The organism is Mycobacterium asiaticum, from assembly GCF_001673635.1.
In the GTDB taxonomy this organism is placed as follows: domain Bacteria; phylum Actinomycetota; class Actinomycetes; order Mycobacteriales; family Mycobacteriaceae; genus Mycobacterium; species Mycobacterium asiaticum_C.
In genome coordinates this window covers 1-55,679 of the sequence record NZ_LZMH01000041.1, presented here as the reverse complement: position 1 = coordinate 55,679, position 55,679 = coordinate 1, and the positions used below count along the sequence as shown (strand labels likewise).

General features: G+C 67.6%; 58 protein-coding genes and 1 pseudogene (1 of these 59 running past the window's edge). 17 read left to right on the top strand and 42 right to left on the bottom strand.

Going from position 1 to position 55,679, the window contains the following annotated elements; translation table 11 throughout:
• The 6 genes from A5645_RS12075 to mycP form a co-directional block, all read right to left on the bottom strand.
• Positions 1 to 786, bottom strand: partial view of a hypothetical protein gene (locus tag A5645_RS12075; RefSeq protein ID WP_065129645.1) — the 5' portion only. 12 nt of this gene lie to the left of the window's left edge; 786 of the gene's 798 nt are visible here — the first part of the coding sequence; the start codon lies at positions 784 to 786; its stop codon lies off the left edge, out of view.
• A gap of 168 nt (positions 787 to 954) precedes the next feature.
• Positions 955 to 3,186 (bottom strand): EspK C-terminal domain-containing protein, encoded by a 2,232-nt coding sequence (locus A5645_RS12070; RefSeq protein ID WP_065129644.1) that lies wholly within the window; start codon positions 3,184 to 3,186, stop codon positions 955 to 957.
• Positions 3,187 to 3,395: 209 nt separating this feature from the next.
• Positions 3,396 to 3,743, bottom strand: coding sequence for a YbaB/EbfC family nucleoid-associated protein (locus A5645_RS12065; protein ID WP_065129643.1), 348 nt, complete (start codon positions 3,741 to 3,743; stop codon positions 3,396 to 3,398).
• Positions 3,740 to 5,140, bottom strand: coding sequence for an EspB family ESX-1 secretion system-associated protein (gene espB / locus A5645_RS12060; RefSeq protein WP_065129642.1), 1,401 nt, complete (start codon positions 5,138 to 5,140; stop codon positions 3,740 to 3,742). Before espB ends, A5645_RS12065 begins: the two co-directional genes overlap by 4 nt.
• Positions 5,141 to 5,220: 80 nt before the next feature.
• Positions 5,221 to 6,609: a type VII secretion protein EccE gene (gene eccE / locus A5645_RS12055; protein WP_065129641.1), complete on the bottom strand. Its 1,389-nt coding sequence runs from the start codon at positions 6,607 to 6,609 to the stop codon at positions 5,221 to 5,223.
• On the bottom strand, positions 6,606 to 7,946 hold the full coding sequence (gene mycP, locus A5645_RS12050; protein WP_065129655.1) for a type VII secretion-associated serine protease mycosin: 1,341 nt from the start codon (positions 7,944 to 7,946) through the stop codon (positions 6,606 to 6,608). The genes eccE and mycP overlap by 4 nt, the downstream gene beginning before the upstream one ends.
• 358 nt (positions 7,947 to 8,304) lie before the next feature.
• Between mycP and A5645_RS28145 the strand changes: the two genes are divergently transcribed.
• A complete protein-coding gene (locus A5645_RS28145) occupies positions 8,305 to 8,805 on the top strand; it encodes a hypothetical protein (protein WP_065129640.1) in 501 nt (166 codons plus the stop codon).
• 190 nt (positions 8,806 to 8,995) lie between these two features.
• Here A5645_RS28145 and A5645_RS12040 read toward each other — a convergent pair whose 3' ends face one another.
• Positions 8,996 to 9,862: a hypothetical protein gene (locus tag A5645_RS12040; RefSeq protein WP_065034306.1), complete on the bottom strand. Its 867-nt coding sequence runs from the start codon at positions 9,860 to 9,862 to the stop codon at positions 8,996 to 8,998.
• A gap of 80 nt (positions 9,863 to 9,942) precedes the next feature.
• Here A5645_RS12040 and A5645_RS12035 point away from each other — a divergent pair, with 80 nt between their 5' ends.
• On the top strand, positions 9,943 to 12,183 hold the full coding sequence (locus A5645_RS12035; RefSeq protein ID WP_081288305.1) for a molybdopterin-containing oxidoreductase family protein: 2,241 nt from the start codon (positions 9,943 to 9,945) through the stop codon (positions 12,181 to 12,183).
• Here the strand turns inward: A5645_RS12035 and A5645_RS12030 are convergent.
• From A5645_RS12030 to A5645_RS12015, 4 genes are read right to left on the bottom strand one after another with little or no spacing between them, the layout of a single operon-like run.
• Positions 12,102 to 12,608 (bottom strand): cupin domain-containing protein, encoded by a 507-nt coding sequence (locus A5645_RS12030; protein ID WP_253866961.1) that lies wholly within the window; start codon positions 12,606 to 12,608, stop codon positions 12,102 to 12,104. The two genes, A5645_RS12035 and A5645_RS12030, sit on opposite strands and share 82 nt — an antisense overlap.
• Positions 12,609 to 12,618: 10 nt before the next feature.
• Positions 12,619 to 14,304: a tetratricopeptide repeat protein gene (locus A5645_RS12025; protein WP_065129639.1), complete on the bottom strand. Its 1,686-nt coding sequence runs from the start codon at positions 14,302 to 14,304 to the stop codon at positions 12,619 to 12,621.
• The gene (locus A5645_RS12020; RefSeq protein ID WP_065129638.1) at positions 14,301 to 15,179 is read right to left on the bottom strand and encodes an alpha/beta hydrolase fold domain-containing protein; all 879 of its coding nucleotides are present in this window, start codon (positions 15,177 to 15,179) and stop codon (positions 14,301 to 14,303) included. Before A5645_RS12020 ends, A5645_RS12025 begins: the two co-directional genes overlap by 4 nt.
• Before the next feature lie 5 nt (positions 15,180 to 15,184).
• Positions 15,185 to 15,976 carry an enoyl-CoA hydratase/isomerase family protein gene (locus A5645_RS12015; RefSeq protein ID WP_065129637.1) on the bottom strand — a complete coding sequence of 264 codons (792 nt, stop codon included), beginning with the start codon at positions 15,974 to 15,976 and terminating at the stop codon, positions 15,185 to 15,187.
• Between the two features lie 140 nt (positions 15,977 to 16,116).
• Between A5645_RS12015 and A5645_RS12010 the strand changes: the two genes are divergently transcribed.
• Positions 16,117 to 17,529, top strand: a complete 1,413-nt coding sequence (locus A5645_RS12010) for an NAD(P)-binding protein (RefSeq protein ID WP_065129636.1) — start codon at positions 16,117 to 16,119, stop codon at positions 17,527 to 17,529.
• Positions 17,530 to 17,536: 7 nt separating this feature from the next.
• Entirely contained in the window at positions 17,537 to 18,292 is a 756-nt protein-coding gene (locus A5645_RS12005) for an acyl-[acyl-carrier-protein] thioesterase (RefSeq protein ID WP_253866960.1), read from the top strand.
• On the opposite strand, the gene A5645_RS12000 is transcribed toward A5645_RS12005, so the two are convergent.
• Positions 18,289 to 19,263, bottom strand: coding sequence for an aldo/keto reductase (locus A5645_RS12000; RefSeq protein ID WP_065129653.1), 975 nt, complete (start codon positions 19,261 to 19,263; stop codon positions 18,289 to 18,291). The genes A5645_RS12005 and A5645_RS12000 overlap by 4 nt on opposite strands.
• 34 nt (positions 19,264 to 19,297) lie before the next feature.
• Between A5645_RS12000 and A5645_RS11995 the strand changes: the two genes are divergently transcribed.
• Positions 19,298 to 20,599: an acyltransferase family protein gene (locus A5645_RS11995; RefSeq protein ID WP_155767975.1), complete on the top strand. Its 1,302-nt coding sequence runs from the start codon at positions 19,298 to 19,300 to the stop codon at positions 20,597 to 20,599.
• A 66-nt stretch (positions 20,600 to 20,665) separates the two neighbouring features.
• Entirely contained in the window at positions 20,666 to 21,544 is an 879-nt protein-coding gene (locus tag A5645_RS11990) for a universal stress protein (protein ID WP_065129634.1), read from the top strand.
• Between the two features lie 19 nt (positions 21,545 to 21,563).
• Here the strand turns inward: A5645_RS11990 and A5645_RS11985 are convergent, their stop codons facing one another.
• A complete protein-coding gene (locus A5645_RS11985) occupies positions 21,564 to 22,196 on the bottom strand; it encodes a TetR/AcrR family transcriptional regulator (RefSeq protein WP_081288306.1) in 633 nt (210 codons plus the stop codon).
• Between the two features lie 113 nt (positions 22,197 to 22,309).
• On the opposite strand from A5645_RS11985, the gene A5645_RS11980 reads away from it, so the two are divergent.
• From A5645_RS11980 to mhpA, 3 genes are read left to right on the top strand one after another with little or no spacing between them, the layout of a single operon-like run.
• Complete coding sequence (locus A5645_RS11980; protein ID WP_065129652.1) at positions 22,310 to 23,440, top strand: VOC family protein; 1,131 nt, start codon at positions 22,310 to 22,312, stop codon at positions 23,438 to 23,440.
• On the top strand, positions 23,437 to 24,375 hold the full coding sequence (locus A5645_RS11975) for a fumarylacetoacetate hydrolase family protein (RefSeq protein WP_065033850.1): 939 nt from the start codon (positions 23,437 to 23,439) through the stop codon (positions 24,373 to 24,375). The genes A5645_RS11980 and A5645_RS11975 overlap by 4 nt, the downstream gene beginning before the upstream one ends.
• Positions 24,372 to 25,940: a bifunctional 3-(3-hydroxy-phenyl)propionate/3-hydroxycinnamic acid hydroxylase MhpA gene (gene mhpA, locus A5645_RS11970; protein WP_155767974.1), complete on the top strand. Its 1,569-nt coding sequence runs from the start codon at positions 24,372 to 24,374 to the stop codon at positions 25,938 to 25,940. The genes A5645_RS11975 and mhpA overlap by 4 nt, the downstream gene beginning before the upstream one ends.
• On the opposite strand, the pseudogene A5645_RS28695 reads toward mhpA, so the two are convergent.
• Positions 25,939 to 26,010 (bottom strand): annotated as a pseudogene (locus A5645_RS28695) (hypothetical protein); the annotation flags it as partial. The gene mhpA and the pseudogene A5645_RS28695 sit on opposite strands and share 2 nt — an antisense overlap.
• 122 nt (positions 26,011 to 26,132) lie before the next feature.
• On the opposite strand from A5645_RS28695, the gene A5645_RS11965 reads away from it, so the two are divergent.
• On the top strand, positions 26,133 to 27,935 hold the full coding sequence (locus A5645_RS11965; RefSeq protein WP_065129633.1) for a thiamine pyrophosphate-requiring protein: 1,803 nt from the start codon (positions 26,133 to 26,135) through the stop codon (positions 27,933 to 27,935).
• A gap of 143 nt (positions 27,936 to 28,078) precedes the next feature.
• A complete protein-coding gene (mbp1, locus tag A5645_RS11960) occupies positions 28,079 to 28,312 on the top strand; it encodes a microaggregate-binding protein 1 (protein WP_036359787.1) in 234 nt (77 codons plus the stop codon).
• Between the two features lie 60 nt (positions 28,313 to 28,372).
• Here mbp1 and A5645_RS11955 read toward each other — a convergent pair whose 3' ends face one another.
• From A5645_RS11955 to A5645_RS11930, 6 genes are read right to left on the bottom strand one after another with little or no spacing between them, the layout of a single operon-like run.
• Positions 28,373 to 29,065, bottom strand: a complete 693-nt coding sequence (locus A5645_RS11955) for an HAD family hydrolase (RefSeq protein WP_065129632.1) — start codon at positions 29,063 to 29,065, stop codon at positions 28,373 to 28,375.
• Between the two features lie 4 nt (positions 29,066 to 29,069).
• On the bottom strand, positions 29,070 to 29,450 hold the full coding sequence (locus A5645_RS11950; protein ID WP_231122941.1) for a hypothetical protein: 381 nt from the start codon (positions 29,448 to 29,450) through the stop codon (positions 29,070 to 29,072).
• A gap of 21 nt (positions 29,451 to 29,471) precedes the next feature.
• A complete protein-coding gene (locus A5645_RS11945; protein ID WP_065129631.1) occupies positions 29,472 to 30,152 on the bottom strand; it encodes a UdgX family uracil-DNA binding protein in 681 nt (226 codons plus the stop codon).
• Positions 30,136 to 30,549 carry a ChaB family protein gene (locus tag A5645_RS11940; RefSeq protein WP_065129630.1) on the bottom strand — a complete coding sequence of 138 codons (414 nt, stop codon included), beginning with the start codon at positions 30,547 to 30,549 and terminating at the stop codon, positions 30,136 to 30,138. Before A5645_RS11940 ends, A5645_RS11945 begins: the two co-directional genes overlap by 17 nt.
• Before the next feature lie 12 nt (positions 30,550 to 30,561).
• Complete coding sequence (locus A5645_RS11935; RefSeq protein WP_065033845.1) at positions 30,562 to 31,098, bottom strand: DUF1360 domain-containing protein; 537 nt, start codon at positions 31,096 to 31,098, stop codon at positions 30,562 to 30,564.
• Between the two features lie 2 nt (positions 31,099 to 31,100).
• Positions 31,101 to 31,730, bottom strand: a complete 630-nt coding sequence (locus A5645_RS11930) for a flavodoxin family protein (RefSeq protein WP_065033844.1) — start codon at positions 31,728 to 31,730, stop codon at positions 31,101 to 31,103.
• A gap of 50 nt (positions 31,731 to 31,780) precedes the next feature.
• Here A5645_RS11930 and A5645_RS11925 point away from each other — a divergent pair, with 50 nt between their 5' ends.
• Entirely contained in the window at positions 31,781 to 33,241 is a 1,461-nt protein-coding gene (locus tag A5645_RS11925) for an aminotransferase class I/II-fold pyridoxal phosphate-dependent enzyme (protein WP_065129629.1), read from the top strand.
• A gap of 7 nt (positions 33,242 to 33,248) precedes the next feature.
• Here the strand turns inward: A5645_RS11925 and A5645_RS11920 are convergent, their stop codons facing one another.
• Complete coding sequence (locus A5645_RS11920) at positions 33,249 to 33,599, bottom strand: MerR family transcriptional regulator (protein WP_065033842.1); 351 nt, start codon at positions 33,597 to 33,599, stop codon at positions 33,249 to 33,251.
• 141 nt (positions 33,600 to 33,740) lie between these two features.
• On the opposite strand from A5645_RS11920, the gene A5645_RS11915 reads away from it, so the two are divergent.
• A complete protein-coding gene (locus A5645_RS11915) occupies positions 33,741 to 34,202 on the top strand; it encodes an Hsp20/alpha crystallin family protein (RefSeq protein WP_065033853.1) in 462 nt (153 codons plus the stop codon).
• A gap of 82 nt (positions 34,203 to 34,284) precedes the next feature.
• Entirely contained in the window at positions 34,285 to 35,007 is a 723-nt protein-coding gene (locus A5645_RS11910; RefSeq protein ID WP_065129628.1) for a PAS and ANTAR domain-containing protein, read from the top strand.
• Here A5645_RS11910 and A5645_RS11905 read toward each other — a convergent pair.
• From A5645_RS11905 to A5645_RS11840, 14 genes are all read right to left on the bottom strand, one after another.
• On the bottom strand, positions 35,004 to 35,192 hold the full coding sequence (locus tag A5645_RS11905) for a hypothetical protein (protein WP_065033840.1): 189 nt from the start codon (positions 35,190 to 35,192) through the stop codon (positions 35,004 to 35,006). The genes A5645_RS11910 and A5645_RS11905 overlap by 4 nt on opposite strands.
• Before the next feature lie 29 nt (positions 35,193 to 35,221).
• Positions 35,222 to 36,127, bottom strand: coding sequence for a universal stress protein (locus A5645_RS11900; RefSeq protein ID WP_065033839.1), 906 nt, complete (start codon positions 36,125 to 36,127; stop codon positions 35,222 to 35,224).
• A gap of 12 nt (positions 36,128 to 36,139) precedes the next feature.
• Positions 36,140 to 36,508 carry a ferredoxin gene (gene fdxA, locus A5645_RS11895; RefSeq protein WP_065129627.1) on the bottom strand — a complete coding sequence of 123 codons (369 nt, stop codon included), beginning with the start codon at positions 36,506 to 36,508 and terminating at the stop codon, positions 36,140 to 36,142.
• A 95-nt stretch (positions 36,509 to 36,603) separates the two neighbouring features.
• Positions 36,604 to 37,479: a universal stress protein gene (locus A5645_RS11890; protein WP_065033838.1), complete on the bottom strand. Its 876-nt coding sequence runs from the start codon at positions 37,477 to 37,479 to the stop codon at positions 36,604 to 36,606.
• Between the two features lie 174 nt (positions 37,480 to 37,653).
• Positions 37,654 to 37,923 carry a hypothetical protein gene (locus A5645_RS11885; RefSeq protein WP_065129626.1) on the bottom strand — a complete coding sequence of 90 codons (270 nt, stop codon included), beginning with the start codon at positions 37,921 to 37,923 and terminating at the stop codon, positions 37,654 to 37,656.
• Entirely contained in the window at positions 37,920 to 38,537 is a 618-nt protein-coding gene (locus A5645_RS11880; RefSeq protein WP_065129625.1) for an RNA polymerase sigma factor, read from the bottom strand. The genes A5645_RS11885 and A5645_RS11880 overlap by 4 nt, the downstream gene beginning before the upstream one ends.
• A complete protein-coding gene (locus A5645_RS11875; protein WP_065129651.1) occupies positions 38,534 to 39,604 on the bottom strand; it encodes an acyl-CoA dehydrogenase family protein in 1,071 nt (356 codons plus the stop codon). The genes A5645_RS11880 and A5645_RS11875 overlap by 4 nt, the downstream gene beginning before the upstream one ends.
• A gap of 19 nt (positions 39,605 to 39,623) precedes the next feature.
• Positions 39,624 to 40,148 (bottom strand): OsmC family protein, encoded by a 525-nt coding sequence (locus A5645_RS11870; RefSeq protein WP_065037812.1) that lies wholly within the window; start codon positions 40,146 to 40,148, stop codon positions 39,624 to 39,626.
• An 88-nt stretch (positions 40,149 to 40,236) separates the two neighbouring features.
• Positions 40,237 to 41,073 (bottom strand): DUF3097 domain-containing protein, encoded by an 837-nt coding sequence (locus A5645_RS11865; RefSeq protein WP_065129650.1) that lies wholly within the window; start codon positions 41,071 to 41,073, stop codon positions 40,237 to 40,239.
• 104 nt (positions 41,074 to 41,177) lie between these two features.
• Positions 41,178 to 42,248, bottom strand: a complete 1,071-nt coding sequence (locus A5645_RS11860) for an ABC transporter ATP-binding protein (protein ID WP_065129624.1) — start codon at positions 42,246 to 42,248, stop codon at positions 41,178 to 41,180.
• 4 nt (positions 42,249 to 42,252) lie between these two features.
• A complete protein-coding gene (locus A5645_RS11855; RefSeq protein ID WP_436405489.1) occupies positions 42,253 to 43,074 on the bottom strand; it encodes a carbohydrate ABC transporter permease in 822 nt (273 codons plus the stop codon).
• A 7-nt stretch (positions 43,075 to 43,081) separates the two neighbouring features.
• On the bottom strand, positions 43,082 to 44,017 hold the full coding sequence (locus A5645_RS11850) for a carbohydrate ABC transporter permease (RefSeq protein WP_065129622.1): 936 nt from the start codon (positions 44,015 to 44,017) through the stop codon (positions 43,082 to 43,084).
• Positions 44,014 to 45,330 carry an ABC transporter substrate-binding protein gene (locus A5645_RS11845; RefSeq protein ID WP_065129621.1) on the bottom strand — a complete coding sequence of 439 codons (1,317 nt, stop codon included), beginning with the start codon at positions 45,328 to 45,330 and terminating at the stop codon, positions 44,014 to 44,016. The genes A5645_RS11850 and A5645_RS11845 overlap by 4 nt, the downstream gene beginning before the upstream one ends.
• Positions 45,331 to 45,412: 82 nt before the next feature.
• Positions 45,413 to 46,288 carry a sigma-70 family RNA polymerase sigma factor gene (locus A5645_RS11840; RefSeq protein ID WP_065129620.1) on the bottom strand — a complete coding sequence of 292 codons (876 nt, stop codon included), beginning with the start codon at positions 46,286 to 46,288 and terminating at the stop codon, positions 45,413 to 45,415.
• A gap of 91 nt (positions 46,289 to 46,379) precedes the next feature.
• On the opposite strand from A5645_RS11840, the gene A5645_RS11835 reads away from it, so the two are divergent.
• Positions 46,380 to 46,745: a DoxX family protein gene (locus A5645_RS11835; protein ID WP_065129649.1), complete on the top strand. Its 366-nt coding sequence runs from the start codon at positions 46,380 to 46,382 to the stop codon at positions 46,743 to 46,745.
• Between the two features lie 9 nt (positions 46,746 to 46,754).
• Here the strand turns inward: A5645_RS11835 and A5645_RS11830 are convergent, their stop codons facing one another.
• Positions 46,755 to 47,552 (bottom strand): nuclear transport factor 2 family protein, encoded by a 798-nt coding sequence (locus A5645_RS11830; RefSeq protein ID WP_065129619.1) that lies wholly within the window; start codon positions 47,550 to 47,552, stop codon positions 46,755 to 46,757.
• Positions 47,549 to 48,112, bottom strand: coding sequence for an isochorismatase family protein (locus tag A5645_RS11825; RefSeq protein ID WP_065129648.1), 564 nt, complete (start codon positions 48,110 to 48,112; stop codon positions 47,549 to 47,551). Before A5645_RS11825 ends, A5645_RS11830 begins: the two co-directional genes overlap by 4 nt.
• Positions 48,113 to 48,211: 99 nt before the next feature.
• On the opposite strand from A5645_RS11825, the gene A5645_RS11820 reads away from it, so the two are divergent.
• Complete coding sequence (locus A5645_RS11820; RefSeq protein ID WP_065037819.1) at positions 48,212 to 49,279, top strand: DoxX family membrane protein; 1,068 nt, start codon at positions 48,212 to 48,214, stop codon at positions 49,277 to 49,279.
• Here the strand turns inward: A5645_RS11820 and A5645_RS11815 are convergent.
• The 3 genes from A5645_RS11815 to A5645_RS11805 are packed head-to-tail and all read right to left on the bottom strand — an operon-like array spanning position 49,248 to position 53,323.
• On the bottom strand, positions 49,248 to 49,802 hold the full coding sequence (locus tag A5645_RS11815) for a gluconokinase (RefSeq protein WP_065129618.1): 555 nt from the start codon (positions 49,800 to 49,802) through the stop codon (positions 49,248 to 49,250). The two genes, A5645_RS11820 and A5645_RS11815, sit on opposite strands and share 32 nt — an antisense overlap.
• Complete coding sequence (locus tag A5645_RS11810) at positions 49,769 to 51,787, bottom strand: DUF7064 domain-containing protein (RefSeq protein WP_065129617.1); 2,019 nt, start codon at positions 51,785 to 51,787, stop codon at positions 49,769 to 49,771. The genes A5645_RS11815 and A5645_RS11810 overlap by 34 nt, the downstream gene beginning before the upstream one ends.
• A gap of 18 nt (positions 51,788 to 51,805) precedes the next feature.
• Positions 51,806 to 53,323, bottom strand: coding sequence for a carboxylesterase/lipase family protein (locus A5645_RS11805; protein ID WP_065129616.1), 1,518 nt, complete (start codon positions 53,321 to 53,323; stop codon positions 51,806 to 51,808).
• Positions 53,324 to 53,401: 78 nt separating this feature from the next.
• On the opposite strand from A5645_RS11805, the gene A5645_RS11800 reads away from it, so the two are divergent.
• Positions 53,402 to 54,046, top strand: a complete 645-nt coding sequence (locus A5645_RS11800) for a hypothetical protein (protein WP_065129615.1) — start codon at positions 53,402 to 53,404, stop codon at positions 54,044 to 54,046.
• On the opposite strand, the gene A5645_RS11795 is transcribed toward A5645_RS11800, so the two are convergent.
• Both A5645_RS11795 and A5645_RS11790 read right to left on the bottom strand, forming a co-directional pair.
• On the bottom strand, positions 54,033 to 54,980 hold the full coding sequence (locus A5645_RS11795; RefSeq protein ID WP_065129647.1) for an SDR family NAD(P)-dependent oxidoreductase: 948 nt from the start codon (positions 54,978 to 54,980) through the stop codon (positions 54,033 to 54,035). The genes A5645_RS11800 and A5645_RS11795 overlap by 14 nt on opposite strands.
• A gap of 8 nt (positions 54,981 to 54,988) precedes the next feature.
• Positions 54,989 to 55,679 (bottom strand): cytochrome P450 (locus tag A5645_RS11790; protein ID WP_155767972.1); only part of this gene is annotated, 691 nt, incomplete at its 5' end.

The window sequence follows — 55,679 nt, the reverse complement described above, 5'->3', positions numbered from 1 at the left end:
CGCGACCGGCCCCGCCGCCGACTTCCCGCCGGCGGAGCCCTCCACCGGGGCGCTGACCAGGGTCGCCTTGCCCGCGGCGGCACCGTCGGCTGGCGCACTGTCGGCCGGGCTACCGTCGGCGTCCGGGTTCTCCTCGTCGTCCTTCTTGTCCTCGTCGGCCGGCTTGGTGTCGCTGGCGAGTTGGGCCCCACCGCCCTGCCCGGCTTGAGATGCGGCCTGCTGAACGCTTTGGCCGACCTGCTGTCCCATCGGCGCCATCTGTTGAGCCATCGGCGCCAACTGAACCAGTTGTGGCACGGTCGCGGCGATCCGGGGTGACAACGCCTCGGCCTGTGCCCCAACCGCGGCGCCGACCTGCGACACCGCCCCTGCCGATGCCGCGCCCGCCAGCTGTTGTGCCGCGGCCACAGGTCCGCCCAGCATCGCAGCTCCCGCGGCGGCGCCGCCCAAGCCCGTCACCGCCCCAAGTGCGTTTGCGCCCATCGACTGGCCGTCCGCACCGAATGCGTACTGCGTCAGTGCCTGGCCCAGCGACTGATCGGCCTTCGTGTAGATATCGGCCGCGGCGCCCATGCTGGTCGCGGTCCTCTTCAACGCGGCGGTGACGCCGGGCATCCCGTCGGTGACCAGGGATTCGATGGCCGGCATCGTTTCGTTGATCGCCCCCGACACCGCGTCCGAACCGGTCGCGGCGATCGGTGAAGGCGGCGTCGGAAAGACCAGCTCGGTGAGTTTGCTCGCGGCGGCGACCAGACGGGCGGGATCGACTGCTAGTGGTTCAACCATCACAGCGTCCCTTCTCCGTCGTTTGCCATCCAGAAAATCTTAACCGACGTGCCACAACCCCCCGGACGCCAATTTCGGCCCGCCGCAGGCATCGGCGCGCCGTGCCACCCGGGAGAGCCGCCCGGGCGGCCCGCCGTCGTGTTTGCCATACCGGTTCCCACCCGCCCGTCAGGTGGCCTGCGAGATCGCGCTGTCGAGCAGGGCGGCGACGTGACGCCAGTACAAGAACTCCTCGACCGCCGGACGCTGCGCCTCGGCGTCGGCCGCTTTGTAGGCCTTGTGCAGAGCGAGGTCCTGGCTGTGCGCGGCGTAGGCGTGAAAGGCGCGCAGGTGCGCGATCTCGCGACCGGTCGCCGTGCTCGTCATCGGCTTCATCAGCTCGAACCACAGGATGTGTCGCTCGTCGTCGGGAGCGTTGGCGTCGGCCGGGGCCGGCGGCAGCAGGTCCACCAGATGCAGGTCATCGGTCTCCGCCAACTGCGCCGCCGCCGCCGGGTCCACCACCTCAAGGCGCGGCCGGCCGACCATCTTGCCGGTGTCCGGGATGTCGTCGTCCTCCAGCAGGATCTTGGCGACACCGGGATCGGAGTTCGCCAGTTGCTCGGCGGTGCCGATCACGGCCCGTAGCTTCAGGTCGTGATAGGCGGCCCAGGTCTGCACGGCGATGACCGGATAGGTTGCGCTGCGGGCCTTTTCGTCGACCGGGACGTTTCGGTCGGCACTGGCCATGAACACCTTGGCGGGCAGTTGGACGCCGTCCGGTATGTAGGCCAGCCCGTAGCTGTTGGCGACAACGATCTCACCGTCGGTGGTGACGGCGGTGACCCAGAAGAATCCATAGTCGTCGCCACCGGCGAGGTCGCGGGCGTTCAGCGCGGCAGCAATCCGTCGCGCCAGGCGCAGCGGATCCTTTTTGGCGCCACCGGCGCGGGATGCCGCGGCCGCCGCGTCACGCGCGGCCCGTGCGGCCGAGACCGGGATGGACGGCAGCGCGGTGACATCGTCTGCGGAGCTCGGCTTGTCCTTCTGGTCGTCGTCCGTACGGTTCGCCGGGGTGGGCCGGGCCGCCGGTGTAGTGCGGGCCGACGCCGGGCGCGGCGGCGACGCGCCGGCCGGTGCCCGCCCGGCCCCACCCAGCGGCGCCCGACCGCCCGCGGCGCGCCCACCGGCACCCGGACCGCCCGCGGCCGCACCCGCACTCGGACTTGCCGCCGCACCCACCGGTCCCATTCCGCTCGCGGTGCTTCGCGCAGCCGGCGGGATTCCGGTGGCCGCCGCGGGTGCCATCGCCGGCGCTGCGTCGTCCCCGCGATGCGACGGAGACGAGGAACCGCCCGGTTGACCGGTGTGGGCGGGAACATCGACGGCCGCCGCCGGCTTCACGTGCGCCGGTTCGGTGCCAGGAATAGCCGGACCCGACGGAGTGCTCGGGCTCGCCGGCGCGGATGGCAGGTCCGGCGGCGGCCCGCCGGGCGTTGGCGCGGGGGCAGGACCCGGCGTCGGCTTGCCCGGCGTCGGCGCGGGGGTCGGCGCGGGCGCTGGCGCCGGGTTCACCGGGGTGACCGGCTGGTATGGCTGAGGTTTGGGGTTGACCGGCGTGATCGGAGTTATGGGCGTGCCCGGCTGGCTCGGGTTGACCGGCGTGACCGGCAGCGACGGCACCGGGGTGATCGGCGTGACCGGGTTCGGGTTCACCGGGTCGAACGGGGTCGGCGTGACCGGGCTGATAGGTGTGCCCGGACCCACGGGCTCGTAGGGGTTGGCCGGGATCGGCTCGAACGGTGCCGGCGTCGGCCCGACCGGGGTGGGCGCGCCCGGCGTCGGAACGACGACCGTCGGGACCTCTGGAGCGGGCGGCGTCACCTGGTGCAGCAGATCCTCGAGCGCGTTGTGCGGCGGCTTCCAATTCTTGGACGCCCGAACCTGTTCCGCGGTTTCGGTGACCAAACTCGTGTTTGCCTGATGTGTTTCGCGGACCAGCGCTTCGATCGCCGCTTGGCGTGCCTCCGCCTCGAGCTCGGTGTCGTTCTCCAGGATGATGATTTCGCGCTGTGCCCCGTCGACGTTGTTCCCGATCTCGGATTTGGCCTGGACGAGCAGGTTGCCGATGTGCTGATGCCAGGTGATGACGGTGACGAGATAATCCTGCAGCGTGCTCATTTCGGTCAGATTCGCGCCGAGCGCACCATTGGCCGCGTTTGCGGCACCGCCCGACCAGATACCTCCGTCGAAGATCTCGACCTGCTGGCGGCGAGCGGAGTCCATGACGTCGGTGACTTCGCGCAGTACGCGGTTGTATTGTTGCGCACGGTCGTAGAACGTGTCCTCGTCGGCTTGCGGCCATCCGCCCGGTTCAAGCATCTGACCGGCGTACTCGCCCGTCGGCCTCGGAATGCCCATTGCTACTCTCCTCGTTCGGCCGGTGCGCAGCCGTCACTCTCCGGCCCGCGGTGGCCAACCCGAGCGTGCTGCGTCTTGCCGGACGTCATGGTTATCAAGCCTAACTGAGGTTATTCCCTGGTAGCTGCGGCAATTTCGCGACTTCGGCGCTGCCGCGGGTACGACGAAGAGCGGCATCACTTGCCGAAAGTTCAACCCAGCCAGTGTGTTTAGGCAAAGCCGGGGTTGGCGGCCTTCGTCATCGCCTCGAGCGCCGCGGTCAGCTGTTCACCGGCCGCCGCGTTGTACTGGCTTGCCGACGCCTGCGCGTTCTGCAGGGCCTCGTTGACTCGGGCGCCCACCACTTCCGCGCCGACCTCGCGAATCAGGCCGTCGTTGATGCGCACACCGGTCAGCCACTGGTGCCCGTTGATCGTCACTTCGACGGTCTCGGATTCGTCCGTGCCGCGGAAGTTCCCGTTGTTCATCTGGTTGAGGGTGCCCTCGAGGGCTGTTTGGAAATGCGCCGCCAATGCGAGCGCCGCCGCGACATGCGGGTCCAATTCCGAGCTGGTCACTTTGACTCCTTCATGTCTTGCCGGCGGCGCTGGCCGATAACGGCTTCGGTCCACGCCCTGTCTTCGGTGTAAAGCGCTTCGTCATCCTGTTGAGCGCCTTTGGATTTGGATCCTCCACCACCCTGGCCGTGTCCACCCATCGGCATGCCCATGCCGCCGCCACCCATACCACTGCCGCGGGCTGCGGCGGCAGCGCCGAGGCCCGCGATGTCACCGGCACCCGCGGGCCGCATCGACTGGCCGTCCAAGCCACCGCCGGCACCCGTCGCCGGAGCCAGCGGCATCGACGGCATGCCACCGCCGCCACCGCCACCGCCGCCGAGCGACATCGGTTTGACGCCAAGGTCTTTCGGCAGGTTGGCGGCCGCCTCCCGACCCGCCGCGGTCAGCTCGGAACCGACTCCGGCCGGCATGCCACCGCCGGCGCCACCGGTGGGCGGCGTCATCATTGGAGGCTGCATGCCACTGCCCGACCCACCGCCGGCCATGGCTGCCGCCTGCATCACCTGAGTGGGAATCAGTCCCGGAGTCTGCGGCGGCGGGGGCGGATCGATTTTGATTGCCTTGGGCGGCTTCTCGAGTTTGAACGCCTTAATCTCGTTGGCGGCCCTGGTGTTGTAGTCGTTCATTATCGTCTCGGACGCCTGCTGGTATTCGGCGTAGGTCTTGATGGCCTCTTTATTGCCTTCCTGGGCCGCCTCGCGCACCAATGCGATCGACGCCGACGACGGATGCGCTCGTATGGCCCTGGCCTGCAACTGCGCCATGTAATCCGCCTGCTGACCCAACGCGGTGGCGTTCGCCGCCATATAGTCGATCCACAGGCGCTGGTTGTCGAGCTCTTGCTCGCAGACGTCGGCGGCATCGCCCTCCCAGTTCTGGAAGATCCGGAACCGCTTGGTATCCGCTTGCAGGGCGAAGCTCAGCTTGAACCAGTTCTGGGCCATGCGGCTCAGGGATGCACCCTGGTCGCCCGCTTCGAGCTTCTTTGCGGTGGCCTCGATATCCGCGTAGCCGTCGTCACCCGCTACCGCCACCTGAGGGGTGTCTTCCAGCCCGGCGGACTCGTCACCGCCGACGCCGCCGGCCGACTCGGCGGCCACCTCACCGCCGTCATTGTCCAGGGCGGCCGCGCCCTCCTCGTCGACGTCACCGTAGGCCTTGGCCGCGTTACGCAGGGAGGTCGCCAAGCGGCTCCGCTCGCGGGCGCCGGCCTCGAGAAACATGCGCATGTTCTCGGCGTTCAGCTTGATCTGCTCGGTCGCGTTGATGGCCGTCGTGATCGCGCTTGGCGCCACCGGCACATCGGTCGGCGGTGCCGCCATCGGCGCCTCGACCTCGTCGGCCCGCGAAAGAATCTCTTGCTGATCGACCTTCACGGTTTGCGGCTGAGTCATATCGGAACATCCTCCTTAATGCTCTAACCATTATCGTCGCTGGAGGAGGGGGTTCCTGCACCAAAATTCTTGGATAACGCTTACTTAGGCAGCGCCAGTTGGAAGCGGCTTTCTTCGGGCGGGGAAATACGACGGATCGGCAACTCGCGGTGCCGCGGCGTACCGATGAGATTGTGGCGCAGGATCACTTTGTCGACGCCGGAATGCGGGCCCAGATAGGTCGTCGCATTCGGCCACGCCACCTTGGCCACCGGACCCACATGCGCGCCGATCAACCGGGCGAATTCTTCGAAGTGCGGGCCCACTGTCACAACCGCTCCCGCGGCCGCCGCGCGCACCACGAACTGGGCGAACGTTTGAGCGTCACCCAGGTTGAGGCTCACGTCGACGTCGTCGAACGGCATGTACACCGGGCACCGATGCACGGTCTCGCCCACCAGCACACCGGCCGATCCGATCGGAATCTGGCAGTGCCGGTTGGCGATCAGATTCTGGCCGGTCAACGCGGGCCGCTGTCCGCCATAAAGGCGGGAGAAGCCCCGCGGCGTCTTGGGCTTGCCCGCGGTGGTGAGCAGCACGGTGGTCTGTGGAGGCTGGCCCGGGGCGATCCGCACCCGGGTGATGGTGTGGTCCGCGCGCGCCGACCACCACAGGTCGGGGCCGCCCGGGGCGGTGTAGGCCGCGGTATAGGAGTCGCGGCCTTTGATCATCGACCACTTTTCCCGGACGAAACCGATGTCGGTGGCGTGGTCGTAGTCGTCAAAGCTGCGCCCGCATACCGCGTCGACGCCATGGGCGGCCAGGTTGTCGGCAATTCGCGTCGCCGAGGCAACGAGGTAGCGCGCCAGGCCCGCCACACCCTCGTCGCGGCGCTGTGCCGATTTGCGGGTGCGTTCGGGGTCGGCCCGCAGCATGATCCAGGTGCGACGGCTGGCGGGGGCCGGGTCACCGCCAATCACCTGCTGGTAGAGGTTCACCACTTCGGGTGCGGCGGTATTGCCCACCCGGAAGCCGGCCGACACGATGTCGGCTTCCAGATCGGGGCAGTGCACCGACAGCAGTTGCTCGAGCAGGCGCGTGTCCACCACGTCGTCGGTGTGGGCCTGCCCGTTGACGATGACCGTGGGAGTGAACGGTCGCGGCTTGAGTTCGATGACCGCGATCAGGTGGTTGCGCCGCCACCGCACCGCGACGTGGTCGCCCGGTTTGACCGTGGCGCCGACCTCGGGCTCGGACGGCACGTCCGGTGGCTTGCGGTGCCGTCGCAGCCAGGCGAATACCGTTGCCACCCAACCGGTTAACCGACGACCGAAGAACGTGACGAACGCGACTATCGCGCCTACCGCCACCAGGGCGATGCCCGCCCACCAATAACGGGTGGGCAGGAACACCAGAATCGCCGCCGGGGTCAACACCGCCCAGATCAGCGTGTGCCCGGTGCTGAATTTCAACCTGATTGGGCTGCTCATCGGCGCCTCAATGCCCGCGCCGTCAACGCGCCCAGTCCGATGGCGATCAAGAGTCCCCCGATGGCCAGTGCGACCGCCGTGATCGGCCCCCGGTCGGGGGCCGGTGCCATGACCGGCGGTGGCATCCGCCGCACGTTGTATGGAATCGTCGTCCGGCCCGGCGGGATGTCCCAGGTGAGGGCCGCAACGGCGTTGATCACGCCCTCGCCGACGAGGTTGTCGGTGCCGCCGCCGGGGTGCCGTGCGGTGGACTGGATGCGGTTCTTCACCTGTGCCGCGGTGAGGTCGGGAAACCGTTGGCGAATCAGGGCCGCCAGGCCGGAGACGTAGGCTGCGGCGAACGACGTGCCCGCGATCGGCACCGGGCCTTCCTTGCCCTGCAGAGCGTTTACCGGCTCGCCGCGATCGCCCAGGCTCTCGATGTTCTCGGCCGGCGCGGCGACGTTCACCCATGGACCGTGCATGGAGAACGAGCTGGGCACCCCGGTTTGGCCGATCCCGCCCACCGTCATCACCAGGTCGCCGTACCAGGCTGGGGTCACGACGGTCTGCACCTTGTTCCAGCCCCGGGGGTCCGACGGCGTGGCCGCGTCGGGCAGCGGATTCTGGGCGCAGTCGCCGCCGGTGTTCCCCGCCGCGGCGACGATCACTGCGTTCTTGGCGTTGACCGCGTAGTCGATGGCCGCTCCCAGGCTCGCCTCATCGATCGGCCGGCTGACCTTGTAACAGGCCGCCTCGCTGATGTTGATCACCCCGGCGCCCAGGTTGGCGGCGTGCACCACGGCCCGCGCCAGGCTGCGGATCGATCCGGCGGCGGGGGTGGCGTTTGGGTCGTTCGGGTTGGGTTGGGAGCCGACGGGTTCGAACGCCTCGGACGTCTGGCGAATGGAGAGCAGGCGGGCGTCGGGGGCGACGCCGACGTACCCGTCGGTGGGTGCGGGGCGGCCGCCGATGATGGCCGCGGTGAGGGTGCCGTGGGCATCGCAGTCGGACAGCCCGTTGCCGGCCTGGTCGACGAAATCGCCGCCGGGCTCCGCGGGGACGCGGGGTGAGGCGTCCACACCGGTATCGATGACAGCGACCGTCACTCCGGCGCCGGTGGCAAATTTGTGCGCTTCGGTCACGCCGATGTAGGAGTTGCTCCACGGCGGGTCGTGGAAGCTGGAATCCGGCAGGACCGTCGGGCCCGAACACTGCACTCGCTGTTCGGTGGGTTGATCGGGTCCGGTGACGTCCGACGGCAACGCTCCCGGATCGATCGGCGGTGGAGTGATTGCGAGTGCCGGCGGCGCGGTCAGCACGGCTAGCGCCACCGTCATCACCAAGATCCGGTGCACCCCGGAATCACTCCGTTCATCGAATTCGTGCGGCGTGTCGATCTGCCAGCAGTTTAGACGTAACGGGTGCGTAAACGGCGCCATTCGGATGGGGTGGTTCGGGCGGGAGGTTAACGACGGCAGGCAGGCGTCTCCCCTCGCGCGGCTACCTGAGTTCGGTGCCTGTGACGTTCCCGCGATATCGGCTGGTGATGCGTGAAAGTTGTTGCATTGCAGCTTTTGACGCTCTTGCTGTCGGGTGGCTCGCCGGCGGAGGCCCGGGGTGGCCCGGCAAAGATGGACATCCCGGAACTTCGCGCGGAGAATCAGCTATTCAGCAACAGTGACGGGGGCTCGACGGATCTCCGGAGAGGGACCCATGCTCAATAAGATCATCGGACCACTGATCGTCGTCCTCATCGGGCTGTGCGCACTAGGCTTCGGCATCGCCTTCGCCACGGAAAAAGTCCCGGAATGCGACGGGAAGATGATGCACAGAGCCGACACTTGCAGGCAACCCAAGCGCGGCACCAACACCTACGACGAGCAGCTCACTGCCGACCACAGCATGGGACTGGTCATGGTCGGGGGCGGCGCCGCGGTGATGATCGGTGGCGTCGTAAAGGGGATCCGAAACTACCGGCGCCGTCCCGGAGTGCCTCGACAACAGGCTTCGGGCGGTGCTCACTATTACGCCCAGTCGGGCGGCCCGTCGCACTACCCGCCGCCCGGTGTGCCGCAGCAATACCCGCCGCCCAGCGGACCACCGCAGTACCCACGGCCCGACAGTCCACCGCGCTATCCGCCGCCGCAGTATCCACCGCCCGGCCCGCCGCCGCGATATCCACCGCCGCGATATCCACCGCCGGGCCGAGGCTGAGTCCACACCACTACCGCCGGCACGCAATCAGAGATCAGTCAGCGCAAGGCTTTACGCGCATCCACGATCCCGAGCCGGGGGCCTCGACGGCCCCCTCGGCGAACGCGCCGACTGGTGGTGGTACGACCCCTACGAACCCAAACCACCGACCAACAACTAGCCGGTGCAAAACGCCACGCGGTGGCGCGGCTCAGGCCACCACGTCGAACACGGCGGCTGCAGAGGTGATCGCCTTGTCGGCATTCCCCTCGTCGTGCAGAAGCATCCGCACGCCGACCCGCCCGGACCCGCCGACGTGCGCGGTGCCCTCGGCCCGGAACGGGCCTACCTTGCCGCGCGACATGAACATCACATGCCAACTCATCACCTGCACCCGTTGCGTCCCCGCTGCCGACGCGGCTAGGTCGGTCGCCGCGGTTTCGAGGACCACGTGTTGCGGGCCGATGTGCAATGCTGCATCGGGCGAAGCGAATTCGGCGCTGAGCGCGGGCAGCACCCAGTGCCCGTCGGCTCGTTTGGCGGCACCGAAGGCCTCCCAGAGCGGCGGCAGGTCGGGCGAATCCTCGATCACCAACTCGGTCCCGGACACATCCATCCGGTCCAGCCCCTCGGGCGGGATGCCGATGATCGCGCCCTGACCCTCGTTGAACGCGATCACCCGGTCCGGGTTGTCCGCATCCACGATCTTGCAGCGCCCGTAGCCCATGGTGCGACCCTGATGCACGATGCCCGAGTCGACAATCTCGACCCTACTGACGTCATACCCCGGGTCGATGATCTGCACCGAGGCGATCACCGGATTCGGCACCGCCACCATGTCGGTCTGGCACCCCTCCGGCGAGGAAATAGCAAGCGGTGCAACCATTATGCCGCCCGCCTCGGTGCGCATGTCGCGGCGGATGGTGACGGTGTTGTCCACCTCACCGAGATCCATCGACGAGTGTTTGCGGCCGATGTAGCGGTAACTGAGCAGTCCGGTCCAGCGCCGGTACAGCTCATCCCGATACGCCTCGGTGTCACCGGCCAGCTCCCGGATGTCGCGCAGTTGGTCACTCATCTGTCGGACTCTACGCCGCTGAGCTGCCGCGATCCTCGGCAGACCTATACAAAAATGGGTGTAAATGTCACGCTGTGACGATGGCAGGACACCAGCAGGTGGACCCGCGGACGGTCTTTACCTTCTGCCGCTATTGCCTGGCCTCGTGCGGCATCGAGGTCCATGTCGAGGACAACCGGGTGCACAAAATCTCGGCGGACAAGCAGAACCCGCACAGCTGGCAGGACTTCTGCGCCAAGGGCCGCAACGCCGCCCAACTCGTCGAGCATCCCCAGCGCATCCGCACTCCCCTGCGGCGGGTCGGGGACCGGTACGTGCCGGCGTCCTGGGAGGAGGCGATCTCCGACATCGCCGCCCGGATGACGGCACTCATCGACGCGGACGGCCCAGATGCCGTCGGCGCCTACTACGGGAACCCGGCGGGTTACAGCTCATCGAACCTGATCTTCATGAACGGCTGGCTGGACGCCGTCGGCACCCAGAACCGCTATGCGGTTGGCTCGGTCGACCAGAATGCGCTGCACGTGGTGGCCGAGGCGATGTACGGGTCGGCGATCATGGTGCCCGTTTCCGACATCGACAACTGCGACTATTTCCTGCTGGTCGGTACCAATCCCGCGGTGAGCGCTTGGAATTGGGTGGAAAGCGCGCCCGGAGGCTGGAAGCGGGCACTGGCGCGACAGCGCGACGGCGCCACCATCGTCGTCGTCGACCCGTTGCGCACCGAGTCCGCCGACAAGGCTGACGTCCACCTCGCGGTGCGACCCGGCCAGGACTGGGCGCTGTTGCTCGCCATGGTCAAGGTCATTCTCGACGAGCGGCTCGAGCATCCCGGCGATTGTGCGCAATTGACCTCCGGCATGCCGGCCCTGCGAGCACTGGTGGCCGAGGCCGAACTCGACGACCTGGCCCACCGTTGCGACATCCCGCGCGGGCAAATCGAAGTCACGGCAAGGGATTTCGCGACCGCAAAGTCGGCGATGGCGGTGACCCGCACCGGCGTCTCACTACATGTGTCCGGGACCGTGGGCGAATGGCTCGGGCACGTGCTCAATGTGATCACCGGACGCATGGACCGCCCCGGCGGCCGGCGCTTCGAACCCGGCTACATCGACGCGCTGAAACTGGCCGCCGCCGCCAAGCCCTCCGAACACCGCAGCCGGCTGACGGGCCGGGCGATGGTGGCCGGGGCGCACGCGCTGAGCGAATTACCCGCCGAGATCACCACGCCGGGCCCCGGGCAGATCCGCGCCCTGGTCATCAACTGCGGCAACCCGGTGGTCTCCGGCCCGAACGGGGCCGCCCTGGATCGGGCGCTGGCGCAGCTGGATCTGCTGGTGGCCATCGACTTCGTTCAGCGCGAAAGTCACCGCCACGCCCACTGGTTGCTACCGGCGGTGCATTGGCTCGAGCGTGACGACCTGCTGGCCCTGACCAGCAATCTGCACGACGAGCCCTACGTGCAGTACGGCGTGCGGGCGGTCGATCCGCCGCCGGACGCACGCGAGGAATGGCGCATCTTCGTCGACCTGGCGCTGGCGATGAACGTCCCGCTGTTCGGCGTCAAGGGCGTCAACGCGTTCGTGAAGGGCAGTCGACGGCTCGCCGCGATGACGGGCCGGCCCGCAATGGAGTTCTCGCCGCACTGGATTAACCGCCTGGTCATCGCCATGTCTCGAAAGGTCAACGGCCACAGACTGAAATGGCGCGACCTGCTGGCACACCCGCATGGCATGGTGCTCGGTCCGCGAGAGTACGGGCACTTTGTCAAAGCGCTGCGCACCGACGACAAACGCGTGCGCATCGCTCCCGCCGAGTTGGTGGCGCGGGCTCGGGAGCTGCTGGCGGCGCCACCCCCGCAAGCGCCGGAAGCCTACCCGTTCCAGATCGGCAACCGCCGCCACCGCCATTCGATGAACTCGTTCCTCAACGACCTGCCCGGGCTGCACCCCGGCGGCAAGGGCAGCACGGTGCTCATTCACCCCGCCGACGGGGCCGTCCTGGGGATCGGGGACGGCGACCTGGTGCGGGTGTCCTCCCCCGTCGGCGCGGTCGAGGTGCGGGCGTCGCTGAGCGAGCGAACCCGGCGCGGGCTGGTGGTGCTGGACCACGGCTGGGGGTCAAGGGTTTTCGACCCGCAGGATGGCGCGGCGCCGCAGTCCTTCGGCGTCAACCGGAATCTGTTGATCGACGGCGAACCTGTGGATCCGCTATCCCAGACACCGGCGCTGAGTTCGGGCTACGTCGCGGTCGCGCTCTGTGCGACACCGAAGCAGATGACGCTGAGCCGGCAACCCGCCGGGCCGGTTCGCCAGGCATGATCCACGCCGGTGACCACCGCGGTGTCGCCGGCTTCCAGCGGGTGCGGGCCGTCGTCGAGAATAAGCTCCACCGAGCCGGACACCACCAGATCGAAATCGACCGTATCGGTGTGGTGCATCGAAAACTCCACTCCCGGGCCGTAATCGATCATCTTCCAATTGACCGCGCCCGGTGGCACGCCCAAGTCGAGGGTGTCCGCGGCGCGGCCGCCGGTTGAAATCCCCGGCGAGGGCGTGTCATACAGCACCGAGAACAAGATGCCCTCGTAACCGGGAAAGCCGGCCAGGGTGACCGGGCCGTCCTGCGTGGCGCAGGACCGACCCGCGGCATCGACACCGGTGATCAGCAGTCGTCCGCCCGCGGCGGACGGCGGCTGGGCCCCGTCGGGCAGGGATACAAAGTTGCGCGCCTGGTCCTCTGACATGCCGGAAACTCTAGTCCCGCGGCCCTCGTTCATCGCAGCACGGCGCGACGTCGAGCCGGCACGCGCAGGACGCACGGACCGGCACATCGGCGCGGGCCGCGGCCAGTCTGAGCTGTTGCCCGACGATGGCGGCTTCGTCACTGCGGCCGAGGCGCTGCAGGCACTCGTGGTAGCCGTGCAGGCTCCATACATTGCCCGGGTGCTGGCAACACCGGGCCAGTGTCGGGTCCAGGCCCAGGTCGGCCGCATACACTGCCGCGGCCTCCTCGATGCGGCCCTGCTCGAGCAGCAGCGCCCCGTACGCGTGCCGCGTCGGCTGCATCCACCCCCACGGCTCGTCGTAGGGCAGCGCGTCGTCGAGCTGGATCGCGCGCCCTAGGTGAGTGAAGGCCTCATCGAAACGCTGTTCGCGGTAGGCGATTTCGCCGTCCAGCATGGCCGCCCCCACCGCGAGGATGTCCCGGGCGCTGTTGTTGAACAGGTAGCGGGATTCCGGTATGCGATCGTAGGCAGCGTGGAACGCGGCGCGTTCGGCACGCGCCCGCTCCAGCTGGCCGGTGGCGGCCAATGCCACTCCACGCCCGTAATGCATCGTCGCGGCGGTGCTGCAGTAGAGCTCTTCGTCATCGGGCAGGCGCTGCGCGATCAACTCGTCCCACCGGCCGAACCGCACCAGCACGTGGGTGCGCAGCGGCACGAACGCTTCCAGCCAGTCGGCCATCGGCGGGGATTCGATGGACAACAACTCGGGTGTCAGCTGCCCGGCGAGTTCGTCGGCGGCCCGCAATGCGGTTTGCGACTGTCCTTGCAGCATCGCCGAATACACGATGAAGTGCAGATCGTGCGCACGGTAGAGCGAATAGAAGTTGAACGGTCCCCGCTGCGCGACGAAACGCCGGTCCGCTTGCACCGCATCCTGATTGGCCACCACCGAGCTGCGGTAGTCGCCGCACAGCACGTCGATGTGGCTCGGCATGTGTTGCAGGTGACCGGCATCGGGCACCAGGCCGCGTAACAGGTCCGCCGCCGGCAGCGCGTCCTCCGGTGTCGGGGACATCTCCATGGTGTGCAGATACAGGTGCAGGATCCCGGGATGAGTGCGTCCCGCCGGCCGGGCCAGCGCCTTTTCCAGCAGCCGTTTGGCGTCCAGCACCCGGGAGCCCGGCGCGGGCTCTCCAGTGCAGGTGTCCCACAGCGCCCACGCGGTGACGTTGACCAGGGCGTCGGCGGCCAGGGCCTGCACGTCGATGTCGCTCGGAAAGGCCGCCGCCAGCACCGACATCGCGTCGGCGTAGGCGACTCCACCGGCGACCAGGGCGTCGGGGTTCTCCGGGTCAGCGGTGCGGAACCGGGCCCACAGCGCGCTGATCAGATCGTGTTCGACCTCGCTGACCCGGCCCCGCTCAGCCAGCGTCAACTCGGCACGCGCGCGGGCCAGGGACGTCTTCCGGTCGACCGGGTCGAACGCCTCCCACGCTTTGTTGTAGTTGGGCCCAACCGCGTAGGCGATGCCCCAGCGGGCGATGGCCAGATCCGGATCAAGCTCCACTGCCCGCTCGAAACAGGCAACAGCCTCTTCATGGTTGAACGCGTATGCCCAGACCAGTCCCCGGTCGAACCACACCTGCGCCTGCGGGCAGGGCGTCCGTACCGGCCGGTGATAGGAACCGAGGTCGAAGTAGTCGTCGTCCGTCATGCCCGGGTCAGGCTCTCGACGATGACCGCCCGCGCTGCCCGGGCTTCCGGGATCGGCATCAGCGGATAGACGTGCAACAACGCCGGCTCCTCGTGGAAATCGACGTCCACGCCTGCGGCAGCGGCCTTTTCGGCCAGCAGCCGGGCATCGGGGTTCAGGATGTCCCGGGTGCCGGTGAAGATCGTCAGCGGGCCCAGACCGGCCAGGTCGCCCGCCAGCGGGCTGACCCGCGGGTCGTCCACGGGCCATTCGCCGCGCCATTGGTCGGCGAACACCCGCAGCGCGTCGCGCCCCAGCCAAGGGTCATCCGAGACCGCCGCGATGTCCGGGTTGTCCAGGGAGAGGTCCACCACGGGCGAGATCAGTACGGCCCTTGGGACGATCACATTGTGATCGTCGCGCAACACCAGCGCCGTCGACAGCGCGATCTGCCCACCCGCCGAATCCCCGACCAAAGCAACGCCGGGTTTCTCCAGCGCCAGTTCGACGATCGTCGGCAACACATCGGCCGCGGTGGCCGACGGCACCAGCGGGTAGATCGGGACGAGCACTTCGGCTCGGGCGCTGACCGCCATCCGCGCCGCCAATTGCCAGTGCTGAGGCGTGATCTCGTTCACCCACGCGCCACCGTGCAAATACAAGACCGCCCGATCGGGCTCGTGATCACGCGGCCGCACCGTGTAGATCGGCCAATCGTTTCGCCGTTCCAGCGCGATCTTCACCTCCGGGCGCAGCCGCGGCGGCGGGGCGAACAGCTGCGGGTGCCGGGCACGTTGTTCAATGTGCGCGCGGGCCGTCTCGGCGCTCGCGTACGCGCGGCCCCGGCCCATCAGGCGCAGGACCGCGGGCATCGCCCGGCTTCGCCAACTGGCCATCGCTTCTACTCCCCCGCCGTCCCAGTCCAGCGCGGCTGCCGGCGTTGCAGGAACGCCTCGACTCCTTCGCGGGCGTCCGGGCTGCCCATCACCCGGTGATGCAGCTGCGTCTCCAGGTCGGCGACCTGGCGCGCCGTGTAGCCGTTGATCATCGTGTTCCACAGCAGTCGCTTGCTCAGCGCCGCCGACATGGGTGCGACGTTGACGGCGATGTCGCGGGCTACCGCCATGGCGTCGTCGAGCACCTGAGCCGCGGGCACCGAGCGCGAGGCGATGCCCAGCGCCGCGGCCTCCGCGCCGTCAAAGGTGCGGCCGGTCAGCAGGAGATCGGCCGCCACGGCCCCACCCACCAGATGCGGCAACGTCCAGTGCGACATACAGTCCGCGACGACACCCCGGCGGACCTGCGCCACAGCATATTTCGCATCGCGGGCCATGATACGGATGTCGGCCTGCAGCGCGATGGTCAGCCCGATCCCGATGGCGTGTCCGTTGACCGCCGCGATCACCGGCGTGTGCAGTTCGAACGCGGCGGGATCGGTCGGCGAGGCGGTGAAGGCGCCGTCGGATGGCGTGTCGAAGGGATTGGTGCCGGTGCCGAAGTCCGCGCCGGCACAGAATGCGTCGCCCGCGCCGGTCAGGACGATGGCCCGCACCGCATCGTCCTCGTCGCACCGCCGGTAGGCCCGGTTGAGCAGCTCGCCCATTTGCGCGGTGTAGGCGTTGCGCCGCTCCGGCCGGTTGAGGGTCAGCACCGCGACACCGTCGGCGATCGCGACGGTGAGATCGGCTCCCATGCTGGGCAAACTTACCCGGTTGGACCCTCGGCGATGCCGCCAACCGAACCACACGGCGAAATACCGGCCCTGAAATCGCAGGCAGGCACGGCTGGCGAAGTAAAGCCGTCTATGGTGGCGCCCATGAGGGAGTGCACGCAATGACCGGCAGTGTCCAGAAGTTGGACACCGATTACCTCGTGATCGGCGCGGGGGCCATGGGAATGGCGTTCGCCGACACGGTCATCACCGAATCCGAGGCAAGCGTCGTGATCGTCGACCGCGCCCACCAACCGGGCGGGCACTGGACCACCGCGTACCCGTTCGTGCGGCTGCACCAGCCGTCCGCCTACTACGGCGTCAATTCAAGACCGTTGGGCAACAACACAATTGACATCGTCGGCTGGAATCAGGGACTGAATGAGCTTGCCCCCGTAGGCGAGATCTGCGCCTACTTCGACGCCGTCATGCAGCAGCAGTTCCTGCCGACCGGGCGCGTCGAGTACTTCCCGATGAGCGACTACCTCGGTGACGGCCGGTTCCGGACCCTGGCGGGTGCCGAATACGTCGTCGACGTCAAGCACCGCATCGTGGATGCCACCTACCTGCGGGCCGTCGTGCCGTCCATGCGGCCCGCGCCCTACGACGTCGCCCCCGGGATTGACTGCATCCCCCCGAACGAGCTGCCGAAGTTCGGCGCACGCGAACGGTACGTGATCGTTGGCGCCGGCAAGACCGGCATGGACGTCTGCCTGTGGCTGCTGCGGCACGGAGTCGACCCCGACCGGCTGACCTGGATCAAGCCCCGCGACTCCTGGCTGATGGACCGGGCCACCCTGCAACCCGGGCCGTCGTTCATCAAGCAGTTCCGGGACAACTACGGCGCCCAACTCGAGGCGATCGAGGCCGCCACTTCGGTCGAGGATCTGTTCGACCGGCTCGAAGCGGCGGGCACCCTGCTGCGCCTCGACCCCACGGTCCGGCCCCTGATGTACCGGTGTGCCACCGTGTCGCAGCCGGAATTCGAGCAGCTGCGCCGGATCAAGGATGTGATCCGGATGGGGCACGTGCAGCGCATCGAGCCCACCGCGATCGTGCTGGACGAGGGCTGCGTCACCTCCTCGCCGTCGGCGCTGTATATCGACTGCACCGCGGACGGAGCGCCGCAGTGTTCGGCGACACCGGTTTTCGACGGCAACCGGATGACCCTGCAGGCGGTGCGGGGTTGCCAGCAGGTGTTCAGCGCCGCGTTCATCGCCCACGTCGAGTTCGCCTATGACTCCGATGAGACCAGAAACGAACTCTGCAAGCCGATTCCGCATCCGGACCGCGACGTGGACTGGCTGCGGCTGACCCACTCCGACTTGCAGAACTTCCGGCGCTGGCTCGACGATCCGGACCTGACCGATTGGCTGAGCTCCGCGCGGCTGAACCTGCTTGCCGAGTTGCTGCCGCCGCTGTCGCACAAGCCGCGGGTGCGCGACCGGGTGGTGTCGATGTTCCAGAAGAAACTCGACACGGCCAGCGAGCAGCTCGAGCAGCTGCAAAGCGATGCCGCCGCGGTCTCACGCTAGGAGCGCCGTGTCCACCAATCCCGATCTGACAGCACCGCTCGTCCGGGTACCCGACGAGGGGTACGTCTATCAAACCGGTTGGCGGCTGGCCACTTCCGACATCGACGAGCACCGCCGGCTGCGCCTGGACGGGGTGGCCCGCTATATCCAGGAGGTCGGGGCCGAGCATCTGGCCGACGCGGACCTGGCTGAGGTCCATCCGCACTGGATCGTGCTGCGCACGGTCATCGACGTCATCGAGCCCATCGAGATCCCCAGCGACATCACGTTTCGCCGCTGGTGTGCGGGGCTGTCCAGCCGGTGGTGCAACATGCGCGTGCAACTCGAGGGTTCGCAGGGCGGGCGCATCGAGACCGAAGGCTTCTGGATCTGCATGAACAAGGACACGTTGACGCCCTCGCGGCTCACCGACTACTGCATCGAACGGTTCGGCAGCACCACCGACAACCACCGGCTCAAGTGGCGGCCCCAGGTCACCGATCCGCTCGACGACCCGGTGACCACGCCGTTTCCCCTGCGCCGCACGGACATCGACCTTTTCGAGCACGTCAACAACACCATCTACTGGCACGGTGTGCACGAGATACTGGGCCAGCTGCCCGAATTGGAGAGCAAGCCCTACCGCGCCGTGCTCGAACACCGCAGTCCGATCAAGTACGGCGAGCCGTTGACCATTCGCTCGGTCAACCGCGGTGACTCCGTGCTGATGCATTTCACGGTCGGCGAGGATGTCCGCGCGGCGGCGCTGGTGCGCAGCATCTAGTCCCGGTCGATCCACTGCAGCTGGGCCGCACTGTGGTGCTCCCCGGCTGCGGGCAGCAGGTCGTCCAGCCGGGCGACCTGCTCGGCGGACAGGTGGACGCCGTCGGCGCCGGCGTTCTCCTCGACGCGCACGACCCGCTTGGTGCCCGGTATCGGGACGATGTCGGGTCCCTTGGCGAGTAGCCAGGCCAGGGCGACCTGCGCCGGGGTGGCGCCGACGTCGTTGCTGATCTCCGTCAATTGATCGACACTGCGCAGGTTGTGCGCGAAGTTCTCGTCGATGAACCGCGGGTTGGTCTTGCGGAAGTCGGTTTCGGGAATGGCGTCGGTGGAACGTATTGCGCCGGTGAGAAATCCGCGGCCCAGCGGTGAGTACGCGACGAATCCGATGCCGAGTTCACGCAACAACGGCAACACCGCCGCCTCGGGATCTCGCGTCCACAGGGAGTATTCGGACTGAACGGCGGTAATCGGGTGCACGGCGTGCGCACGCCGGATGGTCTGCACGCCCACCTCGGACAGGCCGATGTGCCGAACCTTGCCGGCCGCGACCAGCTCCGCCAGCGCCCCGACCGTGTCTTCGATCGGTGTTCCGCGGTCGAGCCGATGCTGGTAGTACAGGTCGATGTGGTCGGTCTGCAGCCGTTGCAGGGAGCCGTCGACGGCGATGCGGATGTTGTCTGGGCTGCTGTCCAGGCCGCTTCGGCCGGTGTGCGAGATCATGCCGAACTTGGTGGCCAGCACCACCTGATCCCGCCGGCCCCGCAGCGCGCGGGCCAGCAACTCCTCATTGCGGTACGGGCCGTACACCTCGGCGGTGTCGATGAGCGTGATGCCCAAATCGATCGCGCGGTGCACGGCCCGGATCGATTCGGCGTCGTCGCTGCCGGCGCCGGCGTACGCCGCGGACATGCCCATGGCGCCCAGTCCGATCCGTCCGACGTGCAGGTTTCCCAGCTGAGCCCGGTCCATGGGCCCATTGTCCACGCTGGGTAACGTCGCGCTGGTGACCGATACCGATACGACGCGACCGGCCCGCGACGTCGCGGTCGATTTCCTGCGCTCATCGGGTGTGGTCCTGATCGTGCTGGGGCACTGGATGGCGTCCTCGCTGACCTACCGGAACGGCAGCTTCGGCCGCCAGAACCCGCTGGTCGACCAGCCCTGGACACAGTGGTTGACGTGGGCGTTCCAGGCGGTGCCCACGTTCTTTCTGGTCGCCGGTTACGCCACCGCGGTGTCGTGGGCGCACCGTAGCGGCGACGCTGGCTTCTCGAGTCAGACCTGGCTGCGGCATCGGCTGGCCCGGGTACTGGGTCCCACCGCCGTGTACGTCGCCGCCGTCCTGATCGTCGTCGCGGTGCTGCAGGCCACTGGGGTGGCGCGGTCGGCACTGCAGTATGCGGGATGGGCGGTCGCGTTGCAGTTGTGGTTTCTGGCGGTCTATTTCGTGGTGGTCATGCTGACGCCGGTTGCGGTTGCCGCCCAACGCCGTTGGGGGCTGTGGCCATCGGTCGCTTTGGTGGTGGGCGCTGTTGTGGTCGACGTGGCCGCGATCGGTTTCGGGGTTGGGTATGTCGGCCTGCTGAATTACGTGTTGTGCTGGGGCGCCTTTTACCAGCTCGGGATATCTTGGCGGGCTGGGGATTTGGGCGGTAAGAGACCGGTGCTGCTGGCCGCTGGGGCGGGTATGGCACTTGCTCTGCTGGTAGGGGTGGGCCATTACCCGGTCAGCATGATCGGCGTGCCCGGCCAGCAGGTGCAGAATACGACGCCGCCGACGGTTGCGCTGCTGGCGTTCGGTTGCACACAGATCGGTATCGCCACCGCGCTCGCGCCGTGGCTCAACCGGGTGCTGCGCCGGCCGGCCGTGCGGCGCGCGGTGTCCCTGGTCAACGACAATGTGATGGCGCTGTACCTATGGCACATGGTGCCAGTGGTGATCGTCGGCATCGTCGGTTACCCCACCGGACTGTTTCCGCAGCCCGACCAGGGGACCCTGGCGTGGTGGCAGTTCCGGCTGGTGTGGATCGCCATTCTCGTTGCGGTCACCGCGGTCGAGTTGACGCTGTTGTGGTGGGGCCGTGCCGTTTTCGCGGCGCCCCTGCCGTTCCTGAACACACCGGTCCGCGCGGGATGGACCGCCGCGGCGTTGCCGGCGGGCGCGGCACTGGCGGTCTTCGGGCTGGCGTTGTTCGCGGCCCGGGGCTTCGCGCCCGACGGCCGGTTCCCCTGGCTCAGTGCACTGGCGTTCGGTCTGGGCACGGTTTTGGTTGCGGCAAGGGCCGAAAGACCACCATATGAGTGACTAAGTCCTCGTGGGAACGGCGCACCGCACACCATAGTGTGCGAAGCGGCAGGAAGGGAGCCACGTATGACAGAGGTCCACGGGGATTCAGGGATCATCGTCGGCGTTGACGGCTCACGCGGTTCGAAGGTCGCGGTGCAGTGGGCCGCACGCGACGCCGAATTGCGCAATGTGCCGATGACATTGGTTCACGTTCTGCCTCCGGTGGACGGTGAGCAGCCCGAATTCGTGCGGCGCCTGCTCGACGACGCGGCGCGGATAGCGAGAAAGAGTTGCCGCTACGGCCCGGTCCGGATCGACTGCGAAATGCCCCGGGGAAGAGTGGTTTCCACCATGGCCAGGATGTCGAAGAGCGCAGAGCTGGTGGTAGTCGGATGCCTGGGCACAGGTACGTTGCGCGGTCGGCACCTGGGTTCGGTGAGCGCCGGTCTAATCCACGACGCGCATTGTCCGGTGGTGGTCCTGCACGACGACGTGCAACTGGATGCCCAGGCGGCGCAGAAGCGGGTGGTGGTCGGAATCGACGGGTCACCCGAATCGGAAGCAGCGATCGGGATCGCCTTCGACGAGGCATCACGACGGCGAGTGGGGCTGACGGCAATCCACACCTGGAAGCCCGTGAGCGTGTTCGACGACATTGTCAGCTTCCCTGGCCCGGGCTGGCCGGCGTTGCGGGCCAAAGAAGACGAGATCTTGTCCGAACGGCTGGCCGGTTGGTCGGAGCGGTACCCCGACGTCGATGTCGACCGGATCGTCGCCCGCGACGATCCAGTCCCGCAACTCGTCAACGCCTCGTTGTCGGCCCAATTGGTGGTCGTCGGCGGTTGCGGCAGTGGCGGACTCGCGGGGATGCTGTTTGGCTCGGTCAGTGCCGGCGTAGTGCTGCTGGCCCACGTACCGGTGATGGTGGCGAGGTGCACACGAACTCGAGCACGTCCGCGTTGATCGTCTCGGCGTCTGTGCGTCAGCCCGCCGCGAAGTCCGGCAGCGGCCGCCGGCAAACGGCGTGCGCCTCCTCGGCGGTCAGCCCGAACAGCCGCAGCACACTCTCGGTGGCGGTGTCCGCGGCCTTTGCGCCGTCGCGCTGCGGATCGTTGCGCAACAGGGCTCCGAGACCCAACAGCGCCCCGCCGGCGATGGCCAGGGCGAGCTCCGCGTCGTCGATGGTGAATCGGCCGGATGCCATGCCCGCCTTGATGTCTCGCAGCGCGCGAGGCGCCAGGCCACGGTCAGAGGACAACAGCCTCAGCCCGCTGGCCAGCAGGATCTCGCTCTCCTGCGGTCGCTGACGGAACATCCGGCCGGTGAGCCGGAAACTGGTCGCGAACGTTTCGGCGGGATCCTCGATGGCTGAGGTCAGCCGGTCCAGCAGCGCCCCGTGCGCATCGAGCACGTCGGCGACCGCTGCCTCGAACAACTGCTCTTTGCTGTCGAAGTGGTTGTAGAAGGACCCCATGCCGACATCGGCCGCCTGGGTGATCTCCAGTACGGGCACGTTGACCTTGCCCTCGGCGATCAGGTGTTGGGCGGCTTTCACCAATGCCGACCGGGTGCGCTGTTTGCGCCGTTCCAAACGACTGGTGTTGTCACTCGGCATCGTCACCAGAGCAGTATGCCTCACTTTTGAGGAAATCGTCAGACACTGTTGACGCGGACCACCGGCATATGTGACGATTTCGTCAGTTCCTATCGAGAGAAGTGATACACGTGATCGGCACCCAGGCGGACGCGCACCGCGACTTGCATAGTGAGCAGGGCGCCCGCCCCGGTGAACACACCGGTCGGTCCCGGAACCCGGTGATCAAAGTCGCCGACATCGCCTGGCTGGAGTTCGAGAAGCCGGATGTGCGGCGATGCGAGGCGTTCGCGCGGGCCTTCGGCTTCCAGACGGCGCATCGCGGTCCCGACCGACTCGCATTGCGCGGCACTGACGCCGGAGCCCCGTGCGTCATGGTGCGGCGCGGACCGCGCTCGCGCTTCGCCGGCGTGGCGTTTCGCGCGGGCGACGAGGTCGACGTGCTGCGACTGGCCGAAAAGTCGGGCATCACCGCCCGTCCGCTGCCCGAAGCGATCGGCGGAATAGCGGTCGACCTGACCGACCCCAGCGGAACTCCGGTCCGGGTGGTGGCCGGATTGCACGAACTGCCTGCGGTGCCGGCCCAGCAGCCGCACACCTTCAACTTTGGCTCAGAGCTGTTGCGCGCCAACGCAACCCAGCGGCCAGCGCGGGTGCCCGCCCGGGTGCAGAGACTCGGCCACCTGGTAATGCAGTCGACCAGGTATCTGCAGACCCTAAACTGGTACCTGGACAACCTGGGCATGATCGTCAGCGACTTCCAGTTCTTCCCGGGCCAGCGCGAACGCGGCCCGACCATGAGTTTCATCCGTTGCGACCGCGGCTCGACACCCGCCGATCACCACACCCTGGCGCTGGCCTTGGGCCCGGCCAACCGCTACCTGCACTCGGCCTACCAGGTCAGCGACCTCGATGCGCTGGCCGCGGGCGGCGAATACCTCAAGGAGCGCGGCTATCTCAGGTCCTGGGGCATCGGCCGGCACATCCAGGGCAGCCAGATCTTCGACTACTGGCGCGATCCGGATGGCTTCCTGGTGGAGCATTTCACCGACGGCGACATGTTCGACAACACGCTGGAGCCGGGCTGGGCGCCGTTGACCGCATCGGGTCTGGCGCAGTGGGGGCCGCCGGTGACCAGGGACTTCCTCGGCACCGACGCGAAATCGGCGCGCCGCGAAGCGCTTACGATGATCGGCGCGCTGCGCCGTGGCAACGAATTCGATTTCAACCGGCTTGTCGGTCTACTGAAGGTGACCACCGCATGAGCATCTCCGTCCTGCACACCGCCGATGCCTGGTGGGTCGAAACACCAGCCGGCGCAACCAGGATCGCCACCGACGCGACCACCACCGCGCAACTGCTGGCCGATCGCGCCGCGATCGAAGCCGCGCTCGCCGGCACCGACACGGTCGCCGTCGAGACCCTGGACCTCGTCTCTCCGGTAACCCGCCCCTGCCGGGTGGTCGCCCAGATGACGAACTTCGAGTCGCACGTCAGGGATGCCGGGATGGACCCCGCCTCGATTCCGTTGACCTTCTTCCGGAAGGCGTCGGCATCGATCAGCGGCCCGTTCGCCGACATCGTCAAACCGGCGCACGTCCAGTTGCTCGACTACGAGGTGGAGATCGGACTGGTGATCGGGCGTCCAATCCCGGTGGGCGCCAGCATCACCGACGCGAACCTCGGCGAACTCGTCGCCGGGCTGGTCGTCACCAACGACGTGTCGGCACGCGACATCCAGTTGCCGCAGACCCAGTTCTACGAAGCCAAGTCCTACCCCACGTTCACCCCGGTCGGGCCGAAGCTGGTACTGCTGGATGCCGCGGAGCTCAGCCGCTTCGGTGATCTGCGGCTGCGGCTCAGCGTCAACGGATCCGAACGGCAGAACGCCCTCGTCGAGGGCGACATGCTGTACCGCCCGCTGCAGGCGCTGCAATCGCTCACCCAGTTCCAGGAGCTTGCCCCCGGCGATCTCATCCTGACCGGCACACCGGTGGGCACCGCGCTGAGCGCACCGCCCAAGCCGGTGGAAATGATCGCCAATCTGCTGCCGCCGGCCGTCAAATGGAAGGCGTTCTTCAAGCGGCAGGCCGGCAATCGGAAATACCTGCAGGACGGCGACGTCGTCGAGGCCTCGGTGGCCACCGACGACGGCGCGATCGACCTCGGAACCCAGCGCACCACAGTGCGATACCCGTGACGCAGCAGGTTCCCGTCGTCATCGTCGGTGCCGGGCCTACCGGCATCGTGGCGGCAACGTTGTTGGCGCAGTATGGCGTTGAGTCCCTCGTCCTCGAACGCTGGCCCGGCGTGTACCCGCAGCCGCGGGCGGTCCATCTGGACGACGAGATCTACCGCATCCTCGCCCACCTCGGCATCGCCGAGGAGTTTGCGGCGATATCGCGGCCCACCCTGGGCCTGCGGCTGCTGGACTGGCAATTCAACGTGCTGGCCGAGTTTCACCGCGACACCGCGCGCAGCGACCACGGCTACCCCCAGGCCAACATGTTCGACCAGCCGGAGCTGGAATGTCTGTTGCGGCGAAACCTTGAGCGTTATCCCGGCGTGGAATTACGCGGCAACTGCGACGTCACCGCGGTTCGCGCCGAAGGCGACCGGACGCGGGTCACGTTCACCGACCGAACCGACGACAGCGTTCACCGCGTCGATGCGGAGTACGTGCTGGGCTGCGACGGCGCCAACAGCGTGGTGCGTGCCGAAATGGGTTCCCGCATGCAGGATTTGAGGTTCGAACAGCGCTGGCTGGTGGTGGACGTCGCGACCGAGGCCGACCTGGGCCAGTGGGACGGGGTCTACCAGGTCTGCGACCGCGTCCGCGCCGGCACCTACATGCGCATCGGCGCGAACCGCTACCGCTGGGAGTTCCGGTTGGTCGACGACGAAAGCGCCCGCGACTTCGGCACGCTCACCACGCTGCGGCCGCTCATCGCACCCTGGACCGCCGACGTGCCGGAAAGCGAGTTGACGCTGCTGCGGGTCGCCGAGTACACCTTCCGCGCGCAGATCGCCGACCGCTGGCGTCGCGGCAACATCTTCCTGCTCGGCGATGCGGCGCACCTGACTCCCCCGTTCATCGGGCAAGGCATGGGCGCCGGGGTTCGAGACGCGATGAACCTGGCCTGGAAGATCGCCGCCGTGCGGCGCGGGACGCTTAACGCCGACGCCCTGGACAGCTACGAGCAGGAACGCAAGTGCCACGCCCGTGCGCTGATCAGGCTGGCCCTGGCGATCGGGTGGTCGATGACCGGGGGCGGCAGGGTCGGCGACCGGGCCCGCCGGTACATACTGCCGCGGCTGCGGTTCATTCCCGGGCTGCGCGAGAAGGTCGTCGACTCGACGACACCGGCCCTGCGCCGCTCGGCGCTGGTGCACAAGTCGCTGCGCGGCGGGCCACTGTGCGGGGCGTTGTGCCCGAACGCGGTGGTGGCCGCCGACCGACGCTTCGACGACGTCGCCGGCGGCGGTTTCGCGGTGATCACCCGGGCCGCGTTGGCCGCGGACCAGGAAGAGCTACTGCGCTCTCACGATGTGACGATCGTCTGGACGCGGCCGCACGACGAGCTGGATGAATGGCTACGTCGTGGACGGGCTCAGGCTGCGCTGGTGCGTCCAGACCGGACGGTGCTGCGCGCCGCCCGGGACGTCAGTGAGCTGTGCCGCTGGTATTCGCACCGGTTTCGGCCGGGGCAAGGGGCGCGGCAAGGTGCCGGGGCAGCACTGCCAGCATTGGGAAAGTGTCGGTAGTCGGTACACCCTTGGGGTACCCCGCGCGCAGAAAGCTCAGAACCTTCGCAACGGCGTCACCAACCAACATCTCCACTCCTTGCGCAATGAGTTCCCGATCACATCGCGACAGACCGAATTCCCGCTATTCGACTGATCAAACCCCGCCAACGGGGGTAACCGCGACCGATAACCGGAACCCGGAGGGTGGCCATGACGACGACTGTCGGTGATTTTCTGCTGCAACGCCTGCGCGATTGGGGGGTCGCGCGCGTCTTCGCGTACCCCGGGGACGGGATAAACGGCCTGCTCGCGGCGTGGGGACGGGCCGACAATGAGCCCACGTTCATCCAGGCGCGGCACGAGGAGATGGCCGCCTTCGAAGCGGTCGGTTACGCCAAGTTCAGCGGCGAGCTGGGCGTCTGTGCGGCCACCTCCGGCCCCGGCGCCATCCACCTGCTCAACGGGCTCTACGACGCCAAGCTGGACCGGGTGCCGGTGGTGGCGATTGTCGGCCAGACCGAACGCACCGCGATCGGCGGCTCATATCAGCAGGAAGTCGACCTGATGAGCCTGTACAAGGACGTGGCCAGCGACTACGTCCAGATGGTCACCGTGCCCGAGCAACTGCCCAACGTGCTCGATCGCGCCATCCGCACCGCGTTGACCAGGCGAGCCCCGACGGCCGTGATCATCCCCGCAGACGTGCAGGAGCTCGAATACCAGCCGCCGGCGCACAAATTCAAGATGGTGCCGTCCAGCCTGGGCTTCCAGCAGCCCGTCGTCGAACCCTCTCGCGCGGGACTGCAACAGGCCGCCGAGGTGCTCAACGCCGGCGAGCGCGTCGCGGTGCTGATCGGATGCGGGGCCCGTGGCGCGGTCGCCGAGGTCAGCGAGCTCGCGGACGTGCTGGGCGCCGGCGTCGCCAAAGCGCTGCTCGGCAAGGACGTGCTCTCCGACGAATTGCCCTGGGTGACAGGCTCGATCGGGCTGCTCGGGACGCGTCCCAGTTACGAGATGATGCGCGACTGCGACACGCTGCTGACGATCGGATCGAGTTTTCCCTACTCGCAGTTCCTGCCGCCGTACGGCGGTGCGCGCGGCGTACAGATCGACATCGACCCCACGCTGATCGGGATGCGCTACCCGAACGAGGTGAACCTGGTCGGCGACGCCGCCGCGACCGCCCGCGCGCTTCTGCCTCTGCTGCAACGCAAATCCGACCGGAAGTGGCGAGAGACCATCGAGCGCAACGTCGTCCGCTGGTGGGAAACCATGGCGATGGAAGCCGGCGTCGCCGCCGACCCGATCAACCCGATGCGGTTGTTCGCCGACCTGTCGCCGCAGCTGCCAGACGACGCGATCGTCACGGCGGATTCGGGATCGGCCGCGAATTGGTATGCGCGACAACTCAAATTCCGCGGCAACATGCGCGGGTCGCTGTCCGGGACGCTCGCCACGATGGGTCCCGCGGTTCCGTACGCGATCGGCGCCAAGTTCGCCCACCCGGACCGACCGGCGATCGCTTTCGCCGGTGACGGGGCGATGCAGATGAACGGGCTGGCCGAACTGATCACCATCGCGCACTACTGGAAGCAGTGGACGGACCCGCGGCTCATTGTCGCCGTCCTGCACAACAACGATCTGAACCAAGTGACCTGGGAGATGCGGGCCATGGGTGGCGCGCCGAAATTCGCTGCGTCCCAAACTCTTCCGGAAGTCGACTACGCCGCCTTCGCCGCCAGCCTGGGGCTGGGCCACGCCACGCTGCGCGATCCCGACCTGATCGCACCGGCGTGGGAGCGGGCGCTGCACGCGGATCGTCCGACGGTGCTCGACGTCTATTGCGATCCGAATGTGCCGCCAGTCCCACCCCACGCGACCTTCGAACAGATGAAGAGCGCCGCCAGCGCCGTCGTGCGCGGCGACGAGGATGCGCTCGGCATTCTGAAAGAGGGCGTGAAGATCAAGGCCCAGGAGTTTCTCCCCCATCGGGGCAGGAGCGGACGCCAGTGACCCAACCCACAGGTTTGAGTATCAGGCGCATCGGAAACCCTGTTCTCGCGGGGGAAATGTACGCAACGTACAGACCCTGTTGGCTGAGCGCGGACGAAAGCGCACGGTCGCCATGTAGGTGATTACGCACGCAGGAGGAATTCATGGCCGACAAGAGTGGACCCCAGGAAGGCGTCGAAGGCGTCGTCGAGGGCGTTAAGGGCAAGGCGAAGGAAGTCATCGGCGCCGTGACGGGCCGCGACGACGTCAAGCGCGAGGGCCAGGCCCAGCAGGACAAGGCCGACGCGCAGCGCGACGCTGCTAAGAAGGAAGCGGAAGCCGAGTCGGCTCGCGGTGGCGCCGAAGCCGCCGAGGAGCGCCAGAAGGCGAACCAGTAGCTTGTAACCGAAAGGGGCCCAGTCCGGAACGGACTGGGCCCCTTTCGTTTTGGTCGTGAGTTACCGAGCTGGATCGCGGACCAGCCGCCCGATCGCCGATTCGTCCAGATGCTCCAACAAGTCACGGGCGTTCTCGAAAACCTCGATCGCGCCGGCATCTCGGAGTTCGTCGCGGGATACGCCGCCGCTGAGCACTCCGATGCACGGCAGGTCGGCTCGGACGCATGCCTCGGCATCCCAGATGGCGTCGCCCAAAAAGACCGCGCGTTCGGCGGGAACCCCGGCTCGGTCCAGGGCGACCTGGATGATGTCCGGCTTCGGTTTTGCGGTGTCCACGTCGTCCGCCGACGTGATAGCAGCGACCAGGTCGTCGCTGTCAAGCGTCTCACGTAGCAGTTTCAGCTCGTCCTCGGGCGCCGACGTGGCGAAGACGACTTTGAGCCCGAGTTCGGCGACGCGCTGTAGCAGTTCGCGCGCACCCGGAAGCGGCTGCAACAGGTTGGCCGTCTCCTTGTAGTACTGAGAATGCAGATCTTTGAGGCGCTTCTGCTGGTCCTCGGGAGCGTCGTCGGACAACGCTTTCACCAGGGTGGACCCGTCCATCCCGATGGATCGATGGATGCGCCAGGCTTCCACCCCGATACCTACCTCGGCGAACGCGCGCTGCCAAGCGTCGATGTGCAGATAGTTCGAGTCGACTAGGGTGCCGTCGATGTCAAAAAGCACCGCGGCATCGATGTTGTTGCCGGCCAACGGATCAGAAGAGGATTGCGATGGCGGCGAAGTCGGCCAGCAGCAATGCCAGGCCGACCAGCGGGACGATGTAACCGCGGCGGCGGAAGGCGGTGAAGAATGCTGCGATGATGGTCAGCCCCGCGATTACCGGGGCGCCGTACAGCAGCACGCCGTACACCAGGCCGCTCGGACCCAGTTCGGGGCACTGCGCACCACTGCACGCGGCGAAGCTCATGGCCGCGCCGACCGCGAAGATCGCGATGAGCACTGCCGCCGGGATCGTCAGCAGGGACAAAATCCAATTCACGACCGCTCGGCGGCCGCGGCTGTGATCGTGCGTGTGCGGTGGTTGAGCGGTCTGGTCAGGCACCGCCCGGGTAGCTTCTTGGCTGTGCAGGCTCATCGGTTTTGACTACCCATGTGGTCAGGACCGAAACATGGCCGGCAGCGCGTCGGCGGCGCCGCGCAGATCAGCGACGAACGCTTCGTAGTTCTCCTGCCGACGGTCACTTTGATCCCGCAGCAGCGACGAGGGATGGACCGTCGCCATGACCAGCGGCTCCGGCTCGACCTCGAGGTCCAGCGCTGCCGGCAGGCGCAGCCGCTCACCCCGGTGCGCGGTGACACGAAAGGTGCTGCCCAACAGCGACTGTGCGGCCGTTGCACCCAGGCACACGATGACTTGGGGCCGGAGCGCCTGGATTTCGGCAATCAGCCAGGGCTGGCAGGCGACGACTTCGATACGGCCCGGCTTCTGGTGAATGCGCCGCTTGCCCTGCCTTTTGAACTTGAAGTGCTTGACTGCGTTGGTCTGATACGTCAGCGCCGGGTCCAGGTCGGCGTCCGACAGTGCGCGCACGAGGAGCCGACCGGCGGGGCCGACGAACGGTTGGCCCTCCTGGTCTTCCCGGTCGCCGGGCTGCTCGCCCACCAGCATCACCGGCGCTTCGGCCTTGCCGTGCCCGAACACGGTTTGGGTGGCATCCCGATACAGCGTGCAACCCCGGCATCCGCCGGCCGCATGCTCCAGTGAGCTCAGCCCACGGTCCTCCGGCAGGTAGCGCTGCGCTCCGGGAACATCGTTCTTATCAACGCCTTTGGGCACGGCGGTTTTGCTTCTTGATCGCTTCGACGAGTTCGGACTTCGTCATCGTGGAGCGGTCGTGCACATCGAGTCGCCGTGCGACCTCCAGCAGATGCTTCTTGCTGGCGTTGGCGTTGACGCCCTCCTCGGACGGCTCTGGGTTGTTGAGGCCACCGCCCTCGGCCCGCTTGTCCGAGGGGCCCTTCTCTTCCTTGGCTTCCCAGTGGTTGCCGACCTTCTCATAGCTGTGTTTGACAGCGGCGTAGGCGACGCGGTGCGCGCGCTCCTCGCTGCCGTACTGCTCGGCGGCAGCGTCATGCGCCTTGGCGAACGTCCGCTGCGCCTTGGCACTGGATTTTCTTAACGTGCTGGGCAATTCGTCTTTCTTGGCCGCACCGCTCTTCGTCGTCTTCGGCATGACACCACCACCTCAGCGTTCGGATGCCTGCTGCGCCATGGCATAGGCGAGCTGGAGAAAGTCGGCGCCGGTGAGCACGGTGAAGGTGCCCGCGACCAGGCGGGTGAACCGGGGCGCGAAGACCAGCCCGATCACGAACCCGGTCGCCACCCACACATCCAGGCAGAACGGGCAGGTCAACAACTCGCCCAGGCTGTGCCGAATTGCGCTGTCCTGTCGGGGTTCTTCCTTCACCTCAGCCGGCCCGCCGGTCCCCTTGTACCTGGTGAACGGTGCGCGCAGCGGGCTGGTCACCGAATCCTTGCTCAGGGTGCGGGAGAGTTTGTGCGTGCCCAGGGTCAGCATCACGAGGTCCTGCAGATTCCACCGATCTGGCAATCTGCGACCGGTCACCGCCGCGAGCACGGTCGTCACCGCCACCAGCACCGAGTAAACACCAAGCACCACAACGTATCCGGCCAGCGGCCGGCCATTCTCGCCGCGATACTCGTCGGCTTCCTGTCGCGCCCGATCGGCCACGTCGTCCCTCACCTCTGCTAGCTCACTCATGGTCACGACTCGTACGGCGGGTAGTTGAGGGTCTTCAGTGCCCTGGCCAGGTGGGCCGCATTGCGGGCCGCGGTCGCCGTCGTGGCGGCGATCTGTTCGGGCACCTCGTCCAGATCGTCGTAGTTGGTGGATTGCATGGCTTCCCCGTTCCAGTACGTGCAGCCCTGCGCCGGAATGCTGAAGCCGATGTCGTTGAGCCCCTGGAATACGTCAGCGACCACCTTGTGGGCGCCGTCCTCGTTGCCCACCACGCTGACGATCCCCACCTTGCCGACCATCACGGGGATGCCGTCGTCGTCGGTGTTGGACAGCTCCGCGTCCAGACGTTCCAGGACGCGCTGGGTCACGCTGGACGGGTGCCCCAACCAGATCGGGGTGCTGATCAGCAGGATGTCGGCATCGAGCACCTTGCGCCGAATGGTCGGCCACTGGTCGCCGTTGCCCATATCGTCCTCGACGCCGGGGGCGATGTTGTAGTCCACGCACCGCACGTGCTCGCATTCCACGCCGTGTTTGGCCAGTTCAGCGGCGACGTGTTCGGCCATCAGGGCGCTGCTGGACTGGTCGGGGCTGCCTTTGAGACTGCAGACCAGCGCAATTGCGCGCAACGGAACCTCGGGCTGATCGACCATAGCGGGGTCATACCCGGCATATAGCTTCGTAAACGGGGTAGCCCCCGGCCATGGACCAGTCGCAAGCACCGCTGCTGGACGCACTGCGGGACTATCACGACAGCGACCGGTACGGCTTCACCCCGCCCGGTCACCGCCAGGGCGCCGGTGCCGACCCGCGGGTCCTGGCCGTGCTGGGCAGAGAACCGTTTCGCAACGACGTGCTCGCCAGCAATGGCCTGGACGACCGGAAATCGCGGGGCAAGTTCCTCGCCCGCGCCGAGGATTTGATGGCAGACGCCGTCGGTGCCGACACCGCATTCTTCTCCACCTGCGGCAGTTCGCTGTCGGTCAAGGCGGCGATGCTGGCGGTGGCGGGTGGCGACCGCGGCGGGTTGCTCGTCACGCGCGACAGCCATAAGTCGATCGTGGCCGGGCTGATCTTCTCCGGGGTGCAGCCCCGGTGGATCACCCCGCAGTGGGATAGCGAGCGGCACTTTTCCCATCCACCCTCCCCCGAGCAGGTCGAGGACGCATGGCGGCGGCACCCGGATGCGGCCGGTGCGCTCATCGTGAGCCCGAGCCCGTATGGGACTTGCGCGGACATCGGCGCGATCGCCGACATCTGCCACAAGCGCCACAAGCCACTGATCGTCGACGAGGCATGGGGCGCGCACCTGCCTTTTCACGAGGACCTGCCGACTTGGGCGATGGACGCCGGCGCGGACGTTTGCGTGGTGAGCGTGCACAAGATGGGCGCCGGATTCGAGCAGGGGTCGGTGTTCCACCTGCAGGGCGATCTGGTCGATCCGATACGGCTTTCGGCATGCGCGGACCTGCTGATGACGACGAGTCCGAACGTGATGGTCTACGCCGCACTCGATGGCTGGCGACGCCAGATGGTCGAGCATGGGCACGAATTGCTCACCGCCGAACTCGATCTCGCGAAGAATCTGCGGAAGCGACTGGCCGACATACCCGACCTGCAAGTGCTCGAAGACGAACTGCTCGGCGGGGAAGCGTCCTGCGACCTGGACACCACCCAGGTGTTGATGGACCTCTCCGCCACCGGGACATCGGGCTATCAGGCGGCGGACTGGCTGCGGGAGCACTGCCAACTCGACCTCGGCTTGAGCGATCATCGGCGGATTTTGGCCACCATGTCCTTCGCCGACGACAAGCAGACGGCCGACCGGCTGGTGAACGCAATGACGATGTGGCGCAATGCCGCCGACGATTTCGACCGGCCGCCGCAGATACACCTGCCGGCACCGGCGGAGCTGCAGCTGGAAACCGTTGCGCTGCCCCGAGACGCGTTCTTCGGCCCGACGGAGATGGTGCCGGCGGACAAGGCGGCCGGACGCATCGCCGCCGAGCAGATCACCCCGTATCCGCCGGGGATCCCGGCCGTCGTCCCCGGCGAACGCCTCAACGACGCGGTGATCGACTATCTGCGCTCCGGCGTGGACGCGGGCATGAACCTGCCGGACCCCGCCGATCCCACCGCGCATCGGTTTCGCGTGGTGGCCTGACCCTGCTTCAGCCCTTGCTCCCGCTTTTTGCGGCGTCCCGCAAGCTTCGGTTGGTGGACCGCAGATTGCTGTTGGCAGCGGACAATTCGGCGTTGTGGTCTTCGAGGCTGAGGATTCGCGCGATGCCGGCCAGGTTGACGCCTTCCTCGACCAGGGCGCTGATCCGCTGTAACCGGGCCAGGTCATCGGCGCTGTAACGCCGGGTGCCGCCGTCGCTGCGCGCCGGCGACAGCAAGCCATGCCGTTCGTAGAGACGGAGCGTCTGCACGGCGACGCCGGACAGCTCGGCCGCGACCGAGATCCCGTAGACGCCGTGATCCGACGGCGGAGCGCCGGAGTTGTCAAGACGATCGGTCAATGCCAGACCCCCTCTTGTCTTACAGAAAAACTGTTTATCACAGCTTGCGATGTCCTGTCGATAGTGCTATAAGAAATCTATGTCGTACGACGCAGATTAATCATCACCAACGACAGCACATTGGAGGAAGAGGTGACGGCCATGCTGATGCGTTCCGACCCGTTCCGCAACCTGGATCGTTTCACCGAGCAAGTACTGGGAACCGCCGCCCGACCGGCAGTCATGCCCATGGACGCGTGGCGCGAAGGTGAACGATTCGTGGTCGAGTTCGATCTCCCCGGTATCGACGCCGACTCGCTGGACATCGACATCGAGCGCAACGTGGTGACCGTGCGCGCCGAGCGCCCCAAGGTCGACCCGAACCGCGAGATGCTCGCCACCGAGCGCCCACGCGGGGTGTTCAGCCGCCAACTGGTCCTCGGGGAGAACCTCGACACCGAACGAATCGAGGCCACCTACCGGGAAGGCGTGCTGAGCCTGCAGATTCCGGTGGCCGAGAAGGCGAAGCCACGCAAGATCACCGTCGAGCGCGGCGGCAACAACGGGTCCACCCACAAAGCAATCAACGAGAACGAGGCCCGACGGGAGGTGATAAACGCCTGATCAGCGCTTCGAGAGGCAGCGGCCGCGGCGGCTTGCGGCCGCTGATCTCTCACTCTCATCGGTTCTCAACAGGAGGTAGGCGATGGCCTGGGATCTCGATGGCCAGTCCGCCGCCGTCGAACAAGCCTTGGCCGGCGGCGCCCCGCAAGGGGTCGGCTGGTTCCGATTCCATTTCGCCGACCAGCGGTGGGAATGGTCTGAGCAGGTGCAGCGCATGCACGGGTACAAGCCCGGAAGCGTCACCCCCACAACCGAATTGGTGCTTGCCCACAAGCACCCCGATGACCGGGGCCAGGTTGCAGCCACCATCGACGAGATCCTGCACACTCACCGGGCCTTCAGCACCCGTCATCGAATCATCGACACTAAAGGCAAGGTGCATCACGTCGTGGTCGTGGGTGACCGACTCTGCGACGATCGCGGTGCCGTGATCGGAACGCAGGGCTTTTACGTCGACGTGTCACCGATTTCCGAAGCGGTGCACCAGGAACAGGTCACCGAGAAGCTGGCCGAAATCGCGGCGAATCGAGCGGGCATCGAACGGGCCAAGGGCATGCTGATGCTGGTCTACGGGATCGACGCCGATGCCGCGTTCAACGTGCTGAAATGGCTGTCACAGGAAGCCAACGTCAAGTTGCGTCCACTGGCTGAGCAAATAGTCGAAGACTTCCGCGGGGTGCGTGGCGCGATCACCGCGCAGTCCGCATTCGACCAGGTGCTGTTGACCGCGCACAGCCGCGTCGGCCGGGTCAGCCATAGGAACGGCCGGCGCGTGAACGGCGGCCGCGTGAACGGCGGCCGCTAGCTCGACGTGCCCTCGGTGTCGTCGAAGAACGACCACTCGCCGTCGTGCTTGACCTCCATTCGCCAACCCAACTCGGCGTTGTCGGCGGCCGAGTCGACAAACCACGCATGGGCATCGTCGGCGCTTTCGATCTCCTTTGTGGCGACAACATTGCCTTTGGGGTCGATAACTCTGTACTCAGCCATACCACCCAGGTTTCCCAGGACAGCGGTTTTCAATCGTGGGACGCCCGCGCGACGATCACCGGCATACGGGCCGAATGCACGACCGCGTTACTGACCGAACCCAGCAGCATGCTGGACAGCGCGCCCCGCCCGTGGCTGCCGACCACGACCAGCTGAGCCGACTCCGAACGCGCGACCAGTTGGCGCGCGGGCCGATCACAGACCACGACGCGTCGCACGGTGACGTCGGGATAGCGTTCCTGCCAGCCGGCCAGCCGTTCGGCGAGACTCAATTCGGCTTCGGTCTTCACGTTGTCCCAGTCCAACCCGGGCAGTTCCACCAGCTCCTGGTCGCTCCAGGCGTGCAGCGCGATCAGCTCGACCCCGCGACGCGAGGCCTCGTCGAAGGCGATCGCGGTCGCCACCTCCGAGGCCGGCGAACCGTCGATGCCCAGCAGCACCGGCGCCCGCAGCGGCTCCGGCATCAGCGGGTCCTCGTCGTGGATTACAGCGACGGGGCAACCGGCGTGCCGCACCACGCTGGAGCTGACCGATCCGAGCAACAGCCGCGCCACGGCGCCGCGCCCGGACGATCCCACCACCAAAAGTTGTGCTTCCTTTGACATTTCAACGATGGTTGAGACCGGGGTCGCATACACCAGTTCGCTGTGGATGGTGAGTTTCCGGTCGCTCAGGGCCGCCTCACGGGCGATCTTGACCGACTCGGTGAGGACCTTGCGGCCCTGGTCCTCTTGCCACAGTGCCCAGGTGTCGGGGTACGGCATCGGCGGCCAGGTCGCCACATCGGTGTTCACCACGTGGACCAGGGTCAGCGGGAGGTTCCGCAGCTCGGCGGACCGCGTCGCCCACACCACGGCGGCGTTGGATGCGGGAGAGCCGTCGACCCCGACGAGAACACCGAGCCTTTTCGCGTTTACTGATGCGGTGGCACTCATTTCGTGTTCCTCCTAGCCGTTTTCGGGGCGGTGTTTAGAGCTTTCGTTGGTCGGCATCGCGGCGACCATGGCGGTGTCGATGCCGATTCGGCCGACGGTGGACGCACCGCCGGGTGTCCCCAGCGGTGCGTCCCGGCCGGGCAGTACCTGCTCGAAGAAGGCGGCATTGTCGGCGAGGTGCACGAGTTCGTCCTCAGGCAGGTCGCCTTCCCAGTAGATTGCCCCGACCCGGCACGCAAGTTTGCAGGCACCGCAGTCGACGCACTCGTCGGGGTTGATGTACATGCTGCGGGAACCCTCGTAGATGCAGTCCACCGGGCACTCCTGCATACAGGATTTCTCTACTACGTCAACGCATTCCTTGCCGATCACATAGGTCATGAGTCTCATGATCGGAGATGCGGGGCACCGATCGCGCCGGTCGAAAGCCCTTACCGGAAAGGACCAAAGGCCTTTTTCTGCGGAAGGTCTGTTCTTCAGGAGCGGACCACGACCACCGGAATCTTGGCCGAGTGCACCACGACGGAACTGACCGATCCCAGCAGCATGGCGTCGAATCCCCCGCGGCCACGGCTGCCCACGACCACTAGCTGGGCCCGTTCGGCGGCGTCCAGCAGCCACTTTGCCGGCGTATCGCAGACCAGCGAGCGCTGCACATGGACGTCCGGGTAGCGCTCCTGCCAGCCCGCCAGGCGCTCGGCGAGCACTTCCTGGCCTTCGCTTTCGCGGTCATGCCAATCCATGCCGAGCACCGGGAACACCCCGACATCGCTCCAGGCGTGCAGCGCGACCAGATCGACACCCCGGCGGGAGGCTTCGTCGAACGCGAACGCGGTGGCGGCTTCCGACACCGGTGATCCGTCGATACCCACCAGGACCGGCGCGGCGGGATCGGGCTCGGCGCCGTCATCCGAATGGATCACTGCCACCGGACAATTGGCGTGCTGGGCCAGCGACGAGCTCACCGAGCCCAGCAGCATCCGCCCCAGCGCACCCAGGCCCTGGCTGCCGACGACGACCATCTGGGCGTCTGCCGATGCCTCGATCAGGGTAGGCACCGCGTTGGCGTAGACGGTCTCGGCGTGCACCTGCGTCGCGTCGGAACCGGCTTTGGCCGCCGTTTCCCGGGCTTGGGCGATGACCCGCTCCGCATTGTCTTTCTGCCAGTCGGGCATCTCCTCGTAGAGTCTGCCCACCGGCCAGCCGACCACCACCGGGGTGACCGCGTGCAGCAGGTTCAGCGGCACGTGGCGTAGGGCGGCCTCCCGGGCTGCCCAGGCGACCGCCCGGTCCGATTCCGCGGACCCGTCGACGCCGACCAGAATCCCGTACTTCGTCGCTTCACCTGACATGCAGCGATCCTACGAGACCCGGGTGCTTTGCTGTCAGGGCCGTTGGACCCTAATCGCCGAACGGGGGCATATGGAGTTTTGCCCGCCTTTTAGCGACAATGTCGTTGCGCTGCAAGGTAAGTCACTCTAAGGAGGGCAATCGGTCCGGCGGGGCTCAGGCGGTGCCACTGGGATTCAGTCGCTTCCACCGTCCTGCAGGCCCTGCAAAGTGTCCAGGACGCCCGCGACGGTGGCGCCGGTCAACCTGTCCCGGTCGCCGATGTGATTGAGCAGGACTTTCAGGTCCAGCATCTGCTGCAGGTAGAGAAGGCACGGGGGGCAGTCCGCCAGGTGCTTGTGGACGATCGCGCCCCACTGCTCCGGGTCGGACTGGACCAGATCGTCGACCAGCAGGACGAACTCGACACAGTCGATCGCCGGAACGGTGTTGTCGGAGACGGTCATTGTCGATACCGCCTTTCCAGTTCGTTTCGAAGGTTTCCGCGGGCGCGATACAGCAGGGCCCGCTGCGCATCGGCGGACAGTTCCAGGATCTCGGCGGCTTCTTCCGACGACGTGCCGACCAGGTCCCGCAGGATGATCAATTGACGCTGGCGCACCGGCAGCTTCTCCACCGCCGCGCGCACGTATTCCGCCAATTCCCTCGCCACGGTTTGATCTTCGGGCAGGAAGCGACGGGACGGCGGCACGCTCCAATGACCGGCGTCGGGGTGGCCGGGCGGATGCATCCGCCCCGACAGCGGGTCGGCCTCCTCGGTGGCCAGCACCTCATGCCGGCGGATCCGCACCTCGCGCCGCCGGTGCCGGAACGCGGTGTGCTTGACGATCCCGAACAACCAGGTGGCCACCGAGGAGCGTCCCTCGAACGTCTCGGCGGATTTGAGGACCTGCAGCCACGCCTCCTGCACGGCCTCCTCGGCCACTGCCGGCGAGCCCACGATGGTGCGGGCGAACTTGACCATCGGCAGGTGAAAGTCGCGCACCAAGCTGGCCAGCGGAATCCCACCGACGGAATGCTCGGGTTCCACGCCCTCGAGCGGCGCCACCGCCGGAGTCACCCTTGCGACGTCCGCCCCAATTCCCAACGCAATTGGGCTTCCGACGGTGACTGCACCGGGATGAACGCGGCCTCGCGGTAGCGGCGGCTGGCCGGGGTCTTGCTCGCGTAACCCTTTCCGCCGGCGGTGCGGATCTCCAGAGCCGCGCTGGCACTGGCGATTTCGGCCGCACCGAGGCGCAGGGACAGTAGATCCTGTTTGCCGGGCGGTCGTTGTCCCCCGACCGAGCGGGCGGCGCTGGCCAGCGTGGTTTCCACCGCCGCGAGCCGGCGGGCCACCGCGTCGAGCTCGCCGGCGAACACCGCGTTCACGCCGCTCAGTCCGCTTCTGGCGTGCTGCACCGCCGTCTGGGCCAAACCGACGCACATCGCCGACTGCAGCACCAGGAAGGTGGGCCGGACGGCGCCCAGGAACTCCTCGAAGGCGGTGGTCAGCACCTGCTCGTCGGGGACGAACGCGTCCTGCAGGTTCAGGAACGATGACGCGGTGCTGTCCATGGCGAGCAGCTTGAAGTGGTCGCCGACCTTGACCCCGGGGGTACTCAGCGGCAGGGCGAGGATGACCTTGTGCCCGTCGTCGGTGCGGGCCGCGGTGACCAGCAGCGAGTCCTCGTGCAGGTTGCTGGCCCACCGGATCGGCCCGCTGACCTGGTAGCCGCCGTCCACCCGGGTGGCGGTGAGTTCCAGCTCGCCGCAGCCGGCCAGCTCCTTGAAGGCCGCCGCCATCCCGGTGACACCCAACGACGTGCCGGCCAGCAGCGACTGGGCGGCGGCCGAGCTGAATCCGGTCGCCGCGGTCAGCAGATACTCGATCGTCATCCGGTTGGCCCACACCGAGAACCCGGTGCTCATGCACTCCCCGGAGATCAACCGAATCACCTCGGCCATCTGCGGGAGCCCGCCGTCGCGGTTGGCGGGCGCTCCCAAGCCGAGCAGGCCGGCCTCGCCGAGGCTGGCAAAGCTGCGCCGCGTGGTGTTCTCGCCGCGGTCCAGCGCGCCGGCGTGCTCGCGGATGTCAGTCAGCAAATCCGAGTCGACGAGGCTCGCCGCGGCGTCGATCGTCGTGATTGGGGTCACCGTGCTATCCCTAGCCGATGGTGAGCGCTGAGTCGACCGTTACGGGACGCCTGAATGTATTGACCACGGGCGACCAGGCGATCGCATTGTCGTGAATCTCCTGCAGGGTCGCGTCGTCGGTGTCACCGGCCAGCGTCACCTTGCAGCGGATGTCGGTGAAGCCCAGGACCTTGCCGTCGGGAGTGTCGCCGACACCCCACACGGCGGAAATGTCGATGTCACCCTCCATCTCGACCTCGATCTTGGTCAGCTTGACGCCGCGGTGCGTGGCATTGGCCAACAGACCGACCGAGATGCACGATCCGAGCGCCGCCAGGCAGGTCTCGGACGGGTTGGGGGCGGAGTCGTCACCCAGCAGCGCGGGCGGCTCGCCGACCAGCATCGGCGCCAGGTCACGCACGTAGGTCATGTTGCGGAAGCCGGACTCACTGACCGTCTTGGCCTTCAGCGTCTTCTTGCCGGTAGTGGGGTCGGCCTTGGCGTTACACGACAGGCGGTCGAGGCCCTCAGCATCGATGACGAGCGCGTCGGTCATGGACGTCCTCCAATTCTCCAGGCAGATGGGTGTTCTGAGGAGTTGGTGACCAATGCCGACGCGAATGTGACGGTGATGTACGCCACTCTTATTGAGCAGGCATCGTCACAAAGTCGATCAGCTCTTCGACCCGTCCGATCAGCGCGGGTTCCAGGTCGTTCCAGTCGCGGACTGCGGACCTGATGCGTTGCCACGCGCGGGCGATGTCGGCCTGGTCGGCGTGCGGCCAGCCCAGCGCCTGGCACACACCGTGTTTCCACTCGATGTGTCGCGGCACCCGCGGCCACGCTCGCAGGCCTAGGCGCTGCGGTTTGACGGCTTGCCAGATGTCCACGTACGGATGACCGACGATCAGCGTGTCAGCGCCGCCGGGTCCCCGCCGTACCGCGTCGGCGATCCGCGATTCCTTGGACCCGGCGACCAGGTGGTCGACCAGCACGCCGAGCCGGCACCCGGGGCCGGGCCGGAATTTCTCGACGATGCCGACCAGGTCGTCGACACCGCCGAGGTACTCGACCACGACGCCTTCGAGCTTGAGGTCTTGGCCCCAGACCTGGGCGATCAGTTCGGCGTCGTGGCGTCCCTCGACGTAGATGCGGCTGGCGCGGGCGACCCGGGCCCGCGCACCCGGCACCGCCACCGAGCCGGACGCGGTCCGGGCGGGCGCAGCGGGCCTCGCGCGGCGCGGCGGGGTGAGGATGACGGGCTCGCCGTCCAACAGGTATCCCGGCCCCAGCGGGAAACCGCGGGTGTTGCCGTGCCGGTCTTCGAGGTCGACGCGCCCGTATTCGACGCGCACGACGGCGCCCACATATCCGCTCTGGGCGTCCTCGACGACCATGCCGATCTCGACGGGGTGCTCGACCGAGCGGGGTTTGCGTCGCCCTCCCCCGGCCAGCACGTCGGTTCCATAGCGATCAATCACCCGGCAATCGTTCTCGCCGAGCGTGCATTTCACGACGGGACACGCCGCGTCGGCGTCGTAAAGTTCACTCTCGCAGGCGGGCTCACCCTTTGCTCAACCTTTCCTCAACCTCTCCGAAGCCCATCCACGCCGAAAAAGTGCAGCCGGCCCGGCTGCGGGTGCAGCCGCACCCGGCTGCCCTTGCCGGGCGGGTCGTGGCCGTCGGTGCGCGCGATGATCGGCTTGCTGATCAAGGTGTCCGACCCGGTGATGCGGCCGTAGAGATAGGCGTCGGCGCCGAGTTCCTCGACGACGTCGACCTCCATCTCGATGCCGACGCTGCCCACCTCGAAGTGCTCGGGCCGGACCCCGACGACGATCTCGGCGCCGCCGTCGGAGATACCGCGCGGCAGCCGGATCACCCAGTCGCCGAGTGACACACTGGACTCGGCGACGGGGACGGTGAACAGGTTCATCGCCGGGGATCCGATGAAGCCCGCGACGAACACGTTGCCAGGGTTGCGGTACAGCTCTCGCGGCGCCGCGCACTGCTGCAGCACACCGTCGCACAGCACGGCAACCCGGTCCCCCATCGTCATCGCCTCGACCTGGTCGTGCGTCACATACACCGTGGTGGTGCCGAGTTGGCGTTGCAGCGCGGCGATCTGGTTGCGGGTCTGCACCCGCAACTTGGCATCCAGGTTCGACAGCGGTTCGTCCATCAGGAACACCTGGGGGCGCCGGACGATCGCGCGGCCCATAGCCACCCGCTGCCGTTGCCCGCCGGACAGGTCCTTGGGCTTGCGGTTCAAGTGCCGCTCCAGATCGAGCATCTGCGCGGCGGCCAGCACCCGTTGGCGGATCTCGGATTTGGGCATCTTCGCCACGCGCAACGCGAATCCCATGTTCTGGGCCACCGTCATGTGCGGGTAAAGCGCGTAGTTCTGGAACACCATCGCGACGTCGCGGTGCTTGGGGTCGGCGTTGGTGACGTCGCGTTCGCCGATCCGGATGGCGCCGGAATCCACCGTCTCGAGGCCGGCCACCATCCGCAGTGACGTCGTCTTGCCACACCCGGACGGCCCGACCAGCACCACGAACTCGCCGTCGTCGACGTCCAGGTCGAAGCTGTCCAGGGCGGGCCGGTCGGTGCCGGGATAGCGCCGGGTCGCCGCTTCGAAGCTCACCGAGGCCATGCCGCTAGCCGCCCAGTCCGGTCACGGCGATGCCGCGGACAAACGAGCGTTGCGCAACCGCGTAGATCAACACCAGCGGCAGCAGGATCAGCATGGAGGTCGCCATCAGCACCGGCCACCGGGCCACGTACTCGCCGCGCAGCCGGACCAGCCCCAGGGTCAGGGTGGCCAGGTTGTTGCGCTGAATCATCAACAGCGGCCACAGGAAATCGTTCCAAACGTTGACCCAGGTCAGCACCGCCAGCACCAGCACGGCGGGCCGCGCGTGGGGCAGCAGGATGCGCCAGTAGATCTGCCAGGGTGAGCAACCGTCCAGGATCGCGGCCTCCTCGAGGTCGGTGGGCAGCGTGCGGAAGAACTGCCGCATCAGGTAGGTACCGAACGCGCTGCCGAACAGACCCGGAACGATCATGGCCCACGGCGTGTCCACCCAGCCCACGGTGCGCATCAGGATGAACTGCGGGATCACCGTCACCGTCAGCGGCACCATCAATGTGCCCAGGTAGAGCAGGAACAACGTGTCGCGGCCACGAAAGTCCAACCGCGCGAACGCGTATCCGGCCAGTGAACAGAAAAACACCTGACCGGCTGTTACGCACCCGGCGTAGAGCACGGTGTTGAAGAACATCCGCCAAAACGGCATCAGGTCGAATACCGCGGCGTAGTTCGACCATTGCGGACTGGACGGCAGCAGCTTCGGCTCGCTGACCTCGCCGTCCTTCTTCAGCGACCCGGACAATGCCCACAGGATGGGAAACAACGCGCACCAGGCGATGACGAGCAGTCCGGTGTAGAGCGCGGCGGCCCGAACGATGTTGCGCCGCATGGCCGGTTCAGCCGAGCCCACGGGAAGCCTCCCAGGAGCGGCGCCGGGTGATCCGGAGCTGCAGCACCGTCAACACCAGCAGGATGGCGAACATCACCCAGGCCAGGGCCGACGCGTAACCGAACTCCAAGAAGTTGAATGCGTGCTGGAACAGCATGATGCCCAGCACATAGGTGGCAGTTTCCGGTCCGCCGTTGGAGCCGCTGAGCACGTACACCAGGTCGAAGGACTGGAACGCGTGAATGACCGAGATGACCACCACGAACGACAGTGCGCCGCGGATCATCGGCACCGTGATCGACACGAACTGCCGGATCTCCCCTGCGCCATCGATTTTCGCCGCCTCGTAGACCGTCTCGGGCACCCCCTGCATCGCCGCCAGTAACACCACGGTGGCGAACGGGACACTGCGCCAGACGCTGACCATGCACAGCGAGAACATCGCCCAGTGGGGTTCGACCAGCCACGGTACCGGGCCGATCCCGACCCAGCCGAGCATGATGTTGAGCAGCCCGTTGTCGGTGTTCAGCACGAACTGCCAGACCACCGCCATCACGACCGACGAGATGGCCAGCGGCAGGAAGACGATGGTTCGAAAGACGCTGATGCCACGCATCTTTCGGTTCAGCATGCCGGCGACCACCAGGCTGATCAGCACGGTCGGCGCCACGGTGCCCACCGTGTAGATGACGGTGTTGCGCATCGCGATCAGAAACAGCGGGTCGGCGGTGAGCAGTCGGCTGAAGTTGGCCCCACCCACGAACTTCGGCGGTGTGAACACGTCCCACCGCTGCAGACTCATGAAGAGGGAGAAGCCCAACGGGAAGAGCATGAACACCATGACCGCGGCCAGGTTCGGCGCGACGAATATCCGCCCGGCCCAGGCTCGCCGGCGCGAGGGACGGGTCCGCTCGGCCGCCAGGGGCGTGTCCAGTGCCGTCATGGGTTTCGCAGCACCTCCTCGACGGCCCGGGACAGCCCGGTCAGCGTGGCCGCCGGCCGCGCGCCGCGCAGCACCGGGCCGAAATTGCGGTCCATCAGGGCGAGCACCTTCTCCCACGCCGGGGTGATCGGCAAGCCTTCGGAAACGAGCGGACCGTCGGTCAGCACGGCGAGGTTGCCGATCCTGGTGTGGGCACGGGCGAATTCGTCGGAGCGCAACGCCGAGCGCAGCACCGGGACGAACAGCCTCGATTCGGCGATGACGGCCTGCCCGACGGGTCCGGTCGCGAATTTTACGAACTCCCAGGCCTGTTCGCGGTGCCGGCTGGTGGAGGCGATGGCCAGACCGGTGACGCCGATGTTGGAGCAGGCCTCCCGTCCGCGCGGCCCCAACGGCAGCGGCGCCACGTCGAAATCCAGTCCATCGGCCCGGTCGAAGGTCTGGTAGCGCCAGTGTCCACCCAGGGCCATCCCCGCCTTGCCGACCGCGAACAGGTCCGCGTTGGACATCGACTGTTGGTCGGAAGTGCTGGGCGACACTTTGTGCTTGTTGATCAGGTCGGCGTAGAACTGCACCGCCTCGATGAACGCGTCGTCGCCGAAGTTCAGGTGGGTGGGATTGGTCCGCGGCGTGCCCCAGCGCACCCCGTTGTTCATGGCGAACAGCCCGGCCGCATAATACGACACCCAGGCATTGACGAAACCCCATTGCGTGACCCGGCCCGAGGTGTCTCTTCTGGTCAGAGCCCTTGCCGCGTCGAGGAATTGGGCGAAGCTCCAGCTATCCTGCCAGGTGGTCGGCGGTGGCGGCAGGCCCGCGTCGGCGAACAGGGCTTTGTTGTAGTAGAGATAGTTGCCCGACCACTGCTCAGGCAGGGCGTACTGGCCGCCGTCGAAGCTGAACGTCCGATACAGCGTGTCGATGCTGTCCGCCTTCAGCTGTGCGGCGAACTCCCGATCGCGCGCCAGCAGCGTCCCGAGGTCCAACAACACTCCGCGGGCGGCCAGTTCAGCGTAGGTCAGCTCCCAGGTCATCAGGACATCGGGGCATTTGCCACCCGCGCAGAACGTCGACAACTGCTGCATCACGCCGGGTCCCGACAGCAGCGCCCGCACCTTGATGTCGGGATGCCGGCGCGCGAACTCGATGACCACCCGCATCCGGGGCCGGATCTCGTCCGGGTTCGCCGCGAAGAAGAACGTCAACGCGTCGTCGTCGGCGGCACATCCCGTAGCCCAAGGAGTCAGCGCGGACGCGGCCAGAGCGCCCGCGCCCCGCAGCAGGCGGCGACGTCCGATTGGGTTATCGAACATGGACTTCCGCTCCTGGGCACCGGTTGTGAGCCGACTGTGTCATGTCCTTACTACTGCATGCTGCTGTGGTCTTGCTGTATTGCTACCGCGGCAGTGTGAGACATGCGCCGCGGAGGCGGTCGGGGTCCGCGGTGATATCGATCGTGTGGATCAGGTTGTCGACGCCGAACTCGATGCGCAGCAGGATCTGCAGCCGGCCGGCGGCCGTGATCGCGACACCGGGTGCCCCGTCGATCAGCACGACGGCACCGGCCGCCGCGCGTTGCGCGAAAGTGCGGGTCTCTTCGGCAATCTCCCGCGCACCGCGCACCTCGGCCGGCACGGTGTCGGGCACCAGGGCGCGGTCGGCCCTGCGCACCGCGTCCGGCGCCAGCAGACGCAGCAGGGTGTCGATGTCGCCGCCGCGCGAGGCCGCCAGGAACGCCTCGACGAGCTTGACGTGCTCGGCGGTCCGCCCGGTGCGCGCGGTGGCGGCCGGACGCACCCGCTCGCGTGCGCGGCTGGCCAGCTTCTTCGCCGCGGCCGGTGACCGGTCCAGCAGATCGGCGATCGTCTCGAACGGCACCGCGAACACGTCGTGCAGCACGAAGGCCACCCGCTGCGCCGGTGAGAGCCGCTCAGAGACCACCAGCAGCGCCCGGCTCACCGAATCGGCCAGCAGAGCGTCGTCCTCGGGGGGCGGCGCAGCGAACCGGTCCGCGTCGGCGTCGGTCAGCGGCCGCTCGGGCCGTCGCCTGCGTGCCCGCAACTGGTCGAGGGCCTCCCGCGCGGTGATGGTGGTGAACCACCCGCTCAGATTCTCGATCGGTTGACCGGCGGCATCCGCGCGGCTGGCTTTCAGCCACGCGGACTGGACCGCGTCCTCGGCGTCGGGCGCGGAGCCGAGGAGATGGAAGGCCACCGCCTTGAGGTGTCGACGGTCGGCGTCGAAACGTTGCGCGAGGTCCGTTCGGTCCACAAGGTCACCTTTCCGGCACAGCGATCGTCAGTGAAGGTGAGCCACTCGACCGTCCAAGCAAGAAGGAGAGAACAGCATTATGACCCCGTCGATGGATTTCGCCTATGTGGTGGTCGTGACGACCACAGCCGCCCTTACCGCCGCAGTTGCCCTGCCCGACTTGGTGCCCGCCGGGTTCGTGCTGGCCAATTCGGCTCGCGTGGGTGTGCCGCGATCCTGGTTGCCGACGCTTGCCGTGCTGAAATTCGCCGGTGCCGGCGGTTTGGCCGTCGGCCTGCTCGGCCTGCATGGAATTGGGATCGCGGCCGCCGTGGGGCTGGTGTTGTACTTCGTCGGCGCCGTCGCGGCGCACGTGCGGGCGCGGGTGTTCGACAACATCGCGTTCCCGGGCGGTTATCTGGCCCTGTCGATCGCGTCCCTGGTGCTCATGGTGTGGCATTACCGGGCTGGTGGCTGACGGCCGGAATCAGGCTGGGAAGTAACGGATTTCGTTGATCTGGTCGCCGCGGCGGGTCACGTCGGCAAACAGGATGCCGCGGCCCTGGTCGGAGGTGACCGACGCGACCACGTTGGATCCCGCGCCGATCACCTTGCCGGTGCTCGCCGAGCGCAACCGTTCCCGGAATTCGGCGAGGTCCAGCGGATCGTCGTCGCCCAAAGTTATTGGGCCGGTTGAGGACAACGCGGCCACCGCGGCCGACTTGTCACCGCGGGCCACCGACGACAGGAAATCCTCGACCAGCTTCTTGTGTCGGGTCCCGGCCCGGCGGAAGCCGGTCATGAAGCCAACGGCGCCGCGTGGTCCCTGGTTGCCGAGTAGTCCCCGGGCCAGGCCGAGCCCGGGTGAGAGCGCACGTGGCCCGGTCTTGAGGAATTGCAGCATCATTGCCGGCAACTCCCAGTAGGCCCTTAGGTGCGCGACCTTCCATTCCCCTTCGACGTCGTGCAGGTCGTAGCGCAGGAACGCCGGTATGTGCATGGTGACCCCGGCACCCATGCCCACCTCCAGTTGAAGGTCGCGCAGCACGGCGGGCCCGCGCACGATGTCCAGGTCGCGATGAAATTCGATGTCGCGCGGACCGATGAAAGTGTCGTAGAACCGGTAGATCTCGTCGTGTCCGACGTGCGGACTCGACCCCACCGGATCCTCGACGCGCGCGTCGTCGGTGAAGACCGCGACCCATGCGGTGCGGTCGTGCACGGAAACGGCCTGCGGTGAGCGCTCAACGGCGGCCAGCAGGGCATCCCGATTCGATGTCGTCATGAGCTACTTCCGATCAGTGCGATGTTGGCGGCTTGCATGTGCGTGAGTGCGTGGGCCGTCGAGTCCGGTGACACACCCGCGGTGAGGTCCAGCAGGACCCTGGTGGTCAGGCCGTTGCGGGCCGCGGCCCGTGCCGTGTGCAGGACGCAGTGATCGGTGGCGATGCCGACGACGTCCACCTCGCCGACGCCGCGGTGGCGCAGCCAATCCAGCAGCGGCGTCCCGTCTTCGTCGACACCCTCGAAGCCGTTGTAGCCCGCGCTGTAGGCGCCCTTGCGGAACACCGCCTCGATGGATGCGGTGTCGAGATCGCGGTCGAAGTCGGCGCCGCGACTGCCCGCCCGGCAGTGCGGCGGCCACGACGCGCGGTAGTCCGGGTCGTCGGAGAAGTGGTCGCCGGGATCGATGTGGAAGTCCTTGGTCGCCACGATGTGCTGGTAACCGGGCCGCCCGGCCAGGTAGGCGTTGATCGAGCGGGCCACGGCGTGCCCGCCCGTCACCGGCAGCGCACCGCCTTCGCAGAAATCTGTCTGCACGTCGACGATGATCAACGCCCGCACGTCGTACACCCTAGCGCCGCCTATCGCCGCCTGTTGCCGCGGCGACCGAACCGGCGGATACCGGGTTTGTGCCCCCGCCGGCCGGGGAACACAGCGCCCATGTTGATCCGCAGAATCGCCCGACCCATGTTGTCCGCAGTGTTCATCGGCCAGGGAGTGGACGCGCTGCTGAACCCGAAACCCGCAGCTCAAGCTGCACAGCCGACGGTGAGCGGCCTGCAGGCGCTGCCGGAGTCGGTGAGTGGCAGCATTCCCGCGGACGCCGAGACCTTCGCTCAGATCAACGCGGCCGTGCAGATCGGTGGCGGGGTGCTGCTGGCCGCCGGCCGCCTGCCCCGGGTGGCCTCAGCCGCGCTGGCGCTGACGGTGATCCCGGGCAACCTTGGCGCGCATATGTTTTGGACCGAAACCGATCCGGAGCGCAAGGCCGAGAAGCGGCGTGCGTTCCTGGCCGACGTGAGCCTGCTGGGCGGGTTGATCATCGCGGCCGCCGACACCGCGGGCAAGCCGTCGCTGGGGTGGCGCGGCAGGCGCGCGGCCGAGCGGCTCTCCGAGCGGGTGTCCGGCGCGCTGCCGGGTTCGAGTGACACCCTGCTGGACTCCGAGCTGGGCGAAAAGATCGTGCACGGTCTGCAGGTCGGCGCCGAGCGCAGCCGGGAACTGGCCAGCACGGCCGCCGAGAAGAGCGCACCCTACGCCGAGGCGGCCCTGGAGCGCGGCCGGGAACTGGCCAACACCGCCGCCGAGAAGAGCGCACCGTACGCCGAGGCGGCCCTGGAGCGCGGCCGCGAGCTCGCCAGCACCGCGGCCGAGAAGAGCGCGCCCTACGCCAAGAAGGCCCGCAAGCGCGGCGAGGAACTGGCCAGCACCGCCGCCGAGCGCGGCGCCCCCTACGCCAAGGCCGCACGCAAGCGCAGCAAGAAGTTGGCTGATACGGCCCAGGCCCGCAGCCTGGAGCTGGCCGAGACGGCGCGGTACCGGGGCAGCGAATTGGCCGATCGTGCGGCGGCGCGCAGCAGCGAGCTCGCCGACTTGGCCGCGGCCCGCAGCAGCGAACTCGCCGACCGGGCCGCCGCCCGCGGCACCGAACTCGCCTACACCGCCCGCGGGCGCCTCGACGACCAGCTCGGCGACCTCAAGAGCCGTCGCAAGCGCTGGGGTCGTTAGCCAGAAAGACGCCGATGACGGCCGCGGCATCGCGGCCCTCGGCGGACAGATCGACCACGACGCCTCGTTCGTCGGCGCCGAGTGGCTCCAGCGTGTCGAACTGCGACCGCAGCAGCGAGGGCGGCATGAAGTGACCGGTTCTGTCGGCCATCCTGCGTTCGATGAGTTCGGGCGTGCCGTCCAGATGCAGAAACCGGACGCGGTCACAGTGTCCGCGCAGCTGGTCCCGGTAGGCGCGCTTGAGCGCCGAGCAGCACATCACTCCGCCGTCGCGGTGCTCGGCCAGCCACGCGCCGACCCGGTCCAGCCAGGGGCGGCGGTCGGCGTCGGTGAGCGCTTCGCCGGCGGCCATCTTGTCGATGTTGGCCTGGGGATGCAGCCGGTCGGCGTCTTCGAACGGGACTTCCAGCCGGCGCGCCAGGGCCGCGCCGACGGTGGATTTGCCTGAGCCAGAAACGCCCATCACGACGACGGGCGGCCCGGCCGGGCTCACCGCGGCTGTCCGCCTTGGCTGCGGTTCCATTCCATCCAGCCCGCGCCACTGCGACCGTCCGCGGTGGTGACGGTGACCCAGGCCCGGGGGAATTGGCTTTCCCGGCCGTCGACGGCGGTCAGCAGCACCGGCGCATGCGCGTGGATGCCGACCTGCGCGGTGATGCCCACCGGCGCCAGCTCGAGCGTCTGGCCTTCCGGTAACCCGTTGGCGCCGAACGCTTCCCGCACTGCCACCTGGGTCAGCTCGGTGACGTTTCCGTCGGCGTCCTGCGCGTAGCCGACGCTGATCGCCGGGGTGTTCGGGATCTGTATCCGTACGCCGTGCAGGTGGGTGCCGTCGTCGAGGTGCAGCGCGCTCCACATCCAGTCCATGCTCCACCAGTCCCGCACCCCCCAGGAGTGGTCACGCTGCCCGGGAACCGAGTTGATCTGGTAGCGAGCATGTTTGACGGTGACGGTGCCCGAAACGGTGCACGGGATCTCGTAGCGGGTGGTCAACCGGTACTGATACGGGCTGCCGTCGGTGGTCCACAGCAGGTTCATCGCGATCTCGACGGGCTCACCTGGTTCCCCGCGCAGCAGCGCCGACGGATCCGCATAGGACTGGCCCAGCCCGCGCAGTTCGACGCGGTAACCGCCGAGGGCGTCGGTGGCGGAGTGCTCGAGTTCGATGCCGTCCGACTTCACCAGCCACGGATCGTCGGGCAACGGCACCTGGTAGTCGACCGCGATGGTCGGCAGATCAGGTCCGCACAGCAACGCGTGGATCCAGGCCGTCTGCTGGTTGGGGATCAGTCCGAGCCGGAACCAGCCGCCCAAACCTTCTGCGGCGTCGGCAAAGTCGGCATACCAACTTTCGCTCCACAGCGGTTCGTCGGTGGCGGGGTGGGACAACTCGTCCTCGGGCGCGGGCCGCAGCGGTTCGGGCGCCGCCGCGGCGGGCAGCAGCGCCAGGCCGTCGGTGTCCAGGACGTGTTCGCAGTGCCGTTGCAGCATCGTCATGAACAATCGGTCACCGCGCTCGGTGCGCTCGACGAGCATCGACGACACGATCGCCATCGTCACACCGAAGAAACCCTGGCGGCGCACACCGTCGCGCACCTCGGCGGGACTGAGTGGTGCGTCCGGCCCGAGTGCCTGATGGTAGGCCCCCAGCAGCGCGTCATAGTGTTCGCGACGGTCCTGCACCGGCAGCGCGCATCCCAAGAAGTACGCCAGGTCGGTGAGTGCCGGGCCCCAGGAGACGGTCTGCCAGTCGACCACCGTGAGCGTCCGGCTGCCCTCGGCCGTCCCGAAAAGCAAGTTGTCCAGCCGGAAGTCGCCGTGCACCAAGCCGCGGATGCCGTCGTGCGCGGCCTGCTGGGCAACATAGCCGTCGAAGGCGCTGACCAGACGTTCGCAGACCGCGCGGTGCTCGGGGGCGATCTGGTCGCCGTAACGCTCGACGAATCCCGCGTACAACGGCGTGATCATCGCCTGACTCAGCGGTGACTCCCGGTTGAGCCACGGCGCGTCGGCCAGCGCGGTGTCGCCCAGCAGCGGACCGTGCAGCCGTCCCAGCTCGGTCACCGCCAGGAAGGCCTGTTCGGTTGTGGCGCCGCTGATTTCGTCGCCGACGACGGCCTGGCCGGCGTCGCCGAGCAGCAGGTCGAACACGCCGGTGGCAACGTCGATCGCGGCGTGGTAGCAGGGTGCGATCGCCCCGCCCAGGCGCGGCGCGATGTCGTGATAGAAGCGGACCTCGCGCTCATACAGGCCCAGCGCCAGCCCCGTCTGGCGGCTCACCGGGTCTGTCGCGGCGACCTTCAACACCACCGACGGCGGGCCGGCAGCTGCACTGTCGGTGTAGCTGAGCCCGATGCGGTAGCACTCGCTCATCTGCCCGGTGCCGATGCGCTCGACGTTGAAGTCGGCGACGGTCCCGGCGCGCACGGTGGCGCTCAGCCAGTCCGGAGTGAGGTCGCTGGGGCGTTCGATCGCATGGTCGGTGTCTTCTCCGGTCTGCGGGGCCATGAGCCCCAGCGTGCCAGGTCAGCGTGCGAGGGAGAAACCGTCCCAGGCCAACCGGCGGTCCCGGTGCGGGTCGAACTCGACGCGGGTCTTGCGGTCGATCACCAGCACGGCGCGGTCGGAGTGGGTGTACACCGGCCAGTCGTCGCCGGGTACGCCGTGCCGACTGAACGCCCGCCAGCGCCGTTGCACCTGGTTGCTGACTCGCAGCGCCGCGCGCCGGTCGGCCCCCGCGGTCAGCAGCGCCCCGAACCGGGTGCGGTAGATGTCGAACACCGCGAACAGTTCCGTGGCGTGCGTGGCGCCCAAGCCCGACCACCGCAGCGTCCGCGGCGCGAAGTCATAGCGGTAGAGATAGGTGGGGGCATGAGCACCGTGCGCCTCGGCGATCTGCCATGCCGCGGAGCTGAACGCGAAGTCGCCGCCCAGCTCGATGCACGCCGACGGGTGCGGGTACTTCGGGTACGCGGCGGTGATGCGTTCGCGGACTTCCGGTTCCAGTTCGCCCAGCAGCTCTTCGACCATCGCCGTATTGGTCGGCAGCATGCCCAGGAAGCGGGTGAACAGCCGGCCCTCTTCGGCGTTGGTTCCGACGATCAGCGGTACTCGGTGGGCCTGGCCGGTGCGCATCGCCTCCACCGGGTCGACCGGGACGACGTCGTCGCCGTATACCGGCCCGATCGGGAAGGCGCCCAGCCGCTGTTCCATGCCCTGGTCGATCAGCCGGTGCTGGGTGTCGACCAGCTGGGCCGCCGACACCCGCATGACGGTGCTGGCGGCGTCCTGCGTGCGGGCGCCGAGCAGGTGGGCGAAGCGCGTTGCGAACTCGGCGGCCACGTCCTGCGAACGCGTCATCCCCGCCGCCGGGCTCTCCGAGATCGCCCGGTGGAACAGTCCCGCGGCGGCGGGCACGGCGAGCAGGGTGGCGGTGATGTGGGCGCCGGCGCTTTCGCCGAAAATGGTGACGTTGTCCGGGTCCCCGCCGAAATGGGCGATGTTGTCCCGCACCCAGCGCAGCGCCAGGACCAGATCGCGCAGGTAAAGGTTGCTGTCGATGGTGATGTCCGGGGTCGACAGGGACGACAGGTCCAGGCACCCCAGCGCGCCCAACCGGTAGTTGACCGACACGTACACGCAACCGCGCCGGGCCAGCGCGGCGCCGTCATAGATCGGGGTGGCCGAGCTGCCCAGGATGTAGCCGCCGCCGTGGATGAACACCATCACCGGCAGCGGCTCGGACGCTCCGCCCTCGGGCGTGACCACGTTGAGGGTCAGGCAGTCCTCGCTCATCGGCTGGTACCGGCCGCCCAGACCGGACAGGCCGAGCAGGGTGTAGCGGCGCTGCTGGGGCGCACAGTTGCCGAATCCGTGGCAGTGTCGGACTCCTGACCATTGGCGGGCAGGCTGCGGCGCGCGGTAGCGCAGCGGCCCGACCGGCGGCCGCGCGTAGGGGATCGAGCGCCAGCGGTTCACGCCGTCGCGGGTGAATCCTTCGACGGTGCCGGCGGTGGTTCGGGCGCGGACGATGCGCTCGTGCATAAATTGACGGTAGCGGACGCGTCGCGGGCTCGCCGTGCGCAGCGCCCAATTCCGTTGTCAGGCGGTTAACCTGTCGTGATGCGGATTGCCGCGGTAGTTGCCGTTTCGGTGCTGGTTGTCGGCTGCTCACACACCGTGGACGGCGGCCCGGCGTCGACGCAGACCACCCCGCGCACCACCACGGCGACCGCGGCCACCGGAACGCCGCCACCGGCCGGTGCGGCGCCGGCCGCCGGGTCGCCGATCGCCGCCGTCATCGCCTGGATCGAAGCGGGCCGTCCCGCCGACCCGGGCCGTTACCGGCTGGGCGCCGACACCGCGTTCAGCGCTCCGGGCAACAAGACGCGCTGCACGACGGACACCGCGCACACGCCCGGCGGGCTGTCCTGCCTGGTGCAGCTCGCCAGCCCACCGCCCCGGCCGGAAACGGCGTACGGCGAGTGGAAGCCGGGATGGGTCGATTTCGACGGCACCAAACTGTGGGTGGGCGCGGCGCGGGCCGATCCGGGACCGTTCCTGGCCGGCACCGGGACCGAGCTGGCCAACGGGGACTCGTTGTCCTTCAACGACTACCGCTGCCGGGCGGATCAGGCCGGGGTGTTCTGCGTGAACTACGCGCGGCAGTCCGCGGCCCGGTTCGGCGCCGCCGGCGTGCAACCCTACGGATGCCTGCGGTCGGTGCCGCCGCCGGACGGCGTCGGCATCGCGTTCAACTGCTCATGATGACGGCGAACAGTTCACTCATCTCGTCGGCGGGACCACTCGGCACGGTGTAGCCGGTTTCGTCGCGGATCTCGTCGAGGTGGTCCCGCACGTCCTCGACGGACAGCGTGGGACGGTAGACGCCTCGTGTCCGGCCGATGAAGAAGCGGGCGACGTGCCCCGCGCCGACGGTGTAGATCTCGCCGGACACGCGGCAATCCCGGTGCGTCAGGTAGGCCGCCACGGGAGCGACCAGGCCGGGGTCCAGCTTGCGAAGATACTGTCCGACAAGGTCGTCCAAGACGGCCTGCGCGGCCGGGCCATCCGGCGCGCCGGCGCCGTCGATCGAGTGCGTCAGCATCCGGGTCAGCGCGATCGGCGCGATGGCGTTGACCTTGATGCCGTCGCGGGCCCCTTCGGCGGCCAGCACCCGGGTGAAGCCGACCAACCCGGTCTTGGCCGCCGCGTAATTGCTCATGTTCTCCGCGCCCAGGAGTCCGGCAGCCGAGCAGGTGTTGAGCACCCGGCCGTAGCGTTGCCGCCGCATCGCCTTCCAGGCCGGCCTGGTCACGTTGAAAGCGCCGTTGAGGTGCACGTCCACCAACGGTTGCAGGCGAGCGGGCGTCATGTCCTCGAACGGCGCGTCGCCGACGATTCCGGCGTTGTTGATCAGGATGTCCAGCCGGCCCCAAGTGTCCAGGGCGGTGTCGATGATCGCCTGTCCCCCTTCGGGACTGGTGACGCTGTGTGTGTCGGCGACGGCCTGGCCGCCCCGCCGGTTGATGTCGGCAGCGACGTCATGCGCGACCGCGGGGCAGTTGCCCGTTCCGGTCACCGATCCACCGATGTCGTTGACGACGACGCGCGCGCCGCGTGCGGCCAGCAGCAACGCGTACTGCTCGCCCAGACCGCCGCCGGCACCGGTGATGACCGCGACCTGATCGTCGAAGCGCATGTCCTCGTTCACCAGCTGACCGGTAGCTCCTTCATGCCGTAGATGTCGGATTGCTTGAACTGCAATTGATCCGGGGCCACCGCCAACTTCAGCCCGGGCAGGCGGCGCGCCAGCGTCGAGAACGCCACCTGCATCTCGACCCGGGCCAGGTTGGCGCCGATACACTGGTGCACGCCGTAACCGAAACCCAGGTGGCCGCGCGGATTGCGGTCGGCGTCCAAAACTTCTGGGCGATCGACGAATTCGGTGTCCCAATTGCCGGCGGGCAGGTTCATCACGACCGCATCCCCGGCCCGGATCAGTTGGCCGCCCAGCGTGAAATCCTCGGTGGCGATTCGGTCCACCTGGCTGTGCACGATGGAAAGGTAGCGCATCAGCTCTTCGACGATATTGGCGACCACCATCCGGTCTTCGGTCTGGCCGAGGCACCGGAATATTTCCGGATTGTCAAGCAGCGCAACTGTTCCCAGCGAGATCATGTTGGCGGTCGTCTCATGGCCGGCCTGCATCATGATCACACTGGTCATGGCCACCGTCTCGCGGTTGACCTCGCCGGTCGCCACGTGATCGACGACCAGGTGGCTGATCAGGTCGTCACCGGGTTCGTGCTCCTTGCGGTCCACCAACTCCTCGATGTAGGCGTACATCGCGCCGAAGGCCTGCGCCTTCTCCTCGTCGCTCGTTCGGGTGTCCAGGCCG

Bases quoted from the DNA above. Each gene is read 5' to 3' on its own strand.
- A5645_RS11930 (WP_065033844.1), bottom strand. From the start codon at position 31,730: ATGGTCGATCAGCCCGAGGTTCCGTTGCGCGCAATTGCGCTGGTCTGC.
- mbp1 (WP_036359787.1), top strand. From the start codon at position 28,079: ATGGCCGACAAGAGTGGACCCCAGGAAGGCGTCGAAGGCGTCGTCGAG.
- eccE (WP_065129641.1), bottom strand. From the start codon at position 6,609: ATGAGCAGCCCAATCAGGTTGAAATTCAGCACCGGGCACACGCTGATC.
- A5645_RS11890 (WP_065033838.1), bottom strand. From the start codon at position 37,479: ATGTCAGGTGAAGCGACGAAGTACGGGATTCTGGTCGGCGTCGACGGG.
- A5645_RS12035 (WP_081288305.1), top strand. From the start codon at position 9,943: ATGGCAGGACACCAGCAGGTGGACCCGCGGACGGTCTTTACCTTCTGC.
- A5645_RS12010 (WP_065129636.1), top strand. From the start codon at position 16,117: ATGACCGGCAGTGTCCAGAAGTTGGACACCGATTACCTCGTGATCGGC.
- A5645_RS11855 (WP_436405489.1), bottom strand. From the start codon at position 43,074: ATGCGGCGCAACATCGTTCGGGCCGCCGCGCTCTACACCGGACTGCTC.
- A5645_RS11940 (WP_065129630.1), bottom strand. From the start codon at position 30,549: ATGCCGAAGACGACGAAGAGCGGTGCGGCCAAGAAAGACGAATTGCCC.
- A5645_RS12040 (WP_065034306.1), bottom strand. From the start codon at position 9,862: ATGAGTGACCAACTGCGCGACATCCGGGAGCTGGCCGGTGACACCGAG.
- A5645_RS11805 (WP_065129616.1), bottom strand. From the start codon at position 53,323: ATGCACGAGCGCATCGTCCGCGCCCGAACCACCGCCGGCACCGTCGAA.
- espB (WP_065129642.1), bottom strand. From the start codon at position 5,140: ATGACTCAGCCGCAAACCGTGAAGGTCGATCAGCAAGAGATTCTTTCG.
- A5645_RS11885 (WP_065129626.1), bottom strand. From the start codon at position 37,923: ATGACCGTCTCCGACAACACCGTTCCGGCGATCGACTGTGTCGAGTTC.
- A5645_RS11990 (WP_065129634.1), top strand. From the start codon at position 20,666: ATGACAGAGGTCCACGGGGATTCAGGGATCATCGTCGGCGTTGACGGC.
- fdxA (WP_065129627.1), bottom strand. From the start codon at position 36,508: ATGACCTATGTGATCGGCAAGGAATGCGTTGACGTAGTAGAGAAATCC.
- A5645_RS11815 (WP_065129618.1), bottom strand. From the start codon at position 49,802: ATGGAACCGCAGCCAAGGCGGACAGCCGCGGTGAGCCCGGCCGGGCCG.
- A5645_RS12025 (WP_065129639.1), bottom strand. From the start codon at position 14,304: ATGACGGACGACGACTACTTCGACCTCGGTTCCTATCACCGGCCGGTA.
- A5645_RS12070 (WP_065129644.1), bottom strand. From the start codon at position 3,186: ATGGGCATTCCGAGGCCGACGGGCGAGTACGCCGGTCAGATGCTTGAA.
- A5645_RS11925 (WP_065129629.1), top strand. From the start codon at position 31,781: ATGGACCAGTCGCAAGCACCGCTGCTGGACGCACTGCGGGACTATCAC.
- A5645_RS11800 (WP_065129615.1), top strand. From the start codon at position 53,402: ATGCGGATTGCCGCGGTAGTTGCCGTTTCGGTGCTGGTTGTCGGCTGC.
- A5645_RS11860 (WP_065129624.1), bottom strand. From the start codon at position 42,248: ATGGCCTCGGTGAGCTTCGAAGCGGCGACCCGGCGCTATCCCGGCACC.
- A5645_RS11935 (WP_065033845.1), bottom strand. From the start codon at position 31,098: ATGAGTGAGCTAGCAGAGGTGAGGGACGACGTGGCCGATCGGGCGCGA.
- A5645_RS11900 (WP_065033839.1), bottom strand. From the start codon at position 36,127: ATGAGTGCCACCGCATCAGTAAACGCGAAAAGGCTCGGTGTTCTCGTC.
- A5645_RS11975 (WP_065033850.1), top strand. From the start codon at position 23,437: ATGAGCATCTCCGTCCTGCACACCGCCGATGCCTGGTGGGTCGAAACA.
- A5645_RS11985 (WP_081288306.1), bottom strand. From the start codon at position 22,196: ATGCCGAGTGACAACACCAGTCGTTTGGAACGGCGCAAACAGCGCACC.
- A5645_RS11820 (WP_065037819.1), top strand. From the start codon at position 48,212: ATGTTGATCCGCAGAATCGCCCGACCCATGTTGTCCGCAGTGTTCATC.
- A5645_RS11950 (WP_231122941.1), bottom strand. From the start codon at position 29,450: ATGAGCCTGCACAGCCAAGAAGCTACCCGGGCGGTGCCTGACCAGACC.
- A5645_RS11850 (WP_065129622.1), bottom strand. From the start codon at position 44,017: ATGACGGCACTGGACACGCCCCTGGCGGCCGAGCGGACCCGTCCCTCG.
- A5645_RS11905 (WP_065033840.1), bottom strand. From the start codon at position 35,192: ATGGCTGAGTACAGAGTTATCGACCCCAAAGGCAATGTTGTCGCCACA.
- A5645_RS12000 (WP_065129653.1), bottom strand. From the start codon at position 19,263: ATGGACCGGGCTCAGCTGGGAAACCTGCACGTCGGACGGATCGGACTG.
- A5645_RS11910 (WP_065129628.1), top strand. From the start codon at position 34,285: ATGGCCTGGGATCTCGATGGCCAGTCCGCCGCCGTCGAACAAGCCTTG.
- A5645_RS11830 (WP_065129619.1), bottom strand. From the start codon at position 47,552: ATGACGACATCGAATCGGGATGCCCTGCTGGCCGCCGTTGAGCGCTCA.
- A5645_RS12015 (WP_065129637.1), bottom strand. From the start codon at position 15,976: ATGGGAGCCGATCTCACCGTCGCGATCGCCGACGGTGTCGCGGTGCTG.
- A5645_RS11810 (WP_065129617.1), bottom strand. From the start codon at position 51,787: ATGGCCCCGCAGACCGGAGAAGACACCGACCATGCGATCGAACGCCCC.
- A5645_RS11915 (WP_065033853.1), top strand. From the start codon at position 33,741: ATGCTGATGCGTTCCGACCCGTTCCGCAACCTGGATCGTTTCACCGAG.
- A5645_RS11795 (WP_065129647.1), bottom strand. From the start codon at position 54,980: ATGCGCTTCGACGATCAGGTCGCGGTCATCACCGGTGCCGGCGGCGGT.
- A5645_RS11835 (WP_065129649.1), top strand. From the start codon at position 46,380: ATGGATTTCGCCTATGTGGTGGTCGTGACGACCACAGCCGCCCTTACC.
- A5645_RS12020 (WP_065129638.1), bottom strand. From the start codon at position 15,179: ATGGCCAGTTGGCGAAGCCGGGCGATGCCCGCGGTCCTGCGCCTGATG.
- A5645_RS11965 (WP_065129633.1), top strand. From the start codon at position 26,133: ATGACGACGACTGTCGGTGATTTTCTGCTGCAACGCCTGCGCGATTGG.
- A5645_RS11845 (WP_065129621.1), bottom strand. From the start codon at position 45,330: ATGTTCGATAACCCAATCGGACGTCGCCGCCTGCTGCGGGGCGCGGGC.
- A5645_RS11870 (WP_065037812.1), bottom strand. From the start codon at position 40,148: ATGACCGACGCGCTCGTCATCGATGCTGAGGGCCTCGACCGCCTGTCG.
- A5645_RS12030 (WP_253866961.1), bottom strand. From the start codon at position 12,608: ATGTCAGAGGACCAGGCGCGCAACTTTGTATCCCTGCCCGACGGGGCC.
- A5645_RS28145 (WP_065129640.1), top strand. From the start codon at position 8,305: ATGCTCAATAAGATCATCGGACCACTGATCGTCGTCCTCATCGGGCTG.